The sequence below is a fragment of the Boudabousia liubingyangii genome (assembly GCF_001907245.1).
Taxonomy (GTDB): Bacteria; Actinomycetota; Actinomycetes; order Actinomycetales; family Actinomycetaceae; genus Boudabousia; species Boudabousia liubingyangii.
On the sequence record NZ_MQSU01000002.1, the window covers coordinates 403,700 to 461,370 of the forward strand.

Consider the following 57,671-nt stretch of genomic DNA (forward strand, 5'->3'; position numbering starts at 1 on the left):
CAGATTTCGGGCTTGAGCTTCGGCGGCCTTTTGCGCCGCTGCCGAACTATCACTGGTGCTCTTTAGCTCCCTGAGCTGCGTCTGCAGGTCTACCTGTTCGGCAGAGAGCTTCGAGTTCCGTTCTCTTAGCTCATCCAGCAGGGTGACCAGTTCCGTTTGTGAGAGGTCTTTTAGCTTATCGTCTTTGGCAGAGGCAAACTGTCCCGCAAAGGAAAATCCAAATACCAGTAGTAGTACCGCCACCAGGACGTGGGTGAGCGTAATCGGCGCTTGGAAAAGGTCAATGATGCGCCGAATAAAGTGAGGTTTGGGACGCTTAGCTCGGGTTTTTTCTTCCGATTGTTCGAGGCTTTCCTCAACCGGGGTTTCGGTGGTCTCAGAGATTTCCATCTCAGACCTCAAATACGTGCCGTCGTAGTGCTGCTGCGTTTGAGAAGATTCGGATGCCTAGTACTACCACAACCGCCATGGTCATCTGGGAGCCGACCCCCAGTTTGTCGCCGATGAATACTAGCATGGAGGCCAATAGGACGTTCCAGAGGAAAGAGATAATGAAGGTTCGGTCTGAGAACTCACCATCTAGGTAGGCGCGGAAAGCACCAAAAAGGGCGTCAAGGGAGGCGACTACCATGATCGGCAAATAGGGTTGCAACCAAGTGGGGATGCTGGGGTCTAGTAGGAAGCCTAAAACTAAACCTATGAGCAGGCCAATAATCGCTAGCACAGATACCTCTCTTCTTAAGTCTCTAGTAGTTTAGCGCGTTTTAGGTACGTTTACTTTAAGAGTCCGATTTTTCTGAAATCTGGGGAATATTACTCAGTGCGGGAAGGGTTAACTCGCCACTGATCTGGGCTGAAAAGTTAATCCCATAAGCCGAATCAAGATTAGCAAAGTATTCCGCCAGCATGCCGGTGCTAACTAGGTTGATCAATGAGCGGCTATCCCCCACTACCTTAATCGTATAGGGACTGGTCAGCGTCTCCAGATTCACTAGGACATTTCCCCCGGCGGCACGAATCGCAGAATAGCTGCCTAGGCGAATTCCGTTGATGCTGATTCCCTCGGCTCCCCCGGCCCACAGGGCGTTAATCAGAACCTGCAGATCACGGTCTTGCACTCTTGATTCAAGGGCCTTTTTGCGGTTGATTTCGCCTTTGGTGCCATCGGTAATGGTGATCGTGATTCCGGGGCCCGTAATGGGAACGGCTCCAGCGGCAATCGCAACCTCGTCGCTGACCTTGACGTTTGGGTAGTCCTTATCCGTATAGGTTTGGATTTCAGCGTTGAGTTGCTGGTTGGTCTTCTCTAGGTTCTTTAGCTCAGTCTCACGATCAGCTACCTGACTGCGCAACTCGTCTGCTGGAGTAACAGCGTTCACCGATTCGGTGAGGCTACGCGCAGACCAGACACTTAAGGTCACCAACAGTGCCGTTACCACTACTATTAGGACTCGGGCGGGCCAACTGAGTTGTTTTTTGGCTACCGTCCTAGTCCGCTCATAGCCATGCTCTAGCGGGTCGGAAAAGATACGTTTGAGTAAGCCTTCCTCTACTGATGGCTCATTGTTCTGGGCCGGAGGTTTCGGTCCCAGACGCTTCCACCAGTCTGATCTCATGCATTCTCCTGTGCCCGCAGGTAACGGACCAGATCATCACGCTTTTCCTTTACCAAACGCAATAGTGCGTGTGATGCTTGCTGGTGCTCAGATAGCCACTGATCAGTACGTTTAACTAGTTCATTTTCAGTTCCGACACCGGCAGAAAGGTCCGGACTGCTGGGGAAGGCCTGAGTTACGTAGCGGGTTCCCATGCCAATGGAGTTGTTATTCCAGAAGCTTTCTAGCTGTTGGAAGAAGTCTTCTCGCAGGTCGGCTAGAAGCTCATACTGAGAAGCCTGGTTGATCCCCTCTAGGGTGGCGCTAAACATTTCATTGGATAGTTCGCCAGAGAGTGCTGACTTCCAGGCTGCTTGCTTAACCTCAAGGCTGGGAATGGCTGCTTTAGCGGTAGCCAGGAACACCTGGGTTTCCCCAGACTGGTCTCCACTGGCGTGACTTTCTAGCTCGGACTGTGAGAGCTTACCGGTGGCGGCTAGGGTGGTCAGGATTGTCCACTTTAGTGCCGGATTGATTACCTCGGGATGAGCCTCTAGGAGCTCGGTGAGTTCCTTTAGCCCCTCCTCGGTCGGGTGAAGTCGTAGTAGTTGCGCGTAGGCATTGATCCAGGATCGGGCCCGGTCCACATCTACCGGCGATGCTTCCAGCTCATCTTGTACCTGAGATGAGATCAGTTTGAGCGAGGGTTGCGCGGTGGCCGCCCAGCGCTGGCGTGGTAGGAAGTGGGAGATGACCTGTACGGAACGAACTAGGTTGATTTCCCTGAGGATGCCTAATTCTTCCGTAGAGGCGCTTTCTACGGCAGCTAAAGCAAAGGCTGCTGGATCGATCCGACCGTTGTAGACGCCCATCCACAGTGACTGCCAGATAACCGCGCGGATCCGAGTATCGGCAATTTCAAGTAGTCCAGCCATTGCGGAAGCCTGTGAAACTGCGTCTAGTTCGATTAGCGCGTAGGTTTCGTCGCCGGCATTAGGAACGATCATCGTCGCCGCGGCTTCCCCTTCGGTTAGGTCTAGGCGCAGGGTTTCTGCCTCCATGGTGACCTCTCGAACCGAGAAGGGTTCGGTGGCATTGGCGGCGAAGAACGCGATGGTGAAGGTATGCGGGCGGATGGTCTTCCCGGTCTCCGGGTGGCCTTCGATGGGAACGCCAGCCTGGTGTAGGACGAACTCGCGTCCTTCCCTGGTGGCTCGGATTACCGAAGGACCGGCAGTTTGGAGCCAGACCTTCACCCAAGGTCCTAGGTCGCGACCGGTTTGTTCCTCTAGGGCGGCGATTAGGTCGCTAAAGGAAGCAGCTTGGAAGGCGTGCTTCTGGAAGTATCGACGGGCAGCGCCGAAGAAGTTTTCTCGGCCTAGGTGCACCATTAGCTGGGTGAGCACTGCCGAGCCCTTAGCGTAGGTAATCCCGTCAAAGTTCTGCTTGGCGGCGTCCAGGTCGGGAATCTCTGCCATGATGGGGTGCGTGGTTGGGCGCAGGTCCTGGGTGTATGCCCATGATTTCCGGGCCGCCGCGAAGGTGGTAAAGGATTCGGTGTATTGGGTGGCTTCTTGCTCGGCAAAGTAGCCCTGGTTATCGGCGAAGGATTCCTTTAGCCAGAGGTCATCCCACCAGCGCGGGGTAACTAGGTCACCGAACCACATGTGGCACATTTCGTGCAGAATCGTATTGGCCCGGTTCGAACGCTGAGTCCTCGAGGGGCCGCCTCGAACAATCATCTTTTCGTTGAAGGTAATGCACCCGGGATTTTCCATTGCCCCTAGGTTGTATTCGGGGACGTAGATCTGGTCGTATTTACCCCACGGGTAGGGGAACTGATAGGCGTTATTGAAGAATTCTAGCCCCTGACGGGTTACTTCAAAGACGTCCTCGGTATCGAAATCTGCCGCGAGTGTTTGACGGCAGTACAGGCCCAGAGGAATCTGCAGGTCGCCATCTTCGCTCTTCCAGACTCCCCCATCGAACTTCTGGTACTCGCCCGCAATGACAGCGGTGATGTAGGAAGAGAGGCGTTTGGTCTGGGCAAAGCGGCAGGTCTGGACCTTGATGTGGTCTTCAGTCTCCCAAGTTTCGCGTTCGATCTCAGCCCCGTTAGAAAGTAGGCTCCAGGATTCCGGTCCGGTCAGTTCGAAGTCCCAGGTACCTTTTAGGTCGGGCTGGTCGAAGCAGGCATAGACACGGTGGGCGTCAAAGGGCTCGTACTGCGTGTATAGGTAGTAGCGTCCGTCCTCTGGATCGTGGTAACGGTGTAGACCTTCCCCGGTACGGGAGTAAATGCACAGGGCTTCTACGGTTACTTCGTTTAGTCTTTCGGTGTCTAGACCGCTCAAGTAGACGCGATCATCACGGAAGTCCACTTCGGTTTCAGCCCCATTTACCTTGACTGAGGTAACCTGTTCGGCCACTAGGTCGAGGTGGGTTTCGGGGGCCTTACTGTGGAAGGTCACGGTAGCCTGGGAGGGGAAAGTATTTGACGAGGTAGCGTGCGTCAGGTCAAGGGAAATCCGGTAGTTATCAACGGTGATCTGTTCGGAACGATTCTGTGCTTCTACTTGAGTTAAAGTCATGCCTCTAAGATACCGCAGGATTCAGCTTCGCGACGTGAAATACCTTAAGCCCAAGAGAACATCGGTTTCAGCTAAGACCGTGTAGCACTCTGAACCTGATTTTAGTCAACTATGAAAAACAAAAGAGCCGGATGGTTTCCCATCCAGCTCTAATGCATGAACTCGGCCGAAGATTTTACTCTTCGCCTGTCGGGCTGACAGGATTTGAACCTGCGACCCCTTGACCCCCAGTCAAGTGCGCTACCAAACTGCGCCACAGCCCGGATTGAACTCTTAAATCTTAAGTTTTCAATCGTTTTGTACCCCTTGGGCACCCCGAAAGTTTACCCGATTCACCCGTTACCTAGCAAATCGAAAACCCGGTTAAGCAGGTGTTACCTACGTCGCTTCTCACGGACACGGACAGAAAGCTGAATCGGCGTCCCCACAAAACCGAACTCTTCACGAAGACGACGCTCAATAAAACGGCGGTATGCCGGGTCTAGGAAGCCAGTCGTGAATAGCACGATCCGAGGCGGTTTCGTACCCACCTGGGTGGCAAATAGAATACGCGGCTGCTTGCCACCTCGGACCGGGTGCGGATGAGCAGCAACTAGTTCCCCTAGGAAGCCGTTAAGACGTCCGGTAGAAATACGAGTACTCCAGCCCTCCAGAGCTGCTTCAAGTGCACGCTGAATACGGTTGGTGTGCCAACCGGTACGAGCCGTGACGTTAATACGGGGAGCCCACTGAAGCTGCACCAAGCCCCGCTCTTGCTCGCGCTTAAGCTGGGACTGACGATCCTCATCCACCAGATCCCACTTGTTGTTGACGATTACCAGTGCGCGCCCAGCCTCAATAGTCTGCTGCAAGATACGCATATCCTGGTCAGATAGCTCTTCGGAAGCATCCAGTAGCACCATGGCCACTTCTGCTTTTTCAAGGGCTGACTGGGTACGAATCGAAGCGTAGTAGTCAGCGCCCACCGATTTATACATGCGCCTGCGGATACCGGCAGTGTCCACGAACCACCACGGCTTTCCATCAAGGTAGACCAGTTCATCGACTGGGTCGCGGGTGGTGCCGGCCAGTTCGTTAACTACCACCCGCTGGTCGCCTGCGATGGCATTGAGAAGCGAGGATTTACCCACGTTCGGACGGCCCAGCAGGGCCACCCGGTGAATCCCGTCTCGCGGAAGTTCCGGCGCCACCGAGGAGGTCTCCGGTAGGACGCGCATAACCTCATCAAGTAGGTCACCCGCTCCCCTACCATGAAGGGCTGAAATCGGGTGCGGTTCGCCTAGTCCTAGGGACCAGAGGTAGGCAGCCTCGGCTTCTAGCTGGTCTGAATCGACCTTATTGGCAGCTAGAATGACGGGCTTACCGGATTGGCGTAATAGTTGGACGACTCGTTCGTCAGTAGAGGTCGCACCAACGGTAGCGTCAACTACGAACAGGACCGCGTCGGCCGCATCAATGGCGGCTTCTGCCTGTTCAGCGACTGAACGATCAATGCCTTTAACGTCAACTTCCCAGCCGCCGGTGTCAACTAGAGTGAACTGACGGCCAGCCCAGTTAGCTAGGTAGGACACGCGGTCTCGGGTGACCCCGGGCTGGTCCTGGACGACGGCTTCACGCCGGCCGAGGATGCGGTTCACTAGGGTTGATTTGCCTACGTTTGGTCGACCAATTACTGCTAGCACGGGCAGCCCGAAGGTACTTTCGGGCTCGTCACTGTAGTCTTCACCGTTTAGGACGGCAAGGTCGGCCTCGTCTAGATCGAAGTCTTTTAGCCCAGCTAGTAGGGCCTGGGCTTTTTGTTCTTCTTCTGCGGTTGCCGCGAGGGTGATTTCATTTGCGGTCCGAGGCAGGTAGTCCCCGTCCTGGTTGGGGGTAAGCTCATAGGTCTCGGCGGTTTGTTCCGCGAGCTCTTCGCTTTCGAATTCTGGTTCCTTAACCATGTTATTTCCGTTCCTTCAGGGACTTACCTGTTTATTTCTTTAGTCTTTTTCGGCCAGTTCAAGTACTTTAGTGATGGCCTCAGTGATAGTCAGATCTGAGTTATCAATTAGCGCTACTCCCGGTGCGGGAGTTTCGAAGTTTACCACGGTAGCGTCTTGCTGATCCCTTCTCAATACCGTATCACGAAGTTTAGCATCATCCGCCTGTTGCCCTAGTTGGGCTCCGCGTCGGGCAATTCGGACTTCGGGCCGGGCGGTAATAATTGCCCGAACCGGGGCATCAGGGGCAACCACGGTTGTGAGGTCGCGTCCCTCGGCCACGATGAGGTGGCCTGCGGCAACGGCGTTCTGCAAGATTTCTTGCTGTGCCTTGACCAGGATCTTACGGATTTCAAGATTGGTCGCGACCTTAGAAACTAGGGCCGAAACCTCTGTGCTGTGTAGTCCTTCATGGACGTCTTTGCCGTCGACAATGACCTCGTCACTTAGCGGATTCGTGCTAGGGCTGAACTGCATCTTTGCGACTGCCTCGGTGCTGGCCTTCTGGTCATCTAGGTCAACGCCAAGTTCCAGCAGTCGGACCGTAGCGGCACGGTACATGCTGCCGGTATTCAGATAGTTCGCCCCAAGGGCTAGGGCGGTCTCTCTAGCTACGGTTGATTTTCCAGAGCCCGCCGGCCCGTCTAGGACGATTCGGCCGTCTTCAGCTAGGTTGGTTTTTACGCGGGCGATTAATTCTTCAGAGATCATTCTTTTCAATCTTCTTCTTTAGGCGGCTACTAGTCGCCACTCGGCGGCTTCTAGGTAATCCATTAGGTACTGCGCCTTAGTTTTTGCAACGACCAGCCAAGCTAAGCCAAGGGCTTGTCCGGGAGCGTGTTCAATTCTTAAATCTTCAATATTTACTTGGGCAGTCTCCACAGCCTGCAGCAGACGGGACAGTTCGCCCGGACGGTCGGTTAGGGCTACCCCAATCTCGACAGTGCTCTGCGGAGCCCCACCGTGCTTTCCGGGAATCCTTGCTACGCCTTCATTACCTTCATGGAGCACCTTAGCGATGGCGCCCCCAGCACCGATAGTGACCGTAGCCTGGGTCGAACTTAGGGATTCCGATTCACTGAGCTCTCCTAGAGCTCCGATCAGGTAGTCCAAGTCCCCTCTGATCTCCTTCATGAAGGGCAGAATCTGTGGGGCGTTGGCCATGGTAATGGCGGTCCACATTCTAGGTTCCGAGGCCGCAATACGGGTGGTATCGCGTAGTCCCCCGCCAGCTAGTTCTAGGTCTAGGTCACCGGCTTCTGCCAGGCGGGCGGCTAGTAGCGATGAAACCAACTGCGGGACATGGGAGACCAAGGCTACGGCGCGGTCATGCTCAGCTGCGCCCATTGATACTAAGTAGCATCCTAGGTCCGAAGCTAGGGTTCGAACGCTTAAGATCGCTTCCGCGGTCGAGCGGTCCGTGGGCACAACCACCCAAGTACGCCCGGTAAATAGGGTGACATCAGCACTTAGGGTGCCAGAACGTTCACGACCCGCCATGGGATGCGAGCCCACGTAGCGGGCAATTTGCTGTTCGGTGGCACCGTTTTTCACGACCTCGGCAACGCTTGATTTCACGCTGGCAACATCAGTGACAATAGCCTCGGGGAATTCTTCAAGGGCCGTTAGGACAACTTGGCCAGCAATATCGGGCGGGGTTGCCACGATTACCAGGCTGGGCGCGAAAGCGGCTTCTTGGGGACGAGGTTGCCCCGCACCTAGGTCGCGTGCCAGCAGTAAGGAGGTGGGAGAAATATCGTCTAGGTAAACTTCAATACCACCCGAACGCAGCGCCAGTCCTAGGGAAGCGCCCAGTAGTCCGGTACCAATAATCAGTACCGGTCCCTTGGTGCCCAGGGTGCTCATAGTTCTACCATCCGCATAAGTGCAGCTAGCGGTTCACCGTCCAGTCGTTTAATGGTGCCCGGACGCATGTGACCTAGTTGCAAGGTCCCGAATCGTGTACGAACTAGCGCTTTAACGGGGTGTCCGACGGCTTCCATCAAGCGTCGCACCACGCGATTTTTCCCAGAGTGCAGTTGGATTTCAACTAGCGATTCGTCACCGTGGATTCCCTTGACGGTAAAGCCATCGACAGAGACAATTCCGTCTTCTAGCTCTACCCCACTTTGCAGCTGGCGACCCAACCCTCTGGCGACCTGTCCAGCGACGGTAGCCACATAGGTTTTGGGAACTTCCCAGCTGGGGTGGGTTAGGCGATTGGCTAGTTCGCCATCATTAGTGAGTAGTAGCAGACCCTCGGTATCGGTATCGAGTCGTCCCACATGGAACAGGCGAGTATCCCAGTCGGCGGTGAAGTCTGCCAAGCAGGGACGTCCTTCTGGGTCGCTCATGGTAGAGACCACGCCGCGGGGTTTATTTAGCACTAGGGTCAGGTGTGAATCATCTAGGAATACTCGTTTTCCGCGGACGTGAATAATCGCGGTCTGGGGATCAACTCGGGTTCCTAGTTCGGTCACGCGGCGTCCGTTCACCTGGACTTTTCCGCGGGCAATCAGGTCTTCACAGGCGCGCCTTGATCCTACTCCGGCTTGGGCTAGGACTTTTTGTAGGCGAATCCCCTCGGGAACGTGGGGGTCATAGTTGCTCATCGCTTTAGGTCCTCGATTTCTGATAGCACTTCGGGTAGGGTTTCGACGGTTGGATAGTGTGGAGCTAATGGTGGTAGCTCCCCTAGGTCCTTGAGGCCAAAGGATTCAAGGAATAGGTCTGTTGTGCAATAGTTTATGGCACCGTTTTCCCCTTCGCCTGATTCCACGAGCATTCCGCGCAGGATTAGGTTACGGACCACAGAATCAGTATTGACCCCGCGGATTTCACTAATCTGCGCTCGGGTAATCGGCTGACGGTAGGCAACCACCGCCAAGGTCTCAAGGGCAGCGGCACTAAGGCGCGCATTTCTGGTCCCGCTAAGGAAGATCCGCGCCACCTCGTACCATTTCGAACGGGCATAGATACGCCATTTACCATTTACGCTCCGTAGTTCGAAACCGCGGGGTCGCTGAGATTCACTACCTTCGTATTCTTTTCTGAGTTCTTCAAAGGCCTCCGTGATGACTTCGGGTTCAATCCCGGTTACCTGTGAAAGATCGTGCGGATCTACCGGTTCGGTGGCGACCATCAAAATGGCCTCAAGGAGCTCAAGCAGATCGGCAGGAAGGATCTGAGGTTGGTCTTGCAGCTGGGGCATCCTAGTTCAGCTCCATTTCTTGATCATCAATAATCGGCATGGGTTTTCCAGTCAGTTCCAGGTAAATACTTTCCCCAGCACCGGCTTGTTGCACATCTAGGACCCCATCGCGATACATGGTTAAGACCGCCAGAAAGCTAGCAATTACGGTTTGCACGTTACTGTCTTTGCCAATGAAATCCTCGAAGGTGCACGGCCCAGCCAGTAACCTTCGATGTAGTTGCCGCACCTGGGTGGCTACTGCGACTAGGGGCTGGTGAACGTGGTCGATAGAGACGGTTTCGGGTTCGCGATCCCTCAGGTCTAGATAGGCTTCTAGCAGGCGTTCTTTAGGGAGCCTAAGTCGCAGTGGCGCCAGTCCCCTAGTGAGCTCCTCAGGAGGCATTACTTCCCGAGGTAGCACGGTTCGGTATTCTTCGTAGCGCTCAGCTAGGTATTGGGACAGTTGCTTGTAAGCGCGGTAGCGTAGCAGCCGAGCAAACAGCAGGTCAGCGGCTTCTAGGCTAGCGAGCGTTTCCGGGTCTTCAACTACCTCGTTAGGTAGAAGCCGGGCGGCTTTGAGGTCAAGTAGTGAGGCTGCCACCACCAGGAATTCCGAGGCGAGGTTATAGTCCGAGATCTTTTTTAGGTAGGTTAAGAACTCGTCAGTGACCTGTGAAAGCGCCAGCTGGGTTACGTCCAGCTGTCTTCTGGCGATAAGTGAGAGCAGTAGGTCAAAAGGTCCAGTGAAGTTTTCCAGATGGACCTCAAAGCCTGTTTCTTCGGCTGGTTCAGATGCCTTTACTGCGCTCACGCCACGCAGCCGCGGTGAATCATTTCCCGGGCTAGCTGACGATAGGCCTCGGCACCCGCATGGTTCGGGGCATAGGTGGTAATCGGTTCAGTAGCAACTGACGCGTCAGGGAATTTAACCGTCCGGCGGATCTTAGTTTCGAAGACCGTATCCCCGAAGGCTTCTTCTAGTCGTTCTAGTACTTCCCGGGTGTGCAGGGTACGGGTATCCACCATGGTCGGTAGGATGCCGTCGATCTTCAACTTGGGGTTGAGGCGGTCCTTCACCTTATCGATAGTTTCGACTAGTAGGGCCACACCACGCAGGGCGAAGAATTCAGCTTCTAGTGGGATGACGACACCGTGGGCCGCGGTCAAAGCGTTTACGGTCAGCAATCCTAGGGAGGGCTGGCAGTCGATGATAATGAGGTCGTACTCCCCCATCACCGGTTCTAAGACACGCAGTAGGGCCTGTTCGCGGGCCACCTCGTTAACTAGTTGTACTTCTGCGGCTGACAGGTCAATATTGGCCGGCAGCACGTCTAGTCCTTCGACTGACGTGTGGGCAATGACTTCGCGGACATCTAGGCGAGGCTGCATGAGCAGGTTATAGATGGTGGTGTCCATTTCGTGGGCATTGACGCCTAGGCCGACAGAGGCTGCTCCCTGGGGGTCAAAGTCGACGATTAAAACGCGTCGTCCGTACTCTGCCAGTGCCGCCGAAAGGTTAATGGTGGAGGTGGTTTTACCGACTCCGCCCTTTTGGTTACACATGGCAATGACCCGGGCGGGCCCGTGGCTTTCCAATTCTGGAGGTTCGGGGAACTGAGAGTCCTGGCCGATTGGAATTAGGCTTCCCTGCTTCACGTTTTATTTACCTTTGTCCTAGGGGCTGCTTGTGCTTATTGTAGCGCGCAGCACAGTTAGTGTCATTTAGTTTGGACGCGAAATTCGTACTCGAAGATCGGCTGCCTCAGGCTGCCAAGTGCTTAGATCCGCTTCAGTCTGCTCACCAGAGCGAATGTCCTTGACCTGGTCAGCCTCTCCCTCTTCGGTGGCGGGGAACCAGACGTAAGGAATGCCTTGGCGGTCAGCAAAACGAATCTGCTTGCCAAACTTCGCTGCCTTCGGGGCGACATCCGTGGGGATACCGCGTTCACGAAGGGCATCTGCGATTCGGTTAGATTCGCTGCGAGTGGCTTCATCATTAACGGCCACTAGTACGGCTGTCGGAGTGGGGCGCGAGGCGGTAAGTAGGTCTTCCCCGAGCATACGAGCTAGCAGTCGGGAAACCCCAATAGATAGGCCCACGCCCGGATAGGTCTTATTACCGACCGTGATCAGGTTATCGTAGCGGCCACCAGAGCAGATTGATCCTAGGTCTTCATGACCAGCGATGAAGGATTCGTAGACTGAGCCGGTGTAGTAGTCCAGACCGCGAGCGATCTTCAAGTCGGCGATAACCACGCCGGGAGCACGTTTTTCGGCTTCCTCAAGTAGAGCGAGTAGCTCGTTCTTGCCTTCTTCGAATAGGTCGTTTTCGACGCCAAACTCAGCTAGGGCTGCTGATACTGTCTGGGCGTCACCACTGATCTGGGCCATCTTCAAGATCGTGGCGGCACCGGACTCCGAGATCCCGTTCTTGATTAGTTCTTCAGAGACTTGGTCGGCCCCGATCTTGTCCAGCTTGTCAAGGATCCGGAGGGCTTCTTCCACATCTTCGACCCCGTTTGCCTGGCAGATGCCTTGGACTAGTTTGCGGTTATTAACGTGGATCTTGAAGGCCGGGATCCCCAGTGCGCTGAGTGCGCGTGCCATCACTAGCGGGAGTTCAACTTCGTGGTGGAAGGCTAGTTCGCCCTGTCCGACCACGTCAATATCCGCCTGGATGAATTCACGGTAGCGTCCGTCCTGAGGACGTTCGCCACGCCAGACTTTTTGAATCTGGTAGCGCTTGAAGGGGAAGGCGAGCTTTCCAGCGTTCTCACTGATGTAGCGGGCAAAGGGCACGGTCAGGTCAAAGTGCAATCCAAGTCGCTTGGGATCCAAACTGGCTTCTTCGGCGGCCTCGCCCTGAAGACGTGAAAGCAGATAAATCTCTTTGCTAGTTTCTCCCTTACGTAGTAGCTGAGAGAGCGGCTCTACCGCGCGGGTTTCGATCGGCGAAAAACCGTTTAGTTCAAAAACTTCGCGCAACTGGTCTAGGACTAGCTGTTCTACGAGGCGCTCCTGCGGGAGCCATTCGGGGAATCCGGAAATGGAGGCAATTGGACGAGGCATGTGTCTTAACCGATCTTTCGTGCTTGGCGGAGGTAAGAGTTTGTTTCTATTTCACGTTCTAAGGTAGTCAAAGGTCCGTGACCTGGCAGTAGTACGCTGCGGGGATCGATCACATTAGCGAAGGTTCGTAGTGAGTGTCGCATTTCTTTGACATCACCGCCGGGTAGATCCTGGCGCCCTACGGAACCGGCAAAGATCAAATCACCAGTAAAGACTAGCTGATCCTCGCTCTTGAGGGGGCGCGCGAATGTCGGGTCTCCCTGGGCAAACTCAAGATTTTCCGAGGGCGCTCCGGCTAGGAGCAAGATGATCGACCCCTCGGAGTGACCTGGCGTGGGCAAACCACGGAAACTAATTCCGGGAGCTGGTGTAGTCGCACTCGTAAAGGTTTCAGGCTCATAAATTCGGACTTCTTTAGGTGGATTCCAAGGTAGGTAGGGGGCAATCGCACTCTGCATGGGAAGTACTGACCCTGCGGTGGTTTTAATTGGATCCTCTAGTCGGTAGGCGTCCGGTTCAGAGATATAGAGAGGAATTTCTAGGTTGCCGGCATCCCAAATATGGTCAGCGTGCCCGTGAGTAGCTAGTGACGCTACTAGCTCAACACCGTTGGCTTGGGCAGTTGCTTTAATCTTTTCCGCAGTTCCGGCACCGGGATCAATAACCACGCCTTTTCCCTCATGGGAAATAAGGTAGGCATTGGCAGCAAAAAGCGGTGCTGTAATTCTCTCAATTCGCATATCGTCTATTTTACCTGTTGTGTGATTAGTTCGTGAAATTCACCGATAGTGGCAAATAAGCCGCATTTTTCGGCTTCCTGTGGCCTTTTGGAGCCCCAAAAGATAAGCTGTTACAAGGAACACAGCAAAGGTGCTTTTGGGTAACCAGCTGTTTTCTAGCCAGTGAACGGTTGTGGCATTGCCTTAACCCCGTCTTGATAAAGGATTATCGTGTCTGAGAATCAAATTCCAACCCCGACCCCTGAAGCTGCAGAGCCCGCAAAAACGGCTGAAACTGAAGCCTCTGTAACCCCGACCCCAGTTGCTTTAACAGCTGCTGAGCAATCTAACAGTCAGTTCGGTCGCATCGACGCTGATGGCACTGTTTGGGTTCGTGATGGGGAATCAGAGCGTCAAATTGGCCAGTATGCCGATGGCGTGCCAGAGGACGGGCTAGAGCTTTACATCCGTCGCTTCCTTGACCTCGAAGCCCAGGTTAAGTTGTTCTCAGATCGTCTTCCGAACCTCTCCCCCAAGGATATTGATTCGACTCTGTCCTCATTGAAGCAGCAGTTGGAAGAACCGGCTGCAGTGGGCGATCTTCCCGCACTTCGTCAGCGTCTAGAAAATATTGCTAGCCAGGCAGAGCAGCGCAAAGAGGAAGCTCGCGCTGCTCGCGCTGCCGCTCGCGAACAGGCCCTTGCAGAGCGTACCAAGATTGTAGAGGCCGCTGAGGCCTTGGCAAACCAGGATCCTGAACGTACTCAGTGGAAGAATTCCGGTCAGCAACTACGCGACTTGCTTGACCAGTGGAAGCAGGCTCAGAAGCGGGGCCCGAAGCTTGAACGTGCTGCTGAGGATGCCCTCTGGAAGCGTTTCTCTGCTTCCCGTACCCTCTTCGATCGTCAGCGTCGTCAGTTCTTCTCAGCCCTTGATGCCCGCCAGGCAGAAGTCAAGGCCACCAAAGAAAAGCTGATCGCTGAAGCTGAGGCACTGTCCACCTCCACTGATTGGGGTGCTACCTCAGCTGCGTACCGTGGCCTGATGGATCAGTGGAAAGCTGCTGGTCGTTCTTCTCGTAAGGACGATGATGCACTTTGGGAGCGTTTCCGTGACGCCCAGCAGAAGTTCTTTGATGCCCGTAAGGCTGCTAATAGCGCCATGGACGAAGAGTTCACTGAGAACCTCAAGCAGAAGGAAGCTCTGCTAGAAAAGGCTGAAGCGATTCTTCCCGTAACTGATATCGAAGCTGCTAAAGCTGCACTTCGACCGCTACAGGATCAGTGGGATGCGATTGGTCGCGTACCCCGTAACGATGTTAAGCGTATTGAAGGTCGTATGCGTGCAGTTGAAGAAGCCATTCGTAACGCTGAAGAAGAGGTTTGGCGCAAGTCCAACCCAGAGACCAAGGCTCGTGCAGAGGGCATGCTTGGTCAGCTAGAAGCTTTGATCGAACAGATTGATGCTGATATCGAAAAGGCGAAGGCTGATGGTGATCAGAAGTCGCTGGCGGAGCTTGAGTCCGCACGTTCAGCTCGCGTAGCTTGGTTGGAGCAGATCAAGAATAACGTTGACTGAACCCTTTAAGTCATAGTTTGGGGCTGACTTCCAAGTTGGAAGTCAGCCCCAAACTTTTGTGTAGACGAGGTGTAAGAAGCGCCTCGACGCAAACGTTAATCTGAGTGAGAATAATGCTGCGCGAGAGCTACTCGGCGTAAAGGTTACTCGTCGCCCTCGTCCTTCTTCGACTTTTTCTTCTTCTTGCCTTGGGCGCTGGTAACGCGCTTGACGTCATAGACCCCATCGACCTTCTTCAGGGCATTAAGGATCGCATTGAGGTGTGCAGCCTCAGCCATTTCAAGGGTGAAACGAGTACGGCTGACTCGGTCAGCGGTAACTTCGAAAGCGCCGGAACGGATATCAGCTTGGTAACCGGAAATTACCTGAGAAAGATCCATTAACAATGAGGCACGGTCTAGTGCTTCCACTTCGATCTTGACCTCGAAGGTGGCCCTCGGGTCCTTGATCCAGTGAACTTCGATTAGACGCTCTGGCTCATTTTGAAGAGCAGCCACGTTAACGCAGCTTTCTTGGTGTACTGATACACCTGAGCCACGAGTTACGAAACCGATGATCTTATCGCCCGGAACTGGAGTACAGCATTTAGCCAACTTGACCAGAGCATCGTCACCTTCTAGGCCGGCAACCTCGATACCGGTACGAGACTGTGCCCGTCGCGGACGTGAGGAGGTTTTGGTGGGGGTAACTGCTTCAGAAAGGGTTTCCTCTACCCCATCTGCGCCACCGTGTAGTTCCAGTAGTCGGTTGATGACGTTGGAGGCAGAAACCTGGTGCTCACCAATAGCGGCGTAGAGACCCGAGACCTCTACATAGCCCATATCGGTAGCTACTGCTAGTAGGCTTTCGTGGTTGAGTAGACGCCTTAATGGTAGGTTCTGCTTGCGCATGACCTGAGCGAGCTCACTCTTACCAGTTTCGATTGCCTCTTCACGGCGTTCCCTAGAGAACCACTGCTTGATCTTGTTTCGGGCTCGCTGGGATTTCGCGATCTTCATCCAGTCTTGACTGGGGCCGGCCTTTTCGGCATGTGAAGTTAGGATTTCAACCTTGTCACCGTTTTCGAGCGTCCAGTCTAGCGGTACTAGACGGCCGTTGACCTTGGCGCCGACGGTCTTGTGCCCGACCTCGGTATGTACCGCGTAGGCGAAGTCAATCGGGGTGGCATCCTGCGGCAGAGCAATAATCGAACCCTTAGGGGTGAAGACGTAGACCTGATTGCCGGACATTTCATAGCGCAGCGAGTCTAGAAATTCTTCAGGGTCTTGAGTTTCGGACTGCCAGTCGACTAGCTGACGTAGCCAACCCATCTGTTCGTCGTCCTGCTGGTTTTTATCCGGCCGAGGCCCAGTCGCATTTGGGTCCGCCTTGTACTTCCAGTGGGCAGCAACGCCGTATTCGGCACGTCGGTGCATCTCAAAGGTGCGAATTTGGACCTCTAGGGGTTTCCCGCCGGGGCCCACCACTGTGGTGTGCAAAGACTGATACATATTGAATTTGGGCATTGCAATATAGTCTTTGAAGCGTCCAGCTAGGGGGTGCCACTTTGAGTGCAGGGCGCCTAGGACCGCGTAGCAGTCACGGACGCTCTCCACCAGCACTCGGACGGCGACGAGGTCGTAGATTTCGTCGAACTCGCGGCCACGGACAATCATCTTTTGGTAGATCGAGTAGTGGTGTTTGGGTCGTCCGGAGACGGTGCCTTTAATGCCAGCTTGGCGTAGTTCTTCCTCAATCTGCAGGATGATCTCTTGTAGGTATTGACGACGGGCGGGAGCCCGTTCAGCAATCAGGTTATCGATCTCTTCGTAGCGGCCTGGATAGAGGGTCTTAAAGGCGAGTTCTTCCAACTCGTACTTCACGGTATTCATACCTAGCCGGTGTGCTAGTGGCGCGTAGATTTCTAGTGTCTCTTTCGCCTTATTTTGGGCCGAGGCGGCAGGCACGTACTTCCAGGTACGGGCGTTGTGGAGGCGGTCCCCTAGTTTGATAACTAGGACGCGGATATCTTGGCTCATCGCCAAGATCATTTTTCGGACGGTTTCCGCCGCGGCTGCTTCGCCGTACTTAACCTTGTCTAGTTTGGTAACACCATCTACCAGCAGGGCAATCTGCGGGCCGAATTCGGCTTCTAGTTCTTCCAAGGTGTAATCGGTGTCCTCAACGGTATCGTGCATCAGTGCAGCGGCAAGCGTCGTGGTGGTCATGCCCAGTTCCGCCAAGATGGTCGCTACGGCCACGGGGTGCGTAATGTAGGGCTCTCCAGATTTGCGTTTTTGTTCTTTGTGGAGTTCCGCTGCGCGCGCGTAGGCACGCTCTACCAGCTCGATGTCTGCCTTGGGGTGGTGCGCTTTTAGCGCTCGCACTAGGGGTTCGATTTCTGGCGCTGTGGTTCGTTTACGGGAACCGAATCGAAGCAAAGAAGAACGAACGCGTGATCCCGGAACCACGCTCCCCTGGTCGCGACTTTGAGCTGGTGTATCGTTCATTCCTCTATTGTATGAGACTTCGGGCCTATTCCGCCAAATTATTGACGAAATAGGCCCGAGATTACAGCTTTAGCAGCTCAGCGGCTCAGAATGAGAGCAGTGCGGCTACCTCACGGCCGGGAAGCTTGTCCCGTCCCTTGAGGGCAAGAAGTTCCATGAGGACACAGATGCCTTCTACTTCTGCGCCCGAAGCTTCTACCAGCTCGATGGCCGCAGCAGCGGTTCCACCGGTGGCTAGCACGTCATCGATAATCAAAACGCGGTCGCCTTCTTTTACCGAGTCAGGACGAATCTCCATACGGGCGGAGCCGTATTCGAGTTCGTAGTCTACACCTAGCACGGGGCCGGGTAGTTTCCCGGCTTTACGGATGGTTAGCATCCCGACGCCCAGGGCGATTGCTAGCGGAGCTGCGAGGATAAATCCGCGAGATTCTAGACCGGCGATCGCGTCAACCTTACCGCGGTACTTTTCCGCTAGACCATCAATGAGTTTGGCGAAAGCGGGACCGTTAGCAAGTAGCGGAGTGATATCGCGGAACAGGACACCAGGTTCTGGGAAATCTGGGATCTCTCGGAGGTTATTCTGAATGAGTTCCGCTAGTTCGCGGTCGAGCTCTGGGGTTGTGCTCATCGTTTACTGCGCTTCTTTCGTTTCGGTTGGGCGCTTTGGCCAAGGTGGCCGCCGGCTTGTAGTGGAGCTACCTTCACTCGTGGGCCATTGATGTCTTTAACCCCGGTCTCGTGAAGTTCACCGTCGGTTGCTCGGCGAGCAGCAACGGCTTCATTATGAGTTTTACCAGCCTCAGTACGGTCGTGCAACCAGCTAAGGAAAGGTGAGGCAATGAAGAGGGATGAGAACGCACCAGCGATCATACCTACGAATAGGGCCAGGGAGATATCACGAAGAGTACCGGCACCAAGCAGTACGCTACCAATAATCAAAATGGAAGCAACAGGTAGTAGTGCCACTACCGAGGTGTTAATCGAACGAACGAAGGTCTGGTTGACGGACAAGTTCACCAACTCACCGTAGGTGTAGCGGTACTGCCCCTCATAGCCCTTGGTTAGTTCACGAACCTTATCGAAGACGACCACGGTATCGTAAAGTGAATACGCCAAGATCGTGAGGAAGCCGATTACGGTTGCCGGAGAGACTTCCGCCTGGGTGATTGCGAAGAAGCCGATCAAGACGAACATGTCGTTCAAAAGTGCGAAAAGCGCCGAGGCTGCCATTCGCCAGTTGCGGAAGTAAACCGTCATCAGCAGGGAGACGAAGACTAGGAAGATAACCAGCGAGGTCGCGGCTTTCTTAGTCACACCAGCACCCCAGGAGGGACCCACGAAGGTGGAGGTGACCTTGTCAGTACCGACCCCGTAGGCCTTGGCTAGGTCTTCGGCTACCTTGCTGGTTTCGGTGGAGCTTAGTGATTGAGTCTGGACTCGGATACCGTCCAAACCAACGTTTGACACGCGAGCGCCGTCTTCCACCTTGGCTTTTTTAAGTGCGTCGTAGGCGACTTGCTGATCAGTGGTCTGTACCTGGCTGATGGTGAATTCAGAACCACCGCGGAACTCGATACTGGGGTTCAGTCGTAGGACGCCCAGTGCTAGCGAGGCCAGCAGGATACAGGCTAGAGAGATCGACAAGAAGAGCTTGCGCCGACCAATGACGTTAAATGAGCGTTCACCTGAGTGCAGTTCACGCCCTAGGGTTGCTAGGCTAGCCATCAGTTGGCCTCCTCTTCATTAGCGGATTCAGCTTCATTCTTGCGTTCAGCTCGACGGTCAGCGATGCTGCGACGTTCGTGAGGTGCACGAACGCGACCGCGGCCGGCGTAGATGGTGGGAGTTGCACCTAGGGTTTCAGCGTCAAAGCCTGACCACTTACGACCTTCACCGAAGAACGGGACTTTCAGCAGCATAACTAGGATCGGGTGGGTAAACATGAAGATTACGGCCAAGTCGATCAGAGTTGTGAGGCCTAGGGTGAAGGCGAAGCCCTGCACGCCACCAACTGCCAGTACGTAAAGGATTACGGCGGCTAGGATGTTAACGGCGTCAGAGATAAGAATGGTCTTCTTGGCGTGTTCCCAACCGGTCTCGACTGCGTTAACTAGGTTTGCGCCGTCACGGACTTCGTCACGGATGCGTTCGAAGTAAACGATGAAGGAGTCCGCGGTGATACCGATCGAAATGATCAAGCCGGTGACACCGGGTAGGGATAGGCGGTAGCCCATCTGCCAACCCAGTAGTACTACTGCTAGGTAGGTTGAGATAGCAGCCATGAGTAGTGATCCCAGTGCCACTAGGGCTAGCCCGTGGTAACTCCAAGCTAGGTAGACGATCACTAGTAGTAGACCGATCAGACCGGCCCAGAGGCCCTTCTGTAGGTGGTCAGAACCTAGTGTTGCCGAAATCTGCTGTTCTGATTCGACTTTGAAGGTTAGCGGCAAAGAACCAAACTTCAACTGGTTTGCCAGCGCGGTGGCAGACTTTGAGTTGAAGTTACCGGTGATCTGTGCGCTACCGCCAGAAATCACGGCGTTCATGCTCGGAGCCGAGATGACCACCCCATCTAGCATGATCGCAAAACGACTGCGGACGGGATCGGTGGCCTTTAGGTTGAATAGGCGCTGTGAGACTTGAGTGAACTGATCGGTGCCCTTGGAGTTGAATTCGAGAACGACTTCCCACTGACCGGTAGTAGCACCGTTGGGGCCACTGTGTTCTAGGCCAGCGGTGGCGTTCTTGATTTCGGAACCCTGGATGTCTACCGGAGAAAGAATGTACTTAGAGTGTCCTTCTGAACCACAAGCAGCGATTGCTTTGTCATCGGGTTCGATCCGGTTGTCGTTAAGTTTGGTGGGATCAGAGCAATCTAGCAGGTAGAAATCGTAGAGAGTCTTTTCCGTAATCCAGGCAGGATCGGAGTTGTCCTTGGGAGCCGAGGCCGGAGTGTCTGAGATCTTGCCGTCGTGGTTTTCATCGGCCAGTCGGGTGGCGATCTCTTCCGGGGATAGCTTGGAGAGTTCTTCAGCCTGTTTTAGGGCTGCCAGTCGCTGCGCGGTTTCTTCCGGCTTTTGGGGGCCTTCGGGGGTTACCGCTAGCTGCTTAGCTTGTTCTTCGAAGGCCTTGGGGCTAACAGCGGCCACCTGGTGCGAATCGCGAAGAACTGAGCGGAATACCATGACCGCGGATTTACGAACTAGGTTGAGGGTCTCTTCTGAGGGCTTGCCAGGCAGCGAAACCACAATGTTTTGACCACCCTGAGAGGTAATCTCGGCTTCAGACACACCTGAAGCGTCAACACGCTGTCGGATAATGTCGATAGCCTGGTTTAGGTCCTCGTTAGTAACTTCGGTGCGACCGTCCTTAGCAACTTTTCCTTCAGTTGCGGTCGGGGTCAGTACCAGCTGGGTACCACCTTCAAGGTCTAGTGCTAGCTTAGGCTTCCATGAAGCTTTCCCTAGATAGCTGCCAACGCCTAGGGTAATCGCAGCGATCACCAGAATCGTAAGGAATACGATCAGCGGTCGCCGGGCTTTTTTAATCCGGGTATCTGCCACGGTTCTTCTTCCGTTGTTAGGGCATCTAAAGATGCGAGTTTCTCCGCGAAGATTCTACATCACCACGGTGCCGATTGTGTTTTACGGCGTCGTGGACCACAGTCCACCACGATTGAGGCGGCACTGACTGAAAAGAATCAGGAATTCTGGGGGTCTTCGTCGTTAACTACTTCGTCAACAATTTCGAGCTCTTCTTCAGGCTCTTCAAGGGTGCCTTCCAAGACTGAAAGGGGTAGCTCTTCGGCGCGAACGATAAAGCGCTTGTTCCAGTAGGTTTCGTCTCCCATGGGGGTCGCTAGCGTCACAACATCACCATCAAGATCAACGATTTTACCGTAGAAACCACTGGTGGTGATTACCCAGTTACCTAGCTGAAGTGCCTTTTCACGTTCGGCTTCCATGGCAGCACGCTGACGCTTGGCCCCTTTGGAGGACAGTACCAGCATCGCCACGAAGAATACGCCGATCGTAATCAGCATTAAGGTATTCGGATCCATTTTTCTCCCTTTATTGAAAAGTCTTAGGTTCGAGTTTCGATTTAGTCTAGATCAGGGTATCACCGCTGGGAGCAGTTAACCCTAGATGTTCCCATGCTTTTTGAGTTGCTTGACGTCCACGTGGAGTCCTGATGATAAAGCCTTCACGGACCAGGTAGGGCTCAGCTACGGTCTCTACCGTTTCTGGTTCCTCCCCGATCGACATAGAGAGGGTGGTAACGCCTACCGGCCCTCCCCCGAATCGCTTACACAAGCCTTCGATTACCATCCGGTCAAGGCGATCTAGGCCCAGCGGATCAACCTCGAATAGTTCTAGGGCATGCTGGGCGGATTCGAGCCCGACTTCGCCGTCACCGTGTACCTGTGCATAATCGCAGACGCGTCGGAGCAGGCGGTTGGCAATACGGGGTGTACCACGGGAGCGGCAGGCTAGTTCCTTCGCTGCGGGGGCCGAAATCTTGGTTTCAAGCAAGCCTGCTGAACGAGTAATGATTCGTTCTAGTTCTTCGTCCTCGTAATACTCTAGGTGCCCGGTGTAACCGAAACGGTCACGTAATGGGGCTGGTAGTAAACCAGCGCGGGTGGTGGCACCGACGACGGTGAAGGGTGGCAGGGTAAGTGGGATCGAGGTAGCTCCGGGGCCTTTACCAACGACCACGTCTACGCGGAAATCTTCCATCGCTAGGTAGAGCATTTCCTCAGCCGGACGCGCTAGGCGGTGGATTTCGTCAATGAATAGAACATCCCCTTCTTGGAGGGAAGATAGGATTGACGCTAAATCGCCAGCGTGCTGGATCGCTGGGCCGGAGGTCAGACGTAGATTAACGCCCATTTCGGCGGCAACGATCATTGCGAGGGTGGTTTTACCAAGTCCGGGAGGACCTGAAAGTAGGATGTGGTCGGCACTGTTGCCACGCATCCGGGCGGCATCGAGTACTAGGCCTAGCTGTTTGCGTAGCTTCTTTTGTCCGACGAATTCCTCAAGTAGCTTGGGACGTAGAGCTGATTCTGCTGCGCGTTCGGCTTCGTTTGCGCTGGGGGTGACGATTGATTCCAAATCAGCCTCCTAGAACCTGTAGGGCCAGTCGCAGGATAAGCTCAGGCGTGGCATCTGGGTGAGATTGCAGTACTTTGTCGACTGCCGACTGCGCCTGGTGCTTTTGCCATCCCAACTGGGTAAGAGCTAACACTACCTGTTCGGCATTCGGGTTGTTCACTGAGTCTAGAGTACTGACCGTGCTGGCTGCGGCGGGAGCGATTCCAGCTAGCTTGTCCTTGAGCTCAATGATGATCCTTTGGGCGCCTTTCTTTCCAATGCCGGGGACCTTTATCAGGGCCTTTTCATTGTTTTCTTGCGCGATTTGGGAAAGCTGTGCGGCATCGTAAACTGAGAGAATCGCGATGCCCAGTTTGGGTCCGATGCCATTGATGGTGATCAGTGATTCGAAGGCTAGCTGCTCTGCTTCGCTGGTGAATCCGAAGAGCGTTAGGGAATCTTCACGAACGATCAGTGTGGTCTGCAGAGTTGCGACCTCGCCTTCGAAGAGTCCAGAGAGAGTGGTCGCTGGCGCATAGACGAGGTACCCGATGCCGTTTACTTCGATAATGACTCGGTCAAGGTGAACTTTTCGAACTAGGCCGGTAAGGGAAGCAATCAAGATTATTTTCCTTTCGGTGCGACGGCACCAGTTCTACGCAGCTTCGCTTGTGCTGCCGCCCATTGGGCCTGTGCGGGGGTTAGTTGTTTGCGGGATGAGACTTTACCGGATAGGGACACAGTAAAGTCTTCGTCAGCGGTTGCACCTAGGATGCCGGAGCCGCGCCAGGCCTGACAGATTGCGATTGCGAGGGCGTCGGCGGCATCGGCTGGTTTTGGCGGAGCGGATAGTTTTAAGATTCGCTGCACCATGGCCTGCACCTGCGCTTTGCCCGCTTTACCGTTACCGGTGACAGCAGCTTTTACTTCCGAGGGGGTATGTACCGCTAGTGGTAGTCCAGCTTCTCCTAGAGTGGCCATCGCGGTTCCCATCACCATCATGGTGGTGGTTACCGACTGGAGGTTATCTTGTACGAATACTCGTTCAATAGCCGCCATGTCCGGTTTTTGTTCGGCGATCACTTCGTTTAGACCCCGCATAATATCGCGAAGTCGAAAATGCGTGGCTTGTGAAGTGTCTGAGCGAATTACGCCGACAAAGACTAACCGGGCTTGCCGGGCAGCATCAACATCAATTACGCCAACGCCGCACCGAGTCAAGCCCGGGTCAATCCCAAGAATTCGCATTTATTTCAGTCGTTTTCCAACTCAGCTAGGACTTCGTCACTGACTGACAGGTTGGTGTAAACGTTCTGAACGTCGTCAGAATCTTCGAGTGCGTCGATCAGCTTACCGACCTTGCGCATTCCATCTGCGTCTAGTTCTACGGTGGTGGCGGGTAGCCACTGAACTTCGGCGGAGTCGTAGTCGATTCCGGCGGCCTGAAGTGCCTTACGAACCTCAACCACGTCGGTGGCGGCCGAGATGATTTCGAACATTTCGCCCTGGTCGTTAACTTCGTCAGCACCAGCTTCTAGCACTGCCTCAAAGAGGGTGTCTTCGTCTACGCCTTCGGTCTTTGCTACCTGGACTACCCCGAAGCGGCTGAATAGGTAGGCAACGGAACCCGGGTCGGCTAGGTTGCCACCGTTACGGGAGAAGGCAACGCGCACTTCGGAGGCTGCACGGTTGCGGTTATCGGTTAGACATTCAACGAAGAATGCTACACCGTTGGGTCCGTAGCCTTCGTAGGTAATGTTCTGCCAGTCGGCGCCGCCAGCTTCAGCGCCAGAGCCACGCTTGACTGCGCGATCGATGTTGTCGGCGGGAACCGAGTTCTTCTTTGCCTTCTGGATGGCATCGTATAGGGTCGGGTTACCAGCCGGGTCTCCCCCACCAGTACGTGCAGCAACTTCGATGTTCTTAATCAAACGTGCGAAGAGCTTTCCGCGCTTGGCGTCAATGGCGGCCTTCTTGTGTTTGGTGGTCGCCCACTTAGAGTGTCCCGACATGTTTCCTCCTGAAATTTATTTTTACGCTATCGGTCAGTTTAACCGATTACTTGCTTATTAAGGGTAGATTTCGCGTTCGGTCGTAAATCCCGAGTGCTAGTTCCTCACACCATCCGTCATAGATAGTAGCTGGAATAGATTCTCTGGCACGATTTCACCGCCGGCGGCATCCCAGGCTCGGAGTTCTTCTCGACTCCACCAACGCGGCTGATAGTTGGTAGCCGCTTCTTGTGCGGTCCAGTGCTGAGTCGTAATCTCTGGTAGGAACCCTAGATTGATTCGGAAGTAGCGTTCATGCTGCCAGAACTGGTATCCGTTGAAATCGAACCAGATACGAGCGGAAGTAATCTCACTACTGACTGCCTCACGAGGAACCTTGATACCGGTTTCTTCCCATAGCTCGCGAATAACTTCACCGGCCAGATCGTTGGGGTTTTCAATCCCGCCACCAACCAGATAGAGCCAAGTCCGCTCGCGGGCTAGCTGGTCGAATCCGTGCATCATGAGAACTTCTCCGTTGGGCCCACATACTAGTGTGCGAACGCATTCGCGGTCCCCGGGTTGTGCTGGAACCGGACCGGATGCCGGGAGCAGGCGTGCGGCCGGGCGGTAAGGCATGAACGTAACCGGGGCGCTGGGGCGCGGTAGTTCGTTTTGAGCCAGTCGGGCCAAAGTGAACTCCGGGACAGCCTGCTCGGGACGGAAGACGTTCTGAATCTCTTGGGGAGCGACTTTTGCCGGTGCTGGTCCGCCAAGTGCCATGGTTCCTTGTGCCTGGGGCTGGAACACAGGCTGTCCAGTTTGAGGCATTAGCGCATCCGTCAAGAAAAGCTGTCGTTCGTTACTAATAATGCGGTAGCGGTGCACTTCCCAGCTGCCAATCTTCGTGGCAGCTACCTGGGAGCGACGAACTTTTAGCTGGGATAACGCTAGTGCTGAGAGGTCTCGCTGCAATGCACGCATCTTACGGCGGTAGCCTGAGCCCATGGTTGCAGCCCATTTGAGGGTGTCCCGTCGGCTTCGGGTGGTGCTCATGAAGTTACGTTCTTCAGGCAGGATGTAACCGCGCTCTAGAAGAATATCCAGACCCTTTTGAATGCTCTTGGTCTGACGCAGGTTAACGAAGGCTAAAAGTCCAGCCCAGAGTAGGTAAAGCGGAAAAACAGAAATGACCAGATTAGCTAGTGCCCCACCATAGCTTTCACCATGAAGATTCGAGGCAATATTATTAAAGAGAGAGTGCGCCAACATGGCGGAAATAAGCCCAATGGCACTAACTAGAGTTGCTAGTCCCTTGGTTCGCGCCCTTGTTACACCCCAGGCAATACCTAGACCAGTCAACGAGGTGAACATGGAGTGCGAAAATGGGGTAAGTAAGCCGCGTCCGATAAAACTAGCTGTTAAGTTATCGGCCCTCGAAAAATAGAGTACGTCCTCGACAACGGCGAAGCCTAGCCCGATCATGGCTCCATAGATCATCCCGTCATGGGGCGAAGATAGATTACGACGGGCAAAAACTACAATGAGAATGAGGCCAACGGCCTTAATAAATTCCTCGTTGATTGGGGCGCCAATAACCGCTGAATAGTAAGAGATTTCAGGCCCTGAGTAGCCCTGCCGATAGAGTGAATAGCTATAGCCATCATTTAAGATCAAAGCAACCCAAATAGCAATGCCAGCGCCCCATAGGAATGCTGCCGTTAGCATTAGCCATGGTTCGGGCTCCAACCGATCCAAATATAGAATCGTACTACCAACAATAAGTGCAGGAATAGAAGCTAACAGGATGGGGGCGACCCCATGATTAACTATTCCCTGAAAGCTAGAGAGGGTGGCAATAAAAGCGATCACTGCTAGACCACCGCCTAAGACAACTAGTGTTGCCACTGCCTGCTCGGCAATCGGTTTGTATTCAGCTACTGGTTTTTGCGGGATGCTGCGTGGATAGGTATGAGTCATGTACATTGACTCGTCCATATTTACAGCGGGCGTTGCATATGTACTCATACGGTCTCCCATACGTTTACTAGGATTTGGCGTTGGTTTTCAAGAAGTTGAGGGATCGCTTTAGTTTGGGCGATTATGGGGAAGAAGTTAGCGTCTCCTGCCCAGCGAGGCACAATATGTTGGTGTAGGTGGGCCGCGACTCCCGCCCCAGCCACACTCCCCTGGTTCATTCCTAGATTGTGCCCCTGACAGCCGGTAGCTTTGGCCAGAACCTTCATCGCATGCGCGGTGATTTCGCCGAATTCGTGTCGTTCGGATTCAGTTAAATCGGTATAGAGGGGAATATGACGCTTCGGAAGTACCAAAATATGTCCCGAGTTATAGGGAAATAGGTTCATTACTACGAAGCAGGCGTCGCCGCGAAAAACGATCAGCCCCTCTTCATCACTCAGCTTTTGCGCATCACAGAAGGGGCAACCGTCGGAAGAGGAGTCTTGCGGTTTGTGATCTCCTTCGATGTATGCCATGCGGTGCGGGGTCCACAGACGCTGGAAAGCATCTGGGACCCCTGGAAGCTCGTTAGCTTCAATCATGCATCTACGCCTTCAGGTAGGCAATCGTCGTTGCGTCGGCTTTCGATGGCAGCCACGATGCGGTCCACAGCTTCCGCTACCGGAACCTGGTTTTCTTGGTAACCACCGCGGTAGCGGAAGGAAACTGCGCCGGCGTCAACATCATCCCCACCGGCGATCAGGGTGAAGGGAATCTTGTCCTTGGTGGCATTACGGATCTTCTTACCAAAACGATCGTCGCTTAGATCGACTTCGGCTCGAACACCACGGGCGCGCAGCTGGTTGCAGACATCCTTGCAGTAGTCATCGAATGCTTCTGCAACCGGCACTAGGCGAACCTGTTCCGGTGCTAGCCATGCTGGGAAAGCGCCGGCGTAGTGTTCGACTAGGATTCCGAAGAAGCGTTCAATCGAACCGAACTTGGCGGCGTGAATCATGACCGGACGCTGATGGGTGCCGTCTGGTGCGGTGTATTCAAGGCCGAAGCGTTCGGGCTGGTTAAAGTCGTACTGAATCGTCGACATCTGCCAGGTACGTCCCAAAGCATCCTTGGCTTGAATGGAAATCTTGGGGCCATAGAAAGCTGCGCCACCCGGATCCGGTACCCATTCGAGTCCGGATTCTTCAGCACACTGACGAAGAATATTGGTGGCATTCTCCCACTGTTCATCAGTACCGATAAACTTGTCTTTCTTCTTTCCATCCTCATCGCGAGTCGAAAGTTCGAGGTAGTAATCATGCAAGCCAAAATCGCTCAGGAGTTTGGTAATAAATCCTAGCAAGTGCTTGATTTCAGCCGGAGCTTGCTCAGGCATTACATAGCAGTGCGAATCGTCCTGCGTAATCATGCGGACGCGAGTTAGGCCCTGAAGTACGCCTGATTTTTCGTTACGGTACACGGTGCCGAACTCAAACAGTCGCAGGGGAAGCTCACGGTAAGAGCGTCCTCGGGAGCGGAAGATGAGATTGTGCATGGGGCAGTTCATGGCCTTCAGGTAGTACTGCTGGCCATCGTCGTCCATGGGTGGGAACATGCCGTCTGCGTAGTACGGCAGGTGCCCTGAAGTATGGAATAGGTCTTCCTTTGAAATATGCGGCGTGGCCACGTATTGGAAGCCATTTTCGATGTGGGCCTGACGGACGTAATCTTCCATTACTCGGCGAATAATTCCGCCCTTGGGGTGGAAAACGGGCAGACCAGCACCGAGTTCCTCAGGGAAGCTAAAGAGGTCTAGCTCGGCACCTAGCTTACGGTGGTCACGCTTTGCCGCTTCAGCAAGGCGCTCTTGATAAGCGACCAGTTCTTCCTTAGTCGGCCAAGCGGTACCGTAAATACGCTGCAACTGGTCATTCGCTTGGTCACCCTTCCAGTAGGCTGAAGAGAACTTGGTCAGGGCAAAACCGTTACCAATTAGCTTCGTGGAAGGTAGGTGCGGGCCACGACAAAGATCGGTCCAGATGCAGTTGCCATCGCGGTCCACGTTGTCGTACATGGTTAGGCCGCCGGCGCCAACTTCAACGCTAGCCCCTTCTGCCCCGTTGCCTTTCGTGGTGACCAATTCCAGCTTATAAGGCTGGTTAGCTAGTTCAACGCGCGCGTCTTCCTCGGAAATATCGCGGCGCACAAAACGCTGATTGGACTTAATAATCCGCTTCATGCGCTTTTCAATTTCTTTAAGCAGTTCGGGGGTGACGGCCTCGATATTGCCAAAGTCATAGTAGAAACCGTCCGTAATGAACGGGCCAATACCAAGGTTGACATCCGGGAAAATATCCTGCACTGCCTGTGCCATTACGTGGGTGCAGGAGTGACGCAAAATGTTAAGGCCGTCTTCGGAGCTGATTAGAACCGGCTCAACGGTAGTACCCGCGTTAACGGTTCGAGAGAGATCTAAGAGTTCTCCCGCAACCCGCATTGCAACCACTTCTCGGTTGTCACCGAAAAGATCAAAACCGGTTGCTTCACTCTGGGCAACTACAGCTGCTAGTTCGTTTGAGTCCGCCATGACGGTCCTTCCATTTTTGGGCATGAATAATCGCTTCACATTTTAACCGTTTAAACACAAAAATGCCCCGCGTCTACGTAAGTATCCACAGGGCAAAATATTAAAGAATTCACATATTGGAGGTGGGTACGGGATTCGAACCCGTGTATACGGCTTTGCAGGCCGCTGCCTCGCCTCTCGGCCAACCCACCGGAAGAACCAGCAGGAGACTTCCTGGCGATTCCAGAGCGGATGACGGGACTCGAACCCGCGACCCTCACCTTGGCAAGGTGATGCTCTACCAACTGAGCCACATCCGCAATATTCAATTTGTACCCTCTTGGGCACTTCCAAAGCCGAAGCTTCAGAAAACATCAGTTAAACCGATGTAGTGGGCGATACTGGGATCGAACCAGTGACCTCTTCCGTGTCAGGGAAGCGCGCTCCCGCTGCGCCAATCGCCCGAGCGGATGACGGGACTCGAACCCGCGACCCTCACCTTGGCAAGGTGATGCTCTACCAACTGAGCCACATCCGCAATATTCAATTTGTGCGCTAGAGAAACGAAAAATCATTTCTTTCGGCAACAGCAGACTACTATAGCACATACCTGCCGAAATGTTGCTAGCGCAGTGGGCGATACTGGGATCGAACCAGTGACCTCTTCCGTGTGAAGGAAGCGCGCTACCCCTGCGCCAATCGCCCTAGCAGGTAGATAGTGTAGACGTAAAACCAATAAATCTGCAACTTTTAAAACGGCTTTTTGTCTAAAAAACCCGCATAATTTTTGTGATGAAAACCAAATCTGTTTTCTCCCTCCGCTCGCTTGTAGGCCGAGTCCCGAAAGATTCACTACAATAAGGTTATGGAAATTTGGCCTGGAAAACCCTACCCGCTAGGAGCCAACTACGATGGCTCAGGGACGAACTTTGCACTCTATTCATCGGTAGCTACCGCGGTAGAACTGTGTTTGCTAGATGATGAACTAAACGAAACCCGGATCCCTTTGACCGAGGTCGACGCCTCCGTTTGGCACGCTTATCTTCCGGGATTACGCCCTGGACAGCGTTATGGATTCCGCGTTTACGGCCCCTTCGACCCAGCACAGGGACATCGTTGCGATCCTTCAAAGCTCTTGCTTGATCCCTATGCTCGCGCCGTCTGTGGCCAGATTGATGATGATCCTGCGCTCTTCTCATATAGTTTCGATAATCCAGAAGAACGCAATCAGGCGGATTCTAAAGATCACACGATGCACGCGGTAGTGGTCAATCCGTACTTCGATTGGGGTCATGATCGCCCCCCGGGTCATGAATATCATGAAAGTGTTATCTATGAAGCTCATGTTAAGGGCCTAACCCAAACTAACCCTGATATCCCTGAGGAACTTCGTGGCACCTACGCAGCGATTGCTCACCCGGCAACCATCGAATATCTAAAAGAACTGGGTATTACCGCTATCGAGCTTATGCCTTGCCACCAGTTTGTGAAAGACCAGCACTTGATTGCTCAAGGCCTGACAAACTACTGGGGTTATAACACGATTGGTTTCTTCGCTCCGCAGAACACCTATGGTTCTGGAAAGACTCCGGGCTCTGAAGTTGCCGAGTTTAAAGCTATGGTCAAGGCACTCCACGATGCCGATATTGAAGTAATCATGGACGTGGTCTACAACCACACTGCAGAGGGCAACCACCTCGGTCCAACCATCAGCTTCCGCGGCATCGATAATGCTGCCTACTACCGTCTGGTTGATCAGGACCGTGCTCACTACTTCGACACTACCGGTACTGGTAACTCCCTACTCATGCGCTCTCCGGCAGTGCTCCAGCTAATCATGGATTCGCTACGCTACTGGGTTGAAGAGATGCACGTCGATGGTTTCCGTTTCGACTTGGCCTCTACTCTGGCTCGTCAGTTCCATGAAGTAGATAAGCTTTCTGCCTTCTTCGACTTGATCCACCAGGATCCGATCGTGAGCCAGGTTAAGCTCATTGCCGAGCCTTGGGATATTGGCGACGGTGGTTACCAGGTTGGCGGGTTCCCCCCGCTGTGGACCGAATGGAACGGTAAGTATCGCGACACTGTTCGTGACTTCTGGCGCGGCGAATTCTCTACCCTGCCAGAGTTTGCTTCGCGCTTTACCGGCTCTGCCGATCTCTATGAGACCTCTGGCCGTCTACCGGTAGCCTCGATTAACTTCGTGACTGCGCATGACGGTTTCACCATGCATGACTTGGTTTCCTACAACCACAAGCACAACGATGCCAATGGTGAGGGGAATGCGGACGGCGAATCCCACAACCGGTCTTGGAACTGCGGTACGGAAGGCCCCACTGAGGACCAAGCAATCCTCGCTCTGCGCCAGCAGCAGCACCGCAACTTCCTGGCAACTCTTATGCTTTCTCAGGGCGTCCCGATGCTCGCCCATGGTGACGAATACGGTCGCACCCAGTCCGGTAATAACAATGTTTATTGCCAGGACAATGAGCTCTCTTGGATGGCTTGGGATCGTAGCGAAAGCGAACTATCCTTGTTGGATTTCACCAAGCGGCTGATTCATTTACGTCGCTCCCACCCGGTATTCCGACGCCGTCGCTTCTTTAAGGGTGCAGCTTCCCGAGGTGGCGAATCGGACTGGCGTGAGATCGAGTGGTTTAATCCCTCAGGCGAGCACATGCGTGAAGATGAGTGGCAGCAGGCTTACGCCCGTGCGCTGATGATCTTCCTCAATGGCCACGCCATCACTGAGGTTGACGCCTATGGTCGCGCGGTTGAAGACGATTCTTTCCTACTGCTGTTTAACGCAGCTTCGGAACCGGTTGATTTCACGCTGCCGGATCGCTCAGTTTCTGATTCTTGGCGCGTAGTGCTCAATACTACGGATGATTCAGACGATTCTGTCCACGTGGAGGGATCGACTGTCACGCTTCCGGCGCATTCGACTGTTGTCCTTGTCGAAGTTGCCAACACGGAATCTGAATAAGTTCTAGCTAATTAGGTGGGGGCTCCGATTGATTTCGGAGCCCCCACCTAATTGCTATTTACAAGGTTTTCCAGAACTACTTCAGATAACTTCAGCGTTCCTGACTGGATAGTACTTCTTGAACTTGAGACGTTGCTTGAAGGTAGAACCATAAACGTAGAACATCCGCTTCACTCCCCTATCCGCGGAGTAGTTTAGCGGGTGCACAATCCGGTCCTTAGGCAGGCTCGAGATCATGCGGCGGTCCTCCTCGTCAATATAACGACTGAGCAGGAAAGCATCTACTAGGCTATAGAGTGCCTCTTGTTCCACGCCCTGGAATCGAGGATCTGCTACCTCGAAGATATCTTCCATGACAGCCAATGACGGATGGGATCCGCCGGCCACCGTGTAGTAGGCATTGCGTCCAATGCGGGGGTTAACTTCTAGGAAGTAGGGCTTGTCAGACACACTGTCTACCTTGATATCGAAGTTTGCAAAACCGTAGTAGTCAACTGATTCTAGGAGTTTCTTGGCCTGTGCCATCAGCTCTGGCATTTCTTGGGTCACCATCGCTAACGGCACACCAATCAAACCGGGAGCGTGGTCCTCAAGTAGAACCCGTGCGCCCGACATTAAGGTAACTTCTCCCCGACGGTTTACGTAGGCGGTTAGGGAACGCATCGTGGTGTCGTCGCCATTGATCTTTTGTTGGAAGACGAATTGGCCCTGGAATCCAGCCTGTTGGAGGGTTTGGATCAGCTGATCAACTTCGGTCTGATCGGCAAGTTGGAAAACTTTCTTTTGGCCTTCGAACTTAACGTTCTCATAGTCAGCAGATAGGGCTGGTTTCGCAATTACGGGGAACTCAAGTCCGGCTTCAAGTGCGTTGAGCTGGGGGTTTTCTTCGGCCCCGAACTGTACTCCGATGGTTTTAGGGGTAGGAATTTCAAGCTGTTCACAGAGCTCTGCGAAACCCACCTTGTCGGAAATCCGTTCATAGGTTTTGAGCGGCGGGATCACCAGTTCGTAAAGCGATTCCAGTTCGTCCTTTGCTTCGCAGAGGGCTTCGACTAAATGGTCGGTATTGCATAGCAAGATGGTTTTTTCGTTGCCGGCCCGTAACTCTTCGGCATGCTCGATTAGGTAGTCAATGTAGTCTCGTCGGGTAACGTCAAGGCCAATCTCATGTACGTCTAGGATTTTCGAGTCTTTGATCGGACCAAAGGCAGCACGCGCCACAATCTTGGGACGAATTCCGTAGCACTGGTGGAAGTCTCGACCTAAAGCATAAATCCCGGTATCGGAGCCTAGCATCACCAGTCCAATATTCTTGGTGGAGGTAAGCGTGCCACGGGCCTCATTCATCTTATTCGTTCCCATCTTGTGCCTTCTTTCATTTAGATACCTGCATTTTATCGGTTTTTCTTCGGCACACTTGTTCACAGCGCGGCGTGGCAACTATGGGACGTGCTTTAATCGCAGTATCTTTCCTGTGTGAATCAGAAAAATATGCCGCCTGCGGACTTCTTGTCAGCGCTCCGCTCCCTCCGTGAAGCGCGGATGAGTTCTGATTTTTCATACGAGGAGGTACCAGCTCCACGAAATATTGCACCTTTTTCTGCCGCTTTAAGTCTTCAAACGAGGGAGAATTCGGATCATCCCACCCACGGCCGTTTTCTAGTTTTTTATAATCCTGAATGGGTCGAAGAATGGCAGGGGAATTTCCGCATTGTCATGATGATTTCGGCGGTTACTGATGATGAAATTGCCGCCGATCCCGTGATCAAGCAGGTGGCCTGGGATTGGTTGCATGAGGCTTTGGATGGTTCTGGGGCAGGTGCTTCGAATCTATCTGGTACCGTGACCATCGAATCTTCTCAAAGCTTTGGTGCGTTAAGACCACAAGCTCCAGTTTCTAATATTGATATGCGGGCCTCCTGGACTCCAGCGTCAACGGATCTAGCACCGCATCTCGAAGCCTGGGGCATTCTTGCGACTTTCTGCGAGGGTGATGAGCCCACTTCTCCCCTCTATCCGGTTCGTGATTTGAGAAGCACCCATCATCATGTCTGATAGTTCTAAAAATCTTTCTGAGTTTCGGCTGGTAAAGGTCCCTACGCGTGGCGTTCCGGATCCGGTGGATACTGCTACGGCTTTAAAGTCTGTTAGTGAGGCAGTGTTAGCAGAACCGGGACCGGTCGCCGTGGACGCCGAGCGAGCTTCAGGATTTCGTTACGGTGAACCTACGGTTCTGGTTCAGTTAAAGGTGGCCGGGGGCCAGACCTTCCTCTTAGATACCATCGCGGTTGAAGATCTAAGTTCACTTCAAGCTTCTGTTGGCCAGCAAGAGTGGATTTTGCATGATGCTGATCAGGATCTACGAGGAATTGCGGAGCATGGTTTACGTCCGGCGAAGGTCTTCGATACTTCAGTTGCAGCTCGACTTATTGGGCTACGACGTTTTGGTTTGGCGGCGGTTTGCGAGCAACTGCTTGGGTTGACTTTGGATAAGGACCATCAGCGCGCTAACTGGGCGACTAGACCTCTCCCTCAGGATTGGCTTCGTTACGCTGCTTTGGATGTGGAGTTACTGCATCAGTTACGTGAAATTCTGCTAGAGCGTTTGAACGACTTGGACCGTCTTTCATGGTTTGAAGAGAGCTGTGAAGCCATTCGCCTTGCCGGTCCGCGTGCGCCGAAACCTGATCGCTGGCGAAAAGGCGCCCATGGGGTTTTGCGTTCCCCTCGGGAATTTGCACTTTTGAAGGAGCTTTGGGAGGTACGAGACGATGCTGCTAAGGAGCTTGATGTCTCTCCTTCGAAGCTTGTAAATACTAAGGCACTGGTGGCCGCTGCTGCCCAGCATCCTCGTAACCGCCGCGATCTGGGGAAGATTCGTGCCTTCCGTTCTCCTTTAGCCCGTCAGTATGAGGAGCGTTGGCTTGCTGCAGTCGAGACTGTCCGTTGGCTACCTCCTGAGGAGCTACCGCCGGTAAAACCCGCTTCTTCACCGTCATATATTCCCATTTTTGGTAGTAAGGATGAGCTTAAGGATGCTGCTAGCCGCGGTTTCGATAGCTTGAAAGCAAAGCTAAATCGTTTAGCAACCGATCTGGATATTGAGTCGGTTCTGATTGCGACTTCAGCACAGATCAAACACTTGGCATGGCTACGGGCGGACTATGCACTTTCAGATGAAGCGCCTGATTATGCTGCGGAAATGGAAGAGCTGGGCTTGCTTCCATGGCAGCAAGCCCAGCTTCTCAAGTTACTTTAGTTTTCTTTCTTCAGAGTCTCAGTAGGTTTCGATACCGCGACTTCTAAAGACCTGTCGGATGCTTTCGACCGACTCCTTCGAGGGCGGTTGCACATCTTCGAGTTGGTATTCGTACCCTAGCTCGCGCCATTTGTCTCGTCCCATTTGGTGGAATGGGAGTACCTCTACGCGCTGCACGTTTTCCCAACGGCTAACGATGTTGGCGACGGCTTCCACATTTTCAGGGGCATCGGTGAGACCTGGTACTACGACGAAACGGATCCAGATTTTCTTGCCCGCAGCGTTGAGTCGATCGCCGAAGTCGATCGTAGGCTGTAGGTCGCGTCCAGTGGTACGTCGGTAGGTTTCGGGGATGCCTGACTTAACGTCTAGGAGCACGAGGTCTAGGTCGGCCATCATTTCATCGGTGAGGTTCCTACCTAGGAATCCTGAAGTATCGATACAGGTGTGGACACCCATGTCTTTTGCTCCCCGTAACAGCCAAGCTACGAATTGTGGTTGCATTAGGGGCTCGCCACCGGAGATTGTGATGCCACCTCCGGAGGAACGGAAGATGGGTACGTAGCGACTGATGCGAGAGAGCAAGTCTTCTGCGCGTACTGGCTCTCCGTCTTTCATTTTGAAAGTATCGGGGTTATGGCAGTAGAGGCATCGCAATGGGCAACCGGCTAGGAAGATGGTCATGCGGGTGCCGGGGCCGTCTACTGCAGTAACGAGCTCCCAGGAGTGGATTGATCCAAGTTCGCCGCGCCGTACCGCTTCTAGGTGTTCCCGTCGATCCATGAGGGGGGCTCCGGCGATTCCGGCTGTACCAGCGCCTTTAAGGCGTGGCACTTCGTAATCTAATGGTTGTGGTCGATATTCACCGGTTGAACCGTCAGAGTATCGAGTGGCGTCGAAACGCACCTCTTCCATGGCTTCTCCATTCTGGGTTTTTAGTAACTATCCTAGGATAGATCAAAATGATTATGGGCCCGGCATGAACCGGGCCCATAATGCTAACTAGTTTCTAAGCAGCGGCTCAGAGGTCACCGTGGAAGGTACGGGAGATGACGTCTAGCTGCTGTTCGCGGGTTAGGCGAACGAAGTTAACAGCGTAGCCAGAAACGCGAATGGTTAGCTGGGGGTACTTCTCCGGGTTTTCCATTGCATCGTATAGGGTGTCGCGGTTTAGCACGTTAATGTTTGCGTGGTATAGACCCTTTACGCCACCGTTATCGTCACGGGATTCGCGCATCGAGGCTAGACGCTCTTCGAAAGTTTTGGTTGCCATTATATGGTCTCCTTGATTTGTTATTGAACTTTTTGAGTGTTTAGATCACGCCTGCGGAATGAATCCCGCATCCATGATGCCGACTAGGTTCTTGATCTGTTCGTCAAGGGTGCGGCCCAAGCCAGACGGCGTGATGGTATTCGTTAGTGAGATACCGTCAAGGGCGTCGTCGTAGTCGAGCTTACCCACGGACATCATGGATGCAAGCATGCCATGGGTGTCCATCCCGTTCTCCGGGTTTGCACCAGGAGCGAAGGGAGTACCCGCCTTGTGACCGGACGGGAAGGAACCAGTTGCCTTACCGTATACCACGTTAGAGGTAATGGTAAGCACCGACTGGGTCGGGATTGCGTCACGGTACATGGGGATAGCTTTAATCTTTGACATGATAGTGTGAACGACAGTAGCAGCGATGTCGTCTGCACGGTCATCGTCGTTACCGTAAACCGGGAAGTCACCTTCGGTCTTGTAGTCCACTACCAAGCCAGTTTCGTCACGAATCGGGGTTACCTTTGCGTAACGGATTGCGGATAGAGAGTCAGCAACAATTGACAGACCTGCAATACCACAACCCATGGTGCGAACGATCTCAGAATCGTGTAGCGCCATTTCGATTGATTCGTAAGCGTAACGATCGTGGCAGAAGTGAATGATGTTAAGAGCTTCTACGTAGGTGCCGACTACCCAGTCAAGCATGTCTTCGTACTTGGCCCAAACTTCTTCGAAGTCTAGCGGGCCATCGCCCTGAACGGGTTCGTATCCGTTTACCACCTGCTTGCCGGACATTTCGTCGCGACCACCGTTGATGGCGTAGAGCAGTGCCTTGGCTGCGTTAACGCGAGCGCCGAAGAACTGCATCTGCTTACCAACCTGCATCGGGGAAACACAGCATGCGATAGCAGCATCGTCGCCCCAGTGTTCACGGATCTGCTCATCAGCTTCGTACTGGACAGAGGAAGTTTCAATGGAGATCAAGGCGCAGAAGTCCTTGTATCCCTGAGGCAGAGCCTTGTTCCAGAATAGGGTGATATTCGGTTCCGGAGCAGGTCCTAGGTTACGTAGGGTCTGCAATAGACGGAAGGAGGTCTTGGTGACCAAGGTACGTCCGTCCTGACCCATACCACCATCAGACCAGGTGGCCCAGTAGGGATCACCGGAGAAGATTGCATCGTAGTCGATGGTGCGTAGGAAGCGTACGATACGTAGCTTGATAACTAGCGCATCGATGATTTCCTGTGCTTCATCTTCAGTTAGAATACCGCGCTTGAAGTCACGTTCGAAGTAGGAATCGAAGAAGCCGGATAGACGACCGATAGACATGGCCGCACCGTCCTGAGACTTAACAGAGGCTAGGTAGCCAAAGTAGGTCCACTGGACTGCTTCCTTAGCATTGGTTGCCGGACCGGAAATGTCGAATCCGTATGAAGCAGCCATGTTCTTCAGCTTCTTCAGAGCCTTGATCTGCTCTGCGTGCTCTTCACGGTAGCGACACCAGTGCTCGCTGAACGGCTTGTCAGCAACAAGGTCCTTATCCTTCTGCTTCTCTTCGATGAGCTTATCAACACCGTAGAGGGCAACACGACGGTAGTCACCGATGATGCGGCCACGGCCGTATGCGTCGGGAAGACCGGTAATGATGTGAGAAGAACGTGCTGCACGGATGCGCGGGGTGTAAATATCGAAGACCGCATCGTTGTGGGTCTTACGGTACTGAGTGAAAATCTTCTTGATTTCCGGATCGGGCTCCTTGCCCGCTTCACGGATAGCGGTTTCAACCATGCGCCAACCACCGTTGGGCATCATTGCACGCTTTAGGGGAACGTCGGTCTGTAGACCAACGATGACGTCATCGTCTTCGGAGATGTAGCCTGCACCAAATGCATCAACATCTGCCGGAGTCTTGGTATCAACGTCGTAAACACGCTTTGCTCGTTCTACAGAAAGATATTCTTTCTCTAGGGTTTCCCAGGTCCGCAAAGTCTTTTCAGTCGGGCCCGATAGGAAGGACGCATCACCTTCGTAGGGGGTGTAGTTCAACTGAATAAAATCACGAACATCAATGTTCTCGCACCAGTTACCTGGCACGAAACCCTCCCATGCTTCGGGTAGAGCGGCGGATTCTTCCACCTGAGCAGTGTCGTCTTTAGCCATTTAGTAACTCCTCAATATGGGGACTATTTTGTCCTTCTTCAAGGTTACGCCTCATTGCTCAAAGAACCAGCATTTGCGCCTGTAACGAAAATCACATCAGTGCAAAAAGTTGAACTACAAGTTCCTTAAATCACCATTTTTGGGCACTTTAAGGGACTATAGTCCCATTAGATTGTAGGACCTCAGGCCCGCCTCTTAGGATTTAAGACCCTGACGAACCAGCTCAATTACCTTTTCAACGGTCAGATTTGAAGCCTGCCAGAGATCATCACGCGACTGTTGTTGCCAAAATCGGGAACCAATACCCAAATTGCTCAAAGAAGGCATAGATTTTTGGTCTAGGTTAGTCGATAAGCTATCTCGTAATGCAGAACCATATCCGCCCTCTAATAGGCCATCTTCAAGGGTAATAACATGATCAAAATTACCCAGATAAGCTACCAAATCAGAAGCGATCGGATAAATCCACTCAGGGTCTATAACCTCTACGACATTGCCCTCTTCGCTTAGTTGCATCGCCGCCTCCCTAGCGACTTTCACTAGCGGACCGAGCGCAACAAGGGCGATCCGAGCGTTCTGTGCTCTGTCTTCCTCGCTTTTAACGTCCTCATGAGCAAAGCTAATCAAAGAGAAGGACGAGTTCACATCGTCACTCCCCCGCTCGATTACCGAGTAGTCTTCCGGCACAGCCCCTTTAGGATAGCGAATTACAGTAAGTCCTTCGTCATCTGAGGTTGCTTTCTGCAGTGCCTTACGGAGCGTCGTAGCGTCCCTAGGAACAGCCAGTTTTATCCCCGGGATCATCCGCAACATGGCCAGGTCCCACATTCCGTTATGGGAGGCGCCATCGTCACCGGTTGCCCCAGCACGGTCAAGAACGATCGTAACGGGCGCCTGATGAAGAGCAATATCCATCAGGACCTGGTCAAAAGCGCGGTTCAAAAACGTTGCATAGACGGCAAAAACCGGATGGTAACCGCCGAAAGCCAAACCAGCACACATCGTGGCTGCGTGAGCTTCAGCGATCCCCACGTCGAATACCCGTTTGGGGAATTCCTTCGCCATTGGGCCCAAACCTACCGGAGCCATCATGGCAGCAGTAACACCAACCAAACGCTTATTCTTGCGGGCAAGAGTAAGCATCTCTTCCGCAAAAACACTAGTCCAACCGAAGCGAGAAGGAGCTACTGGTAGACCGGTTTCTGGATGAATAGCACCCACAGCATGGAAGCGATCAGCGGCATCCTGCTCTGCCGGGGTAAAGCCACGGCCCTTTTCGGTCCTCACATGAACAATCACTGGAGCTTCAAAGTCTCGTGCCTGTTTTAAGGTCAGTTCCAGCTGTTCAAGATTATGCCCGTCAATCGGGCCAAGGTATTTCAAGCCTAGATCCTCAAACATAACCTGCGGAGCTAGGAAATCCTTCAAACCACGTTTAAATGAGCGAAGGGTTTCGTAGGCTGCCTCGCCCGGACGTCCAGCTGACATCAATGCCTGCTTGACATGCGAGAGGGTCTTTTCATAACGCGGATCAGTCCGAAGCATGTTGAGGTGGTTTGAAAGTCCACCGATAGTTGGTGCGTACGACCGGCCATTATCGTTAACGACAATGACTAGTTTTTGTGCGTCTCCGGTAGCAATATTATTAAGCGCTTCCCACGCCATGCCGCCTGTTAAAGCGCCGTCACCAATGACCGCCACAACGTGGTTTTGGTTTTTATCAAGACGCTGTGCCGAAGCAATCCCATAGGCCCAAGAAAGCGCTGTCGAAGCGTGGGAGTTTTCCACGATATCGTGACTAGACTCCGCTCTTGACGGGTAACCAGAGAGCCCGTCTTTCTGCCTAAGTTTGGAGAAGTCTTGTCTTCCAGTAAGGAGCTTGTGCACGTATGCCTGGTGGCCGGTATCGAATACCAGCGCGTCCTCGGGTGAATCAAAAACCCGATGTAGAGCAATGGTAAGTTCAACGACGCCCAAGTTAGGACCAAGGTGTCCCCCGGTACGAGAAACTGAAGCAACCAGATACTCGCGAATTTCCTTCGCTAAGACCGGCAGCTGTTCGGGAGTAAGACCTTTTAAATCCTCAGGATCATGAATCTGGCGCAGAAGCTCACCCGGCTTTGGAAAATCTCCGTTTGCCTGCGGCATCGACCCCTCCTGCTGAGCTTCGTCACTGAACGGTTTTAACTAACTTTAAGTTAAAGAATAACCGTTACAGAATACCTTAGGAAAGCGTCGCACGTGAATTCGTACCGGCGAGTATTTTCTTCCCTTCGCTTCGCTACGTCTCAGCCATGCTTCCCAGAAACGATTTCTCACCTTATACCCAAAGGCCCATCTATTAGTTTTCAGCTTTACTAACTTCATTTCTCAAGCGCTTTTTGTCGCTCCCAATGGAAATTGTGACCTGTATTCAAGTACCCTTATAGGAAACTTTACCGGCAATGAAAGGCGGTCATCATGAAGTCCCTTACCCCGGCACCATTCGGAACTTGGGAGTCGGCGTTGACTCCCGCAACGCTGACCTCGCGACGGGTACAGATTTCCGGACTCCGGATCGATGGCGTTGATACTTATTGGGTTGAACACCGCCTGAATGAAGGCGGACGCCACGTCCTGCTAAAGCGTAGTCCCAATGGCGTGACGGGTGAAGTTCTCCCCATGACGCCTTTCGACCAGTTGATGGACGTGCGGACAAACGTCAATGAATATGGTGGCCGCGCCTATGCGGTAGCCGATGGTTTGATTGTCGCTAATCAAATTTCGGATGGCCGTGTTTACCGCTTTGATCAAAACGACCCAATTCGTTCCTTGGTTCCGCTAACCAGCGGTGTCAATAAGCGATATGGCGATTTCGAGTTGGACCTAACCCGCGGGCTAGTCTATGCCGTGGAAGAATCCCACCAAGAAGGGGTTAATAACCGCTTGGTTGCAATCCCGCTTGATGGTTCGGCAGCTCGTGACGAGGATGCGATTATCGAGATTTTCGGCGATGCTGACTTCGTGGCTGCCCCAGCGCTCAGCCCTGATGGTTTGGGCCTAGCTTGGATCAGCTGGGAGCATCCGCACATGCCTTGGACTCAGTCGGCGCTCCATGTAAGCCGCTTGACCTTCGAAGGTCGAGTCAGCGCCCACCATCTCCTTGTGGATCTACCTGAGGTCTGTGTTTTCGAACCGCGTTGGTCGCTCAACGGCGATCTGGTCCATATCGACGACACTGCTGGCTGGTCCAACTTCTACCGGACAGAAGGCTTTGATTTTGAAGCTGAGGACGAGGAAGGTTGGATTGCAAAGCTTAAGACTCGCGTCCTACACCCGGCTCCAAAAGCGTTCTCAACTCCGCATTGGCGCCTTGGTTTGCACACCTATGACAACTATTCAGCAGATGAGATCGCTTGTTCTTGGATGCAGAATGGCAGTAAACGCTTGGGTGTGATGAACCTGAAGAATGGGCAGCTGGAAGAGGCCGAGACCCCTTGGCACCCCAGCGGGAATGTCGCTTGCGATCAGGGACGTTTGGTCTTCCTTGCTGATTCTGAACTAGAGCCGCCCTCGATTGTAGAAATTAAGGACGGCAAGGCCCTTGTACTTCGTGATAGCGCAGATCTAAGGATGGACCCCCGAGACGTTTCCGTGGCACAACCCGTTTCGTGGCGGACTTCCGATGGGCAAGTCGCCTTTGGGTACTTCTACGAGCCCCGCAACGCACGTTACTTGGCACCCCAGGGATCATTGCCGCCGGTAATCGTAAATGTCCACGCGGGTCCCACCTCCGCTGCTCGTACGGGTCTTTCATGGGAGGTCCAGTTCTGGACACAACGAGGATTCGCATACTTGGATGTCGATTTCCGCGGCTCTACCGGTCATGGAAAGCCCTACCGTGAGGTCCTGAACGGCAACTGGGGCACCATGGATGTCCAGGACGTCCGTGAAGCCTTGGATTATGTGGTTTCTCAGGGGCTAGTTGACCCAGATCGGGCCGTGGTTCGTGGCTTCTCTTCAGGTGCCTTCACTGCGGTGAACGCGCTTCGTCAAGACTCTCGTTTTAAGGCCGCTAGCGCAGTTAGTGGCTACTGGGATTTGCGTACCCTTAAGGACCGTACCGCCAAGTTTGAGTCTTACCTTGTCGATCGTCTAGCTAGCGATAATGAGGAAACCCTAGAGCGGGTCTCTCCCCTATCTCACCCTGAAGAGTTTGCGGGTTCTTCCCTATTGCTCTTCCAGGGCACGGTTGATGGACTTTCTTCCTTGGCAGAGACCGAAGAGTTTGCCAAGCGTCTGGAAGCTGCCGGAGTTGACTGCCAGCTTGAGGTAATCCCAGGCGAAGACCACTACATGCAATCGAAGGCTTCGGTAGAGAGGATCTTCGAGGTCGAACTTGACTTCTACCGTCGAGTCCTTGGCCTGTAGTCCAGCAGCTATCTAAAGGTGGCGGGCTAACGCATCAGCGTTAGCCCGCCACCTGTTTTAGTACCAGGTTCTATACCTCTTTTAGTACCACGTTCTATGAGTTTGGAATCGGCTCGAATAAACACACCGTTTCGAAATGGTGAGTATCGGGGAACAGATCCAAGATAGTTAGTTTCTGGGGTAGGTACCCTAAGCGCCCTAACTGTTTTGCATCCGCGGCAAAGGCGGCTGGATCGCATGAAACTAGCAATACCGAAAGTGGTTTGGAAGCTACTAATTCTCTAACCAATTGTGCTCCCAGCCCCTGACGAGGAGGATCAGCTAGCACCCGGAAAGGCTTTTGGGGCAGCTGATTTATCAGTTCTCCCAGGGATTGGACGCTAATCTCAGCCGCTAAATGATGTGCCTGGGGCGCATTCTTAGGACCAATCCTTGAAGCCATTTCATTGCCTTCAACCGCTAGCACATAGCGAGAGTGCCCGTCAGTTTGAGCACTGACGACTCGAGAAAGCAGACCGGCTCCTGAAAAGAGTTCTAAAACAGGTTCATCACCCGCAGGCATAAGTTCCCGAACTGTATCGCTCAAGAGTTCAGCTGAGCCTTTACCGGCTTGCCAAAAACCATTTGGATCTGCGGCTAGAAGAGAATCTCCGACTCGGTAATGTACTAACCCTATGGGAATGGGATGGGCGTGCTTGTTATACCACTGTTGACCAATACGGACGAAGACCCCGTCGGCAGTATCAATGATCCTAATCCGCTCAGATTCGTGCAAAAGCTCAGCGAAAGCTGAATCGGAAGAAAAGATTTCATGGTTAGCAATGGCGGCAGTCCCCAGGGGATACTCGTCAACTGCAACTAAATCCATACTGGCAACCTTATGCATGGCGAGGCGGCCGTTTGCGTCAACGACAAACTCAGCTCGAGTTCTTTTCCCATCCTCTCCCTCGAGGCGATGCTGTGCTAAAACAGGTCCCGCTTCCTCGTTAGAGAAAAAGGTCGAAAATGCTTCGGCGGTCTGCCCCGAACCAATTCTACGTAAGGTATCGGCTAATACTTCTGTCTTCCATTGCAACTGATAGGCAGGGTGAACGTGGGCGAGCTCTGCCCCACCTAGTCCGCTTTCGGTAGCGGTTTTCCAGATTGACTCACGACGCCATTCGCTAGGTTCCTTAACCTTCGTAACCTGGGCGAAACGTACCCGGCCTTTTGCATCATAGGTTTTAACGTCAACTAGCTCACCGGGCAATCCTTGACGAACAAAAATCACACCTGAATCATCAAATCCTACGCAGAATCCCCCGTGGGCCGGACGCAATAGTCGGAGATCTTTGATCTCTTGTTCCGAATGCGATTTTTTCCTACGCTGGTTCATGATTCGTTCTGCTCTTTCCCGGGCTTGATGATCTTGACCAAAGAGGTGTCACGATTTTCGTGTCCTAGGCGCCAAGGCACCGCACAGACCACCACTCCGGGGGTAAAGAGCAGCGAGGTCTTTAGCCGTAACGCAGTGTGGTTATGAAGAATATTTTGCCACCAGTGCTCAACTAGGTATTCAGGAATATAAACCACCACTAGATCAGAGGGGTTTCGACGACGCCAGTTCCTGATATAGCGTAAGACTGGACGCGTAATATCACGGTAGGGAGAGTCAACGAAAGTCAATGGAACCGGCAGTCCTGATAGCTCCCACTGCGACTTGAGAGTAGACATTTCCGACTCTTCCAAAGAGACAGAAAGAATCTCTGCACTGGTGGGGTTGGAGGCGCGAGCATAAGAGATTGCGCGCATGGCAGGACGGTTCAGTGAAGAAACTAGCACCACGGCATGCACCCGTGAGGGCAAGATCCGACTGGCTGCAAGATCAGGGGTGGTAAGTTCGGCTTTGGTTTTTTGGTAATGCCGGGAGATAACCAGCATCAAGGTGTAGAGCAAAGCCATCAATACCAAAGCTGCCCATGCGCCCTGGGTGAAACGGGTTAGGAACACGATCAGAAGGACAAAACCGGTAGCTAGATAACCGATGGTATTAATGATCTGGGAGCGCTTGTAGCGACTGCGCTTAACCGCGTCAATTTCTGTCCGTAGAGCTCGTTTCCAGTGTTTAACCATGCCGAACTGAGAGAGCGTAAAGGAAATAAAAACGCCGACGATATACATGTGTACCAGCGTCGTAACGTTACCTTCCAAGACGAAGATCAGGAGCATTGCTCCACCGCCTAGGGCCAGAATACCGTTTGAGTATGAAAGCCGGTCGCCTCGTTTGTAAAGCTGGTGCGGCAGGAATGAGTCCCTAGAAAGTACTGAAGCCAAGACCGGGAAACCATTGAAGGCCGTATTGGCGGCGAGTAAAAGAATTAGACCGGTAGCGACAGAGACAATAATAGAAGCGGTTCGGTTATCGTTGAACACGACTCCGGCTAGCTGTCCCAAAACGGGATCCAAGACTAAGTCGGATGCTACTGGCTCACCGTTTAGGAGGAGCTGTTTACTGGGGTTCTCTACGTATTTAACGCCCGTTACGGTAGCTAAGTGTACAACCGAAAGTAGCATGCCAATGGAGATGACTCCGATTAATCCGAGGGTGGTCGCAGCATTCTTCGACTTTGGTTTCTGGAAGGCTGGGACACCGTTGGAAACAGCCTCGACACCGGTAAGCATGACGCAGCCAGAAGAAAAGGCGCGCGCTACCAAGATCATTCCACCTAGGGCCATTACAGTCCCAGAATAAGCTGGGTCTGGGATTAGATCGTAGGCTGCGGTGGGAGCTTGTCCCAACGTTCCATGTGATTCCTTGATTAACCCCACCGCGACCAGAACGAAAACCACGGCCATATAGAAGTAAGTGGGTATCGCAAATCCAAGACTTGATTCTCTTAGTCCGCGAAGATGAGCAAGCACCAGTAAAGCAACGATCCCCAGTGCGATCAGGGTTCGATAGGGTGCTAGGTTATCGAAGGTAGTGGTTAGGTAGGTCGCCCCTGCCGAAATAGAGACGGCTACGGTTAAAAAGTAATCAACGACAAGGGCCGAAGCCACAATTAGACCTGGTTGGTGCCCAAGGTTTTTGGTTACCACATGGTAGTCGCCGCCGCCCTCAGGGTAGGCGTGGACGGTTTGCCGGTATGAAAGAACTACAATGCCCAGTAAAACTGCGACGGCCACGGCAATCCAGGGGGATAACAAAGTAGCCCCTACGCCGGCAATTGCTAACGTAAGGAAGATTTCATCTGGCGCGTACGCAATCGAGGAAAGCGCGTCCGCAGCGAATGCAGGTAACGCTAAGCTCTTAGGCAGTAGCGTTTGCGATAACTGCGAAGAACGGACCGGCTTGCCAACCAAGACCCGTTTTACTTTTCTTAAAACATCGTGCACAAACAATAACTCTAAAGGTCCAGCGGCATTTAGGAAACTCCAGACCGCGATAAGTAACCGCTTTGATATCGATTCGTGCCATTGAAACTGCGTTTAAGCCCGGATTCAGGTAATCTGCTTGCGTGCATTTCGTTATTATGGGCGCTGGCCGAGTGGGTGCTTCCCTAGCGGTCCAGCTTGATTCAATGGGACATTCTGTCGCTGTCATCGACCAAGACGCGGACGCCTTCCGTCGTCTACCGTCTGATTTCGGTGGCCGCCGCGTAACCGGCTTAGGTTTCGATCGAGACTCACTGCGTCAGGCGGGCATTGAGGATGCTTACGCCTTTGCCGCAGTTTCTAACGGTGACAACTCCAATGTGATTGCCGCGCGTGTGGTTCGGGAAACCTTCGGTGTTAAGCGCGTGGTGGCACGCATTTACGATCCCAAGCGGGCAAAGGTCTACCAGCGCTTAGGAATCCCCACCGTAGGTACCGTACGCTACACCAGCACGGAAATGCTACGTCGGATGCTTCCGAACGTCACCGATGTCGTTTACGCTGACGACAATTCTCAGCTTCAGATTGTCCATGAAGTAGTTAGTGAAGAATGGGCAGGGAAAAAGCTAAAGACCTTCGAAGATGAGTACCGGACACGGGTCGTCTACGTCCGTCGTCAGGGCCAAACGCTACTGGCTAATGACGCTCTAGCCTTTGTCGAAAATGACGAGGTTTTCTTCGCAGTTGCTAAGGAAGATCGAGTACTTGCGGTGAAGGCTCTACAGCGTCCGCCCCTACCTGAAGAAGTGAACAAATGAAAATTGTAATTGCCGGTGCAGGTTCAGTCGGCCGCTCGATTGCCCGAGAATTGCTCTCCCATTCGCACGAAGTAACTCTTATCGACAAGAATCCTAGTAAGTTGCGTGTAGCTTCAGTAGCAGAAGCAGACTGGATCCTTGCTGATGCCTGCTCCCCCGACGCGCTTGAAGATGCTGGACTTCAAACTGCAGATGTGATTGTGGCCGCCACCGGTGATGACAAGGCGAATTTGGTTATCTCCTTGCTGGCTAAGTCTGAGTTCGCTGTACCTCGCGTGGTTGCGCGCGTAAATAACTATGTAAATGAATGGATGTTCGATGCCACTTGGGGTGTCGATGTACCGGTTTCTACTCCCCGGTTGATGACGGGTCTGGTGGAAGAAGCGGTTACCCGTGGCAAGCCCGTTCGAATCTTCACCTTTAACGAAGCACGCGTAGATCTTTTCGCCGCAGTATTGGGTGAACGCTCTTTGATGATCAACGAAAGAATCGGCGACCTTGCTCTTCCTCCCGGTGTGGTACTTTCCGCCCTACTACGTGACGGTAAACCGATTGCACCGAATCCGGACGGGGTTATCGTAGAAGGTGACGAACTACTATTCCTAGTTCCTCGATCCAATCCGGAACTCCTAGCGCAGGTTACGCGACTAGTAGAAGATCCGGTTCAAGAAGAAGTCCCCTCCGACTCTGAAAAGACTTCAGAAGAAGACTGAGCCGATAATGCTCGCTGGTCTCTTTTGAGAATATCAGTCAGTGGGCAGCAGATCGTAGCGAGGGTTGATAATCGTTGCTACCCCGTCGAGTTTTGCCACGACTCCGGAAACCACTAGTTGAGCACCAGGCACGATTCCGGCGATTTCCGCGCGCCCCATCCAGATCAGACGAATCGTTCCGGTTCCGTCATAGAGAGTCGCAGTTAGGGCTAGAGAAGCCCCTGGCGGGCTAAAAGTCAATGATTGGATCGACCCAATCAGTGTTGCTCGTTCACGAAACTCTACTTGGGAGATTGGAATAGTGCCCCGGGATTGTCCCTGCGCACCGATTACTTCTCGCTGAACCTCATCATGGTGTTCATCGTGCTGGCGACCACTCTGGACGCGAGCACGAATACTGCTGATCCACTCCCGTAACACGAGCGTTTATTCCTCATGCTCCATGGGTAGAGTAATTGGAAGCGGAGTAAAGGGCGGATGCGGAGCATTACCGCGCTCGATACGGACTTGATCCAAGAATTCATCAATCATCTTGGCCGCGGCCGACTCAGGGTCCACCGCCGGACCGTGAAAACCAAACTGTGCCACCCAACGGGGGCCAGAAGCGCCAGCAAAACGAATCGTACCAGTACCGACTCGGCCGTCAGGGGTTTCAACCGGAAGATCGACTAAAACATCAGTACCGTAACGGGATTTTCCTTCGCGAACGGTCAGACCTTGCTCTTCATAGGCGGCAATGATCTGCTCACGACGATCTTCCCAAGTACCCGAGGTTTTGGGGGCAGCAAAGACCGAAATTTGAACTGCTGAGTTCCCGATGATAAAGGTGATGAACTCGAAAGGTGGGTTCTCGCTGGGCAAATTTACCTGCATCCCTTCAACGGGACGAATCTTTAGCACACCTAGGTCAGCGAATCCCCCTTCGAGGAGTTCTTCAGGTTTGAGTTCTTGAGGTCCTACTGCAGGGGTCGACTCTTCGGCCTCAACAGTTTCACTAGTAGCCTCTGTGGAGGCAGAGGGCGCGATCGTTTCTGCTTCCGTTGCAGATTTCTTCCTGCTGAATAGTCCCATTAGAACTCCTTAAATCTTTAGCTGAGTATTATTCGGCGCACTCAGTGCACACGGGGAGACCGTCACGGACTTCCGCCAATTGGCTACGGTGGTGTACTAGGAAGCACTCAGAACAAGTAAATTCATCTTCCTGCGCTGGGATAACCTCTACTGACAGTTCTTCCTTAGAAAGGTCAGCACCAGGTAGCTCGAAGCCTTCAGCGGCTTCAGCTTCGTCTTCATCCACAACGTTCGAACCAATATCTGCGCGGCGAGATTTCAGTTCTTCAATCGAGTCGGCAGATTCTTCTTCTTCGTTCTTCCGCGGAGCATCGTAATCAGTTGCCAATGTATTCCCTTCCCTTATCTCATGGACCGCATCAATGTGAATGCATATTAGCGGGCTGTAGAGACAATAGCAAAGTGGAAGATAAATACCTAATTTTCAGACACTCCGCAGGATTCAGACCCAGCGCCACAAATCCATGACAATCTATGACTAGCGCTAATTTGGGAGGTAATATGCAAGAACTCGAGCTCTTAGGGCTTCATAGCGATAACCAGCATCTGGTACTAACGGACCCGCAGGGTGCCCGCTATATGCTGCCTTTAACTGACCAATTACGGGCCCTAGCCAAAACTAGTGTGACGGTAGCGCTTCCCGAGCCGGAAACCTCGTCGGCCTCCTTGCGTCCTCGGGAAATCCAAACCTTGATTCGCGCTGGGCTTACTCCCGCTGAGCTGGCCGCAACCTATGGCCTAGAGGAAGCTAGCGTTAAGCAGTTCGAAAGTGCCGTACTTTCCGAACGCCAGTTCATTGCCGGTCGCGCCAAGAAGACCGCAATTGCCATGGAAGCCGGCGCTCCCACGCTGGAAGAAATCTGCACCGACCGACTGGCCACCCGCGGCGTAAATATTAACGACCTAAAGTGGGACGCTACTCGCGCCTCCAATGAGCCCTGGGTGATTCACCTTTACTTCTCACAGGCGGCCAATGAGCTCACCGCCACTTGGCAGTATGATTCCCACCGCTCAGAGCTAACCGCTTTGGACGAGGAAGCTCGCTGGCTAACCGAGGGAGCCACCCTCCCGGCTCCCCTCTTTAACGGCCATCCTCGCTACGAACTAACCCCCGAGGATCCCGCAAGCTTCCCGCCAGCACCTCCAGCTCAGTCAGATAGCAAGTCTGCTTCCGACGTTTCGCTTCCCAGCTCTGCTGGTGGAGCCTCCACTTCCGCCTCACAGTCTGAGATGGAAGAAACGCGCATCGTTTCTTTGCTTGAGCGGCTAAACGCTGCTCGCGGAACTCGCCAAGAAGTCCCGGTGGGCGACGAAGAAGGTATTGCCCAGGCCGAGGCAGAAGTCGATGAGCTGATCCGTAACGGACGACTACATCTTCAAGAGGTTGCTTCACTAGATTCAGAGAAGGACCAGTCAGAGTCTCGGCAGCTCTTCGATTCCGTACTCTTGGGCGCTGACGCTTCGAAGCCGGAAACGGTAAAGGCTGGGGCAGCTAAGCAAGCGGAGAATAAAGAGGCTGAGACGTCCCAAGAAGCTACCTCGGAAAATAGCGAGACTGCGGAAGATAAACTTACTGAAGCAGACCCCGTGTTGCCGGGATTTGAGGCTCCCGCTGATGCAGGAGCTTCTAATAAGCCCAAGGAACCTGCAAAGAAAACTAAGAAGGGGCGCCGTTCAGTACCCGGGTGGGATGAGATCATTTTAGGAACCAAAACCGACTGAAGCTTTTCCAGCGAGTACGCCCGGGTAGGGTCCTGGCCTAAACTTCCGCGAAGGGAACTAGCATTTCTATGCTGGTCAATGAACCGTGGACACCGGGAAGAGTCGGGGCGGTTGGTTTACCACTACGGCCATCGAAGAGTGTGTAATCCGATTTCATCATCACCATGAAATCACCGGTTTTATCGCTCTTTCCGCCTAGGGCCATACTCTGTTCTTCAGCATTTAGCACCCAAGCTTTACCTGCTAGTTCTTCCTTCCAGGCCTCATAAGTTACGCCTGGGTCCTGCCCCTCGTCTAGGTGGACGTGCAGGCACCTGGGCTCACCTGCTAGGAATTTCACTCCGGCGGCCAGATGGGAAGAGTTAGCTAGATAGATCTGTTTGCTAGGATCAGCATTGACCATGCCGTGATCGGCCATGATGATAAATTTCGTTTTTTCGCTTAACTCACGACGCATCTGCATCACTAGTGAATCGATTTCTTCTAGTTTTGCTAGCCACTGGTCGCTGCCTACTCCATGAGCGTGCCCCGCGTGATCAACCATATTGGAATAGAGATAGTTAAAGCCCGTGGCAGAGTTGCTCTTCAGTTTCGCTAAGGCGGAGCGTAAATCTGCCGCTTCAACCAGTTCAGCCGATTTCATGGCTGCGGTGGTCAATCCGGGACGATGATACTTAGCTGGCAAAAAGGCGCGTGCCGGAATCCCGGATTCTTGCAGTTTGGAGAAAATACTGGGTAGCGGCTGGTACTCCCCCGGGTCTACCGGAGCATTGAGGAAGTTAAGCAGGTTGAAGAGTTTGTTTCGGTAGTAAACCTGGTAGCCAACCATGTTGCTCTGTGCCGGCTTCGCGCCCAAGAGTGTGCTGCTGATGGCCGCAGCTGTCGTGGAAGGCATTGAGGTGGCCATCGGCTGGGTATCTTTGATGACCGACCAAAGATTCCGGGCATAGGCACGATAGTTAGAGATTAACTCATACCCTAGGCCGTCCACCATCAGCAAGACTAGCGAATCCCCGTGCCCAAGGTCTAGCTCTCCGGAAGTCTCAGTTGCAGTGGCTCTCAGATAGTTTTCAATGGCTGGTTTGACCTGGAAAACGCTGGGGTTCTGTCGGTAGCTCTGAAAACAGTCCTGAAACTGGGTGTCTATCTGGTGACGTTGGTCCGTGCTGGGAAGACCGGGCATTGAATTCATACCTAGCAGTGTACTAGCTCTTGAGCGCTTATCTGAATCTGGTTGTCGACTTGGGTCTGCTTTTGTTACCTTTGGGGGCTTATTTCACTTGTTTTACCGCGCTTTTCCGGCGCGGCACAACGGTTTTTAACAGTTTATTTGTAAAGATGTAACCATGGCTGATAAGGAACAAGATTCGACAATCATTTTGGATACTGACGTCTCCCAAGAAATGGAGAAGTCCTTCCTCGAATACGCTTATTCAGTTATCTATTCTCGAGCCCTGCCGGATGCCCGCGATGGTATGAAGCCGGTTCAGCGACGCATTGTTTATCAAATGAGTCAGATGGGGCTTCGTCCCGATCGCGGCCATGTTAAATCCCAACGTGTCGTTGGTGATGTCATGGGTAAATTGCACCCGCATGGTGATTCGGCCATTTATGATGCCTTGGTTCGTTTAGCGCAAGACTTTTCTATGCGTGTCCCCCTAGTTGATGGACACGGTAACTTTGGTTCTTTGGATGACGGGCCCGCAGCCCCGCGTTATACCGAAGCGAGGATGGCGGCACCGGCCCTGGACTTGGTGGCGGATCTTGACGAGGATGTCGTCGACTTTGTTCCTAATTACGATAACCAGTTCATGCAGCCAGCCGTCTTACCTGCGGCTTTCCCGAATCTTTTAGTAAATGGCGCCTCCGGCATTGCGGTTGGCATGGCTACCAATATTGCCCCGCATAATCTGGGTGAGGTGTGCCGCGCAGCCTGTTACCTGCTGGAGCATCCTGAGGCTTCACTTGAAGAGCTGATGATGTATCTGCCTGGGCCTGACCTTCCGACGGGTGGCACCATTGTCGGACTGGAAGGTATCAAGGAAGCTTATGAGACCGGCCGCGGTGCTTTCCGAACCCGAGCTAAAGCCCAGATCGAGCGTATTTCTGCCCGGAAGATGGGGATTGTCGTCACTGAACTCCCCTATTTAGTTGGCCCTGAACGCGTTATTGAAAAGATCAAGGATGTAGTTAATAGTGGCAAGGTCAAGGGTATCTCTGCCGTAACGAACTTGACTGACCGCCATCATGGTTTGCGTTTGGTAATTGAGATTAAACACGGCTTTAACCCGGATGCAGTTTTGGCTTCCCTCTATAAGCACACGCCGCTAGAGGATTCGTTCTCCATTAATGCTGTGGCTCTGGTTGATGGACAGCCGCGCACCATGGGCGTTAAGGAAATGCTGCGGGTGTACTTGGACCACCGACTGGAAGTTATTCTTCGCCGCACCAACTTCCGCTTGCATAAGCGCCTAGATCGCCTACATCTAGTGGAAGGCCTTTTGATTGCCGTCCTAGACATCGACGATGTCATTGCCGTGATTCGTTCTTCGGAAGATACCGCTACGGCTAGAGTCCGCTTGATGGATATTTTTGAGCTCTCTGAGCTACAGGCAGAGCATATTTTGTCCTTGCAGCTGCGCCGTCTAACCAAGCTAGCCCAGCTAGAGCTAGAGGCAGAACGCGATCAGTTGAACGATGAAATAGCCCAGCTGCAAAAGCTCCTAGACTCGCAGGCTTTGCGTAACGAGTTGCTAGTTAGTGAGCTGATGGAAGTTGCTAAACGTTTGGACACTCCCCGTCGGACGATTCTGTTGGCCGATGACGGTTTAGAACAGCTTGCTGATATTCCTCTAGAGGTTGCTGACTCACCTTGCCAGGTAGTGCTGACGCCTTCGGGCACCCTCCTTCGAGTTGAGGGCGAAGAACCGATTCCTACCGACGGTGAGCGTAAGACTTTCGATACGTTGCTCTCAGTACTACCGACCACTAATCGTGCTCAGATCGCAGTGCTGGATGAAACTGGCGTTGCGCATAAGCTGGATGTTTTGACGATTCCTTCAATTCCGCGCAGTGCTGATTCGATGTCTCTTGCAGGTGGCACTGATGCACGTCTGTTGGTTAAGACTTTGACGGAACGTCCATTGGCTTTGGTTTCCCTTGCCGAGGACGCCGCTCCCCTAGCTGTCGCCACTTCTACTGGTACCGTTAAGCGTATTCGCCCGGAGCATCCCACATCGAAGGAAACTTGGGAAGTAATCACTGGGCTCTCAAAGGGAGAAACCCTAAAGGGTGCCGGTTACGCACCTGATGATGCCGAACTCGTGTTTATTGCCGATGATGCTCAGCTACTACGCTTCTCTGCCAGCCTGGTTCGACCACAGGGTATCAACGCCGGCGGTATGTCGGGTATCTCGCTGAAGTCTGGTGCTAGCGTAGTTTGTTTCGGGGTGGTGCCAGCAGATAAGCTTGAAACTGCGACTATCCTGACCGCTACCAGCGGTGAGGGCGGTTTATTAGGCGAGGACGTCCCCGTAGTCAAGGTCAGCCCGCTTTCGATTTACCCGCCTAAGGGCAGGTCAACTCAGGGTGTTCGGGCGATGCGTTTCTTGACCGGCCAGAATGAGCTTTCTGCTGCTTGGCTTTGCCCGGAGTCCCCGAAGGCCATCAACCAGATGGGGGCGGCCGTTGCTTTGCCGGATCTTTCTGAAAAGCGAGATGGTTCTGGTACGGCAATTGCAGAGACTATTTTCCACGCTGGATGAACCTGCTAAGTTTTACCTGAGGAAGCCATTTCCCAGTTAAAAGGTGAGAGGTCCTTTAGCGGCCTTGAGCGTACTAACCCAATTGCCCTTGCTTACAAGCCACTTAACGGTTGATCTTCTTGGTGTATTCCCGTTCTTGGTTTCCCGCTGAGAACCCCAGTGATCCGAATAGTTTGGTGGCGGCTAACTCGTGGTGAGAGGAAACTGCGGTAGCCACTTTATCTAGGCCAGCGGCCTTTGCAGCATGCATCGTGGCCGATACTAGTTCTTTTGCCACATCGGTTTGACGCCATGCTAAACCAACTTCTAATAGGTCAATATAGCCTTCTTGCCACCCTAGAACTTCCCAGTCCTGTTCATACTTGGCTGCCAGTAGGAAACCTGCCACTCGGGTTCTATCAGTGCTCCGGTCTAGGGCAATAAATGATAGCTCGGGGGCAAAGTCGGGGCGATTTGCTTTCCATTGTTCAAGGTTTCGCCCGATAGAGTTAACCGCTCCGGGAGCGAATTCTAGCGCGGCCAATCGAACCAGATTCTCCAGATCCGGATTCCAAGGCTCAATCTTGATTAGCGGCCCGGGGGTGCCGGGTTCTGGCAGGGCCTTAAGGTCGCTGCGCATTTCATGAAGTGTGTATGACCAACTGTATCCTTGTGCCTCTAAGATATGTTCCCATTCTGCTGAATGATTAGCTGCTGAGCACAGGATTACCACAGGCACTCCGGGAGGTAGTAGTCGTGCTAGGTACTCCCCCGCTTCACCTTGGAACTGAGCGATAATGGATCCGATTCCACGACCCCGATAGTCGTGAGTTACCGCTCCGTTGCAGCGAACTTCAAAGGGATCGGCCAAACGCAAACGGGCATGTAGGAATGCTTTAGGGGTACCATCCTCAGTTTCACCCACGATTCCCACCCAATGTTGTGTCTGGGCAAACAGCTGATTGATTTCAGCTAAGGTGGTGCGGTAAGGCGGGTTGTCGACCTCTTCGATTAAATGGAAAAGATTGTAAACCACGTCTTGGTCATCGGATTCCATCCAACGCCAAGTAAGCCCTCCGGAGGGCTCCGGCAAGCGAATCTCGAAATCGTTCATCAGAGCACGACCGAGTAGTAGGTATAAGAGCTCTTCGGTTCAAAGCCAATGGCAGTGTAGATTTGCCCGGCTGCCGATGGATTATCTACGTCCACATCAAGTCCGAAGCTTTGCATGCCGTCTTCCCGGGCGCGCTCAACGGCATGAGAAAGCATTGCTCGTGCTAGCCCCTTGCCACGGTGGGAACGCGAAACTCCTACAAGCTCTGCGTAAAGTTCTTTAACTCCGGTGAGCATCCAGCGGGAAACGGGTCGAGCAACCACACAGTAACCAGCGAGTTCTCCCTTTTTGTCGCGGACGATGCAGGACCAGCGACGGTCTAGGTTATCCATGGAATCGTCCCACCATGAGAGGGTGGTTTCTTGGGATCCCCAATGATCTTGGAAAGTTTCTTGATGTAGTTGACGAACTTCCTCAACTGCGCATCCTTCGGGCCAAGGATGGAATTCGTATTCATCATTTAGCCGGTAGGTAACTAAGGGGCGAGCTAGATCCGCATACATGACGTCGAAAGTGCGTTCAGGAGTATAACCGGCAGCAATAAATAGCGATCGGGCCGAGTCATTATTGCCAGCTACGGCAGCAGAGATCTTTACCACCTGCTGCGAATCAGGCCCATATTCCTGGAGTATTAGGGAGCGAGCGGTCTGGTCCTGCCAACGTAGCAGCACTCGTCCTAATCCCCGACCTCGCCAAGAAGGAGAAACTGAAGCATCGAGAGTTACCGAAATCTGCTTTGTGGCCTTAAGAGGCAGGTAAACAGTTGCGGCAGCTTGCACTTCACCGCAGTTGTCTAGCCCAACGATAGTTGAAATTAGAGTGCTTTCGGTCCATCCCTCAATCATATCGGCGATGGCCGCATCCGAGGTTGGGTAGGTCGCTAAATCAAAGGATTGCGACTTGCGAATCAGAGCAGCAAGAGAAGGCGCGTGGCGAGCATCAAGCGATTCCCATTTCAGACCTAAATGTCCGGGAGGCATCTCAACCGCGGTAGAGATATTCAAACGCTCTTGTAATGTGCTCATAGCATCTATTCTATCTTCTAAATAACTTTTAGGACCGTAGACCTATATTAGGCGTCAATGTCATCCAGTGCTAGCTGATTCGCACCATTAACAATAAATTCCTTACGTGGCGCGACTACTGAACCCATTAAGAGTTCGAAAGTTTCTTCAGCCTGCGTTAATGCGGCCTCGTCAGCTAGGGTGATCCTCCTGAGCGTTCGACCACTTGGGTCCATGGTAGTCTGAGCCAGTTGGTCCGCGTCCATCTCTCCAAGCCCCTTATAGCGTTGAATCGGTTCTTTGTAGGCGCGTCCCGAACGCTTGAGTTTCTTCAGCAGAGCGTTAAGTTCGTCTTCGCTATAGGTGTAGACGTATTCTTTCTTTCGGCGTCCAGTTGCCGCGATCTCCACCCGATGTAGTGGCGGTACCGCTGCGTATACTCGTCCAGCCTCGATAAGTGGTCGCATGTACCGGAAGAATAGGGTCAACAGTAGAGTTCTAATGTGGGCACCGTCGACGTCAGCATCGGTCATTAAAATGATCTTGCCGTAGCGAGCTGCATCTAGGTTAAAGGTACGTCCTGAACCAGCGCCGATTACTTGGATAATCGCCGAGCATTCAGCATTGGCCAACATATCTGCAGTTGAGGCCTTTTGGACGTTGAGGATCTTGCCACGAATCGGGAAGAGTGCCTGGAATTCGGAGGAACGAGCCAGCTTTGCGGTGCCTAGTGCCGAATCGCCCTCAACGATAAATAGCTCGGACTTCTCAACCTCATTTGAACGGCAATCTGCTAGTTTTGCCGGTAAGGAGGAAGTTTCTAGGGCATTTTTACGACGGGAAATCTCTTTATGGATGCGCGCAGATTGCCGGGCTTTCATTTCGCCGACGATCTTCGTAAGCAAATTAGAGTTCTGCTGCTTGTCGTCGCGCTTATTGGAGCCAAGTTGAGTCTTTAGCTCAGAAGTAACCACCTGCGAAACTACCTGTCGAATCTGCGGAGTGCCTAGGATTTCCTTGGTCTGGCCCTCAAACTGTGGTTCCGGGAAGCGAACGGTTACTACCGCAGTTAAACCTGCTAGGATATCGTCCTTTTCGAGGCGGCCATCCTTGGCAGTAATCTTTAGTTTTCGGGAGTTCTTTTCGACTTCCTTTCGGAAAATCTTTAGAAGCGCCTGCTCGAATCCAGCCACATGTGTACCACCCTTGGGGGTAGCAATAATAT

48 protein-coding genes and 6 tRNA genes (2 of these 54 running past the window's edge) are annotated in these 57,671 nt (G+C 53.2%); 9 read left to right on the forward strand and 45 right to left on the reverse strand.

The window, feature by feature from the left end:
- The 14 genes from BSR28_RS04240 to BSR28_RS04300 all read right to left on the reverse strand — a co-directional run.
- Window positions 1-390: the start of a DUF881 domain-containing protein gene (locus BSR28_RS04240; protein ID WP_073713439.1), read on the reverse strand. Its footprint begins 405 nt before the window's first position; 390 of the gene's 795 nt are visible here — the first part of the coding sequence; its start codon is at window positions 388-390; the stop codon falls past the left edge of the window.
- Window position 391: 1 nt separating this feature from the next.
- Window positions 392-724, reverse strand: a complete 333-nt coding sequence (locus BSR28_RS04245) for a small basic family protein (protein WP_073709119.1) — start codon at window positions 722-724, stop codon at window positions 392-394.
- 55 nt (window positions 725-779) lie between these two features.
- Window positions 780-1,616, reverse strand: coding sequence for a DUF881 domain-containing protein (locus tag BSR28_RS04250; RefSeq protein ID WP_073709120.1), 837 nt, complete (start codon window positions 1,614-1,616; stop codon window positions 780-782).
- Window positions 1,613-4,186 (reverse strand): aminopeptidase N, encoded by a 2,574-nt coding sequence (gene pepN / locus BSR28_RS04255; protein WP_073713440.1) that lies wholly within the window; start codon window positions 4,184-4,186, stop codon window positions 1,613-1,615. The genes BSR28_RS04250 and pepN overlap by 4 nt, the downstream gene beginning before the upstream one ends.
- A gap of 189 nt (window positions 4,187-4,375) precedes the next feature.
- A tRNA-Pro gene (locus tag BSR28_RS04260) sits at window positions 4,376-4,449 on the reverse strand.
- A 111-nt stretch (window positions 4,450-4,560) separates the two neighbouring features.
- Complete coding sequence (gene der, locus BSR28_RS04265; RefSeq protein WP_233120606.1) at window positions 4,561-6,126, reverse strand: ribosome biogenesis GTPase Der; 1,566 nt, start codon at window positions 6,124-6,126, stop codon at window positions 4,561-4,563.
- A gap of 39 nt (window positions 6,127-6,165) precedes the next feature.
- Entirely contained in the window at window positions 6,166-6,876 is a 711-nt protein-coding gene (gene cmk / locus BSR28_RS09175) for a (d)CMP kinase (protein ID WP_233120607.1), read from the reverse strand.
- An 18-nt stretch (window positions 6,877-6,894) separates the two neighbouring features.
- Window positions 6,895-8,031 (reverse strand): prephenate dehydrogenase, encoded by a 1,137-nt coding sequence (locus tag BSR28_RS04270; protein WP_073713441.1) that lies wholly within the window; start codon window positions 8,029-8,031, stop codon window positions 6,895-6,897.
- Window positions 8,028-8,777 (reverse strand): pseudouridine synthase, encoded by a 750-nt coding sequence (locus tag BSR28_RS04275; protein ID WP_073709123.1) that lies wholly within the window; start codon window positions 8,775-8,777, stop codon window positions 8,028-8,030. The genes BSR28_RS04270 and BSR28_RS04275 overlap by 4 nt, the downstream gene beginning before the upstream one ends.
- Window positions 8,774-9,376, reverse strand: coding sequence for an SMC-Scp complex subunit ScpB (gene scpB, locus BSR28_RS04280; RefSeq protein ID WP_073709124.1), 603 nt, complete (start codon window positions 9,374-9,376; stop codon window positions 8,774-8,776). Before scpB ends, BSR28_RS04275 begins: the two co-directional genes overlap by 4 nt.
- A gap of 1 nt (window position 9,377) precedes the next feature.
- Window positions 9,378-10,169, reverse strand: a complete 792-nt coding sequence (locus BSR28_RS04285; RefSeq protein ID WP_073709125.1) for a segregation and condensation protein A — start codon at window positions 10,167-10,169, stop codon at window positions 9,378-9,380.
- Complete coding sequence (locus BSR28_RS04290; RefSeq protein WP_073713442.1) at window positions 10,166-11,014, reverse strand: ParA family protein; 849 nt, start codon at window positions 11,012-11,014, stop codon at window positions 10,166-10,168. Before BSR28_RS04290 ends, BSR28_RS04285 begins: the two co-directional genes overlap by 4 nt.
- A gap of 66 nt (window positions 11,015-11,080) precedes the next feature.
- Window positions 11,081-12,427: a histidine--tRNA ligase gene (gene hisS, locus BSR28_RS04295; RefSeq protein WP_073713443.1), complete on the reverse strand. Its 1,347-nt coding sequence runs from the start codon at window positions 12,425-12,427 to the stop codon at window positions 11,081-11,083.
- A gap of 5 nt (window positions 12,428-12,432) precedes the next feature.
- Window positions 12,433-13,167, reverse strand: coding sequence for an MBL fold metallo-hydrolase (locus tag BSR28_RS04300; RefSeq protein WP_073709128.1), 735 nt, complete (start codon window positions 13,165-13,167; stop codon window positions 12,433-12,435).
- Between the two features lie 210 nt (window positions 13,168-13,377).
- Here BSR28_RS04300 and BSR28_RS04305 point away from each other — a divergent pair, with 210 nt between their 5' ends.
- Window positions 13,378-14,724, forward strand: coding sequence for a DUF349 domain-containing protein (locus BSR28_RS04305; RefSeq protein ID WP_073713444.1), 1,347 nt, complete (start codon window positions 13,378-13,380; stop codon window positions 14,722-14,724).
- A 143-nt stretch (window positions 14,725-14,867) separates the two neighbouring features.
- Here the strand turns inward: BSR28_RS04305 and BSR28_RS04310 are convergent, their stop codons facing one another.
- The 17 genes from BSR28_RS04310 to BSR28_RS04390 all read right to left on the reverse strand — a co-directional run bounded on the left by BSR28_RS04310 (window position 14,868) and on the right by BSR28_RS04390 (window position 29,533).
- Entirely contained in the window at window positions 14,868-17,213 is a 2,346-nt protein-coding gene (locus BSR28_RS04310; RefSeq protein WP_073713445.1) for a RelA/SpoT family protein, read from the reverse strand.
- An 85-nt stretch (window positions 17,214-17,298) separates the two neighbouring features.
- Window positions 17,299-17,844, reverse strand: a complete 546-nt coding sequence (locus BSR28_RS04315) for an adenine phosphoribosyltransferase (RefSeq protein ID WP_073709131.1) — start codon at window positions 17,842-17,844, stop codon at window positions 17,299-17,301.
- The gene (secF, locus tag BSR28_RS04320) at window positions 17,841-18,941 is read right to left on the reverse strand and encodes a protein translocase subunit SecF (RefSeq protein ID WP_073713446.1); all 1,101 of its coding nucleotides are present in this window, start codon (window positions 18,939-18,941) and stop codon (window positions 17,841-17,843) included. Before secF ends, BSR28_RS04315 begins: the two co-directional genes overlap by 4 nt.
- Window positions 18,941-20,779 (reverse strand): protein translocase subunit SecD, encoded by a 1,839-nt coding sequence (gene secD, locus BSR28_RS04325; RefSeq protein ID WP_073713447.1) that lies wholly within the window; start codon window positions 20,777-20,779, stop codon window positions 18,941-18,943. The genes secF and secD overlap by 1 nt, the downstream gene beginning before the upstream one ends.
- Window positions 20,780-20,916: 137 nt before the next feature.
- On the reverse strand, window positions 20,917-21,276 hold the full coding sequence (locus BSR28_RS04330; protein WP_083563027.1) for a preprotein translocase subunit YajC: 360 nt from the start codon (window positions 21,274-21,276) through the stop codon (window positions 20,917-20,919).
- Between the two features lie 46 nt (window positions 21,277-21,322).
- Window positions 21,323-22,333 (reverse strand): Holliday junction branch migration DNA helicase RuvB, encoded by a 1,011-nt coding sequence (gene ruvB / locus BSR28_RS04335; RefSeq protein ID WP_073709134.1) that lies wholly within the window; start codon window positions 22,331-22,333, stop codon window positions 21,323-21,325.
- 1 nt (window position 22,334) lies between these two features.
- Entirely contained in the window at window positions 22,335-22,934 is a 600-nt protein-coding gene (ruvA, locus tag BSR28_RS04340) for a Holliday junction branch migration protein RuvA (RefSeq protein ID WP_073709135.1), read from the reverse strand.
- Between the two features lie 2 nt (window positions 22,935-22,936).
- Window positions 22,937-23,560 (reverse strand): crossover junction endodeoxyribonuclease RuvC, encoded by a 624-nt coding sequence (gene ruvC, locus BSR28_RS04345; protein WP_073709136.1) that lies wholly within the window; start codon window positions 23,558-23,560, stop codon window positions 22,937-22,939.
- A 5-nt stretch (window positions 23,561-23,565) separates the two neighbouring features.
- Window positions 23,566-24,324, reverse strand: a complete 759-nt coding sequence (locus BSR28_RS04350; protein WP_073709137.1) for a YebC/PmpR family DNA-binding transcriptional regulator — start codon at window positions 24,322-24,324, stop codon at window positions 23,566-23,568.
- Between the two features lie 96 nt (window positions 24,325-24,420).
- Complete coding sequence (locus tag BSR28_RS04355) at window positions 24,421-26,331, reverse strand: PrsW family glutamic-type intramembrane protease (protein WP_158020322.1); 1,911 nt, start codon at window positions 26,329-26,331, stop codon at window positions 24,421-24,423.
- Window positions 26,328-26,864: an HIT family protein gene (locus tag BSR28_RS04360; protein ID WP_073713448.1), complete on the reverse strand. Its 537-nt coding sequence runs from the start codon at window positions 26,862-26,864 to the stop codon at window positions 26,328-26,330. Before BSR28_RS04360 ends, BSR28_RS04355 begins: the two co-directional genes overlap by 4 nt.
- Entirely contained in the window at window positions 26,861-28,849 is a 1,989-nt protein-coding gene (gene thrS / locus BSR28_RS04365; RefSeq protein ID WP_089024669.1) for a threonine--tRNA ligase, read from the reverse strand. The genes BSR28_RS04360 and thrS overlap by 4 nt, the downstream gene beginning before the upstream one ends.
- A gap of 117 nt (window positions 28,850-28,966) precedes the next feature.
- Window positions 28,967-29,040: transfer RNA gene (locus BSR28_RS04370), tRNA-Cys, on the reverse strand.
- Between the two features lie 35 nt (window positions 29,041-29,075).
- Window positions 29,076-29,148: transfer RNA gene (locus BSR28_RS04375), tRNA-Gly, on the reverse strand.
- A 72-nt stretch (window positions 29,149-29,220) separates the two neighbouring features.
- Window positions 29,221-29,292 (reverse strand) — tRNA-Val (locus BSR28_RS04380).
- A 1-nt stretch (window position 29,293) separates the two neighbouring features.
- Window positions 29,294-29,366, reverse strand: a tRNA-Gly gene (locus tag BSR28_RS04385).
- A 95-nt stretch (window positions 29,367-29,461) separates the two neighbouring features.
- Window positions 29,462-29,533: transfer RNA gene (locus BSR28_RS04390), tRNA-Val, on the reverse strand.
- A gap of 160 nt (window positions 29,534-29,693) precedes the next feature.
- Between BSR28_RS04390 and glgX the strand changes: the two genes are divergently transcribed.
- Window positions 29,694-31,814: a glycogen debranching protein GlgX gene (gene glgX, locus BSR28_RS04395; RefSeq protein ID WP_073713449.1), complete on the forward strand. Its 2,121-nt coding sequence runs from the start codon at window positions 29,694-29,696 to the stop codon at window positions 31,812-31,814.
- Between the two features lie 81 nt (window positions 31,815-31,895).
- Here the strand turns inward: glgX and BSR28_RS04400 are convergent, their stop codons facing one another.
- Window positions 31,896-33,176 carry a carboxylate--amine ligase gene (locus BSR28_RS04400; protein ID WP_083563031.1) on the reverse strand — a complete coding sequence of 427 codons (1,281 nt, stop codon included), beginning with the start codon at window positions 33,174-33,176 and terminating at the stop codon, window positions 31,896-31,898.
- A 114-nt stretch (window positions 33,177-33,290) separates the two neighbouring features.
- On the opposite strand from BSR28_RS04400, the gene BSR28_RS04405 reads away from it, so the two are divergent.
- Both BSR28_RS04405 and BSR28_RS04410 read left to right on the forward strand, forming a co-directional pair.
- Window positions 33,291-33,869 carry a DUF3000 family protein gene (locus tag BSR28_RS04405; protein WP_143237573.1) on the forward strand — a complete coding sequence of 193 codons (579 nt, stop codon included), beginning with the start codon at window positions 33,291-33,293 and terminating at the stop codon, window positions 33,867-33,869.
- A complete protein-coding gene (locus BSR28_RS04410) occupies window positions 33,862-35,073 on the forward strand; it encodes an HRDC domain-containing protein (protein ID WP_073713451.1) in 1,212 nt (403 codons plus the stop codon). The genes BSR28_RS04405 and BSR28_RS04410 overlap by 8 nt, the downstream gene beginning before the upstream one ends.
- Before the next feature lie 18 nt (window positions 35,074-35,091).
- Here BSR28_RS04410 and pflA read toward each other — a convergent pair whose 3' ends face one another.
- From pflA to dxs, 4 genes are all read right to left on the reverse strand, one after another.
- Entirely contained in the window at window positions 35,092-35,988 is an 897-nt protein-coding gene (gene pflA, locus BSR28_RS04415; protein WP_073709860.1) for a pyruvate formate-lyase-activating protein, read from the reverse strand.
- A 106-nt stretch (window positions 35,989-36,094) separates the two neighbouring features.
- Entirely contained in the window at window positions 36,095-36,346 is a 252-nt protein-coding gene (gene grcA2, locus BSR28_RS04420; protein ID WP_073709859.1) for an autonomous glycyl radical cofactor GrcA2, read from the reverse strand.
- A 45-nt stretch (window positions 36,347-36,391) separates the two neighbouring features.
- Entirely contained in the window at window positions 36,392-38,497 is a 2,106-nt protein-coding gene (locus BSR28_RS04425; protein WP_073709858.1) for a pyruvate formate lyase family protein, read from the reverse strand.
- A 195-nt stretch (window positions 38,498-38,692) separates the two neighbouring features.
- Window positions 38,693-40,645, reverse strand: a complete 1,953-nt coding sequence (dxs, locus tag BSR28_RS04430) for a 1-deoxy-D-xylulose-5-phosphate synthase (RefSeq protein ID WP_073713452.1) — start codon at window positions 40,643-40,645, stop codon at window positions 38,693-38,695.
- Between the two features lie 312 nt (window positions 40,646-40,957).
- Between dxs and BSR28_RS04435 the strand changes: the two genes are divergently transcribed.
- Window positions 40,958-42,907, forward strand: a complete 1,950-nt coding sequence (locus tag BSR28_RS04435) for an alpha/beta hydrolase family protein (protein WP_073709856.1) — start codon at window positions 40,958-40,960, stop codon at window positions 42,905-42,907.
- Window positions 42,908-43,001: 94 nt separating this feature from the next.
- Here BSR28_RS04435 and BSR28_RS04440 read toward each other — a convergent pair whose 3' ends face one another.
- Together BSR28_RS04440 and BSR28_RS04445 are read right to left on the reverse strand one after the other, a co-directional pair.
- On the reverse strand, window positions 43,002-44,282 hold the full coding sequence (locus BSR28_RS04440; RefSeq protein ID WP_073713453.1) for a class I SAM-dependent RNA methyltransferase: 1,281 nt from the start codon (window positions 44,280-44,282) through the stop codon (window positions 43,002-43,004).
- Entirely contained in the window at window positions 44,279-46,282 is a 2,004-nt protein-coding gene (locus tag BSR28_RS04445; protein WP_158020323.1) for an APC family permease, read from the reverse strand. Before BSR28_RS04445 ends, BSR28_RS04440 begins: the two co-directional genes overlap by 4 nt.
- 122 nt (window positions 46,283-46,404) lie before the next feature.
- Between BSR28_RS04445 and BSR28_RS04450 the strand changes: the two genes are divergently transcribed.
- The gene (locus tag BSR28_RS04450; RefSeq protein WP_073709853.1) at window positions 46,405-47,079 is read left to right on the forward strand and encodes a potassium channel family protein; all 675 of its coding nucleotides are present in this window, start codon (window positions 46,405-46,407) and stop codon (window positions 47,077-47,079) included.
- Window positions 47,076-47,792 carry a potassium channel family protein gene (locus tag BSR28_RS04455; RefSeq protein WP_073709852.1) on the forward strand — a complete coding sequence of 239 codons (717 nt, stop codon included), beginning with the start codon at window positions 47,076-47,078 and terminating at the stop codon, window positions 47,790-47,792. Before BSR28_RS04450 ends, BSR28_RS04455 begins: the two co-directional genes overlap by 4 nt.
- A 33-nt stretch (window positions 47,793-47,825) precedes the next feature.
- Here BSR28_RS04455 and BSR28_RS04460 read toward each other — a convergent pair whose 3' ends face one another.
- The 3 genes from BSR28_RS04460 to BSR28_RS04470 are packed head-to-tail and all read right to left on the reverse strand — an operon-like array spanning window position 47,826 to window position 49,191.
- The gene (locus tag BSR28_RS04460) at window positions 47,826-48,212 is read right to left on the reverse strand and encodes an OB-fold nucleic acid binding domain-containing protein (protein WP_083563035.1); all 387 of its coding nucleotides are present in this window, start codon (window positions 48,210-48,212) and stop codon (window positions 47,826-47,828) included.
- Between the two features lie 6 nt (window positions 48,213-48,218).
- On the reverse strand, window positions 48,219-48,863 hold the full coding sequence (locus BSR28_RS04465; RefSeq protein ID WP_073709851.1) for a DUF3710 domain-containing protein: 645 nt from the start codon (window positions 48,861-48,863) through the stop codon (window positions 48,219-48,221).
- Window positions 48,864-48,891: 28 nt separating this feature from the next.
- Window positions 48,892-49,191, reverse strand: a complete 300-nt coding sequence (locus BSR28_RS04470; RefSeq protein ID WP_073709850.1) for a DUF4193 domain-containing protein — start codon at window positions 49,189-49,191, stop codon at window positions 48,892-48,894.
- A gap of 173 nt (window positions 49,192-49,364) precedes the next feature.
- On the opposite strand from BSR28_RS04470, the gene sepH reads away from it, so the two are divergent.
- Window positions 49,365-50,585 carry a septation protein SepH gene (sepH, locus tag BSR28_RS04475; RefSeq protein WP_073713455.1) on the forward strand — a complete coding sequence of 407 codons (1,221 nt, stop codon included), beginning with the start codon at window positions 49,365-49,367 and terminating at the stop codon, window positions 50,583-50,585.
- Between the two features lie 37 nt (window positions 50,586-50,622).
- Here the strand turns inward: sepH and BSR28_RS04480 are convergent, their stop codons facing one another.
- Complete coding sequence (locus tag BSR28_RS04480; protein WP_083563039.1) at window positions 50,623-51,777, reverse strand: alkaline phosphatase family protein; 1,155 nt, start codon at window positions 51,775-51,777, stop codon at window positions 50,623-50,625.
- 154 nt (window positions 51,778-51,931) lie between these two features.
- Between BSR28_RS04480 and BSR28_RS04485 the strand changes: the two genes are divergently transcribed.
- Window positions 51,932-54,349 (forward strand): DNA gyrase/topoisomerase IV subunit A, encoded by a 2,418-nt coding sequence (locus BSR28_RS04485; protein ID WP_073713457.1) that lies wholly within the window; start codon window positions 51,932-51,934, stop codon window positions 54,347-54,349.
- 103 nt (window positions 54,350-54,452) lie between these two features.
- Here BSR28_RS04485 and BSR28_RS04490 read toward each other — a convergent pair whose 3' ends face one another.
- The 3 genes in view from BSR28_RS04490 to BSR28_RS04500 are tightly spaced (at most 47 nt apart) and all read right to left on the reverse strand, a layout consistent with a single transcriptional unit that may run on beyond the window.
- Window positions 54,453-55,442 carry a GNAT family N-acetyltransferase gene (locus BSR28_RS04490; RefSeq protein ID WP_073709846.1) on the reverse strand — a complete coding sequence of 330 codons (990 nt, stop codon included), beginning with the start codon at window positions 55,440-55,442 and terminating at the stop codon, window positions 54,453-54,455.
- The gene (locus BSR28_RS04495) at window positions 55,442-56,467 is read right to left on the reverse strand and encodes a GNAT family N-acetyltransferase (RefSeq protein WP_073713458.1); all 1,026 of its coding nucleotides are present in this window, start codon (window positions 56,465-56,467) and stop codon (window positions 55,442-55,444) included. Before BSR28_RS04495 ends, BSR28_RS04490 begins: the two co-directional genes overlap by 1 nt.
- A gap of 47 nt (window positions 56,468-56,514) precedes the next feature.
- A protein-coding gene (locus tag BSR28_RS04500) for a DNA gyrase/topoisomerase IV subunit B (RefSeq protein WP_073713459.1) crosses the window boundary here: on the reverse strand, window positions 56,515-57,671 show its 3' portion. The gene runs 946 nt beyond the window's last position; the window shows 1,157 of its 2,103 coding nt (coding positions 947-2,103); its start codon lies off the right edge, out of view; the stop codon is at window positions 56,515-56,517.

Coding starts and splice junctions, on each gene's coding strand:
- BSR28_RS04250 (WP_073709120.1), bottom strand. CDS start 1,616: ATGAGATCAGACTGGTGGAAGCGTCTGGGACCGAAACCTCCGGCCCAG.
- pepN (WP_073713440.1), bottom strand. CDS start 4,186: ATGACTTTAACTCAAGTAGAAGCACAGAATCGTTCCGAACAGATCACC.
- der (WP_233120606.1), bottom strand. CDS start 6,126: ATGGTTAAGGAACCAGAATTCGAAAGCGAAGAGCTCGCGGAACAAACC.
- cmk (WP_233120607.1), bottom strand. CDS start 6,876: ATGATCTCTGAAGAATTAATCGCCCGCGTAAAAACCAACCTAGCTGAA.
- BSR28_RS04270 (WP_073713441.1), bottom strand. CDS start 8,031: ATGAGCACCCTGGGCACCAAGGGACCGGTACTGATTATTGGTACCGGA.
- BSR28_RS04275 (WP_073709123.1), bottom strand. CDS start 8,777: ATGAGCAACTATGACCCCCACGTTCCCGAGGGGATTCGCCTACAAAAA.
- scpB (WP_073709124.1), bottom strand. CDS start 9,376: ATGCCCCAGCTGCAAGACCAACCTCAGATCCTTCCTGCCGATCTGCTT.
- hisS (WP_073713443.1), bottom strand. CDS start 12,427: ATGCCTCGTCCAATTGCCTCCATTTCCGGATTCCCCGAATGGCTCCCG.
- BSR28_RS04300 (WP_073709128.1), bottom strand. CDS start 13,167: ATGCGAATTGAGAGAATTACAGCACCGCTTTTTGCTGCCAATGCCTAC.
- BSR28_RS04310 (WP_073713445.1), bottom strand. CDS start 17,213: ATGAACGATACACCAGCTCAAAGTCGCGACCAGGGGAGCGTGGTTCCG.
- BSR28_RS04315 (WP_073709131.1), bottom strand. CDS start 17,844: ATGAGCACAACCCCAGAGCTCGACCGCGAACTAGCGGAACTCATTCAG.
- secF (WP_073713446.1), bottom strand. CDS start 18,941: ATGGCTAGCCTAGCAACCCTAGGGCGTGAACTGCACTCAGGTGAACGC.
- BSR28_RS04330 (WP_083563027.1), bottom strand. CDS start 21,276: ATGGATCCGAATACCTTAATGCTGATTACGATCGGCGTATTCTTCGTG.
- ruvC (WP_073709136.1), bottom strand. CDS start 23,560: ATGCGAATTCTTGGGATTGACCCGGGCTTGACTCGGTGCGGCGTTGGC.
- BSR28_RS04350 (WP_073709137.1), bottom strand. CDS start 24,324: ATGTCGGGACACTCTAAGTGGGCGACCACCAAACACAAGAAGGCCGCC.
- BSR28_RS04355 (WP_158020322.1), bottom strand. CDS start 26,331: ATGAGTACATATGCAACGCCCGCTGTAAATATGGACGAGTCAATGTAC.
- BSR28_RS04360 (WP_073713448.1), bottom strand. CDS start 26,864: ATGATTGAAGCTAACGAGCTTCCAGGGGTCCCAGATGCTTTCCAGCGT.
- thrS (WP_089024669.1), bottom strand. CDS start 28,849: ATGGCGGACTCAAACGAACTAGCAGCTGTAGTTGCCCAGAGTGAAGCA.
- glgX (WP_073713449.1), top strand. CDS start 29,694: ATGGAAATTTGGCCTGGAAAACCCTACCCGCTAGGAGCCAACTACGAT.
- BSR28_RS04400 (WP_083563031.1), bottom strand. CDS start 33,176: ATGGGAACGAATAAGATGAATGAGGCCCGTGGCACGCTTACCTCCACC.
- BSR28_RS04410 (WP_073713451.1), top strand. CDS start 33,862: ATGTCTGATAGTTCTAAAAATCTTTCTGAGTTTCGGCTGGTAAAGGTC.
- pflA (WP_073709860.1), bottom strand. CDS start 35,988: ATGGAAGAGGTGCGTTTCGACGCCACTCGATACTCTGACGGTTCAACC.
- grcA2 (WP_073709859.1), bottom strand. CDS start 36,346: ATGGCAACCAAAACTTTCGAAGAGCGTCTAGCCTCGATGCGCGAATCC.
- BSR28_RS04425 (WP_073709858.1), bottom strand. CDS start 38,497: ATGGCTAAAGACGACACTGCTCAGGTGGAAGAATCCGCCGCTCTACCC.
- dxs (WP_073713452.1), bottom strand. CDS start 40,645: ATGCCGCAGGCAAACGGAGATTTTCCAAAGCCGGGTGAGCTTCTGCGC.
- BSR28_RS04435 (WP_073709856.1), top strand. CDS start 40,958: ATGAAGTCCCTTACCCCGGCACCATTCGGAACTTGGGAGTCGGCGTTG.
- BSR28_RS04440 (WP_073713453.1), bottom strand. CDS start 44,282: ATGAACCAGCGTAGGAAAAAATCGCATTCGGAACAAGAGATCAAAGAT.
- BSR28_RS04455 (WP_073709852.1), top strand. CDS start 47,076: ATGAAAATTGTAATTGCCGGTGCAGGTTCAGTCGGCCGCTCGATTGCC.
- BSR28_RS04465 (WP_073709851.1), bottom strand. CDS start 48,863: ATGGGACTATTCAGCAGGAAGAAATCTGCAACGGAAGCAGAAACGATC.
- sepH (WP_073713455.1), top strand. CDS start 49,365: ATGCAAGAACTCGAGCTCTTAGGGCTTCATAGCGATAACCAGCATCTG.
- BSR28_RS04480 (WP_083563039.1), bottom strand. CDS start 51,777: ATGAATTCAATGCCCGGTCTTCCCAGCACGGACCAACGTCACCAGATA.
- BSR28_RS04485 (WP_073713457.1), top strand. CDS start 51,932: ATGGCTGATAAGGAACAAGATTCGACAATCATTTTGGATACTGACGTC.
- BSR28_RS04490 (WP_073709846.1), bottom strand. CDS start 55,442: ATGAACGATTTCGAGATTCGCTTGCCGGAGCCCTCCGGAGGGCTTACT.
- BSR28_RS04495 (WP_073713458.1), bottom strand. CDS start 56,467: ATGAGCACATTACAAGAGCGTTTGAATATCTCTACCGCGGTTGAGATG.